Below are 57,671 nucleotides of genomic sequence, written 5' to 3' on the forward strand. Positions count from 1 at the left end.
GCCATCGCCTCGCGACCAAGCTGGAGCGTCGCCGCGATCGCCGGCAGGTCGGCATCGACGAAACCGCCCTCCATGAGCGCGGTCGCGAGCCGATTCGCGTATGCCGCCAGACGATCGGCGCGACGCGCGGACAGCACGAAGAGCGCGGGCATGCCCGATGCGGCGGGCAGCGCCGACGCGATCGCCTGTGCAGCGGGCGGCTCGCGGACCACGACGAACGCGTTGGCGCCGCCCGCGCCGAAGGAGGACACCGTCGCGATGCGCGGCACCGGCGAACCGTCGTCCCGCTGCGCGCGCGGCCATGCCTCGGCCCGGTGCTGGAGGATGAATGGTGTCTCCGACAGATCGATGTTCGGATTGAGCCACGCGCTGTGCAGCGTCGGCACATGCGCCGCATGCCGGAATTGCAGCAGCACCTTGGTCAGGCCGGCGATGCCGGCCGCGGCCTCGAGATGGCCGATGTTCGACTTGATCGAACCCAGCGCGCAGAACTGCCGGTCCGTCGTGGTGGCCGCGAACGCCTGCGAGAGTCCTTCGACTTCGATCGGATCGCCCATCTCCGTGCCGGTGCCGTGCGCCTCGACGCAGCCGATGTCGCGGGCATCGACGCCGGCGCGCGCCAGCGTGTCGCGGATCAGGTCGCGCTGCGCGTGCGGATTCGGCACGGTGTAGCCGTGCGTGCGGCCACCGTGGTTGATGCCGGAGGCGAGGATCACGCCATGGACCCGGTCGCCGTCGCGCTGCGCCAGCGACAGCGGCTTGAGCAGCACCACGCCGACGCCTTCGCCGGGCACGAAGCCGGTCGCGTCGGCACCGAAGCTGCGGCAGCGGCCGTCGGTCGACAGCATGCGCTGCGAACACAGACCGACGTAGGTCGACGGATGCAGGTACAGGTTCACGCCGCCGGCCAGCGCCAGTTCGCATTCGTCGCGCAACAGGTGTTCGCAGGCCTCGTGGATGGCGGTGAGCGACGCCGAGCACATCGTGTCGATCGGGAAGCTCGGGCCGTGGAGGTCGAGCAGGTACGAAACGCGATTGGCCACCGAGGCGAAGCTGGTGTACGGCGTGGCCGGATCGCCCTGCGCCGCCAGATCGCGCCCGTGCAGTTCGAAGCCGGTCTTGGTGATGCCGGCGAACACGCCGACGCGTCCGCCATGCCGGCGCACGAGCACCTCGCGGGGATGGTTGCCGTCCTCGAGCGCTTCCCAGCACGCTTGCAGGAACAGGCGTTCCTGCGGATCCATGTCCAGCGCCTCGGCCGGCGACAGGCCGAAGAACAGCGGATCGAATTCGGCGAAGCCGTCGAGGAATCCGCCCCAGCGACAGTAGCTCATCCTGCGCGCGATCGCGGTGTCCGGATCCTCGCAGTAGAAGCCATCGAGCGACCAGCGCTCCGCGGGCACCGGCGTGATGCAATCGCGCCCCTCGCACAGGTTGCGCCAGAAGGCATCGAGCGTCCGCGCATGCGGATAGCGACCGGCGAGACCGACGATCGCGATCGTCTCGCGCGTGGCGGTGCCTGCGGTGCGCACGGCAGCCCGCGCGGTCATCGCGACCGGCGCGTCATGCGACACCGTCTTCGCGGCATTCGTCGACGCACGCACCGGGGCCGCTTCGACATCGGCGGCCGTCCAGCGGCGACAGGCCTCGGCATGCCGCGCGAGCAGGTGGTCGCGGACCGCCGCCAGCGTCGCGAACTGGTAGAACAGCGTCTTCGAGAGCCCGGGGAACACGGGCGCGAGGCGCTGGTTCAGCTGGACGATCATGATCGAGTCGATGCTGAACGCTTCCAGCGGTTCCGTGCCTTCGATCCGCGCGGGATCGATCCTCGACACCTCGGCGAAGACCGCGATCAGCCGCTGCAACGTGGATCGTGCGAGCGATGCCGCACCACCGGCACCGCTCTCATTCGCAGGGATGCCCGCGGACGGCGACGCATCGGTCGTGCCCACGCGTTCGTCGAGCATCGCCAGCAGGTCGACGGGATTCCGGGCGTCGCCGGCCAGCACGATGACACAGGATTCGCCACTGTCCCAGGCACGTCGCAGCGCGGCGAGGCCGTCTCCGGTCTCCAGCGGCGCAAGGCCGAGCCGGCGCAATTCCGTCTCGGCCTGCGTCGACAATTGCATGCCGCCTTCGCGCCAGTACGGCCAGTCGATGCAGAGCGTCCGGCCGTGCCGCAGGCCACGTGCCGCCTGCGCATTGCGGTGCTCGGCGAAGCTGCGCATGAAGGCGTTGGCCGCGGCGTAGTCGCCCTGCCCCGCACTGCCGGCGACACCGCCGATGGAGCCGAAGCAGATCAGGAAGTCCAGCGGCGCCGCACCGTGCACGGCATCGAGATGTTCGAGGCCCGCGACTTTCGGTGCCAGCACCTGCTGCAACTGCGCGGTGCGCTTGCGCGCGATGTAACCGTCGTCGAGCACGCCGGCCGCATGCACGATGCCGTCGATGCCGCCATGCTCCGCAGCCAGCGACCGCAGCAGCGCCTGCACCTGCGCGATGTCCGCGACATCCGCGCGACGGTAATCGACACGCACGCCTTGCGATCGCAGCGCGTCGACCTGCGCGGCCGTCTCGGGCGAAAGCGCGCCGCGGCCGACGAGCACCAGCACGCCGGAGTGCAGCGTCGTCGCCATCGCGCGGGCGACCCGCAGGCCGAGCCGGCCGTTGCCGCCGGTGATCAGATAGCGGCCACCATCGCGCCAGGGTGTGCCAGCCACGGCGGCGCTGTCGGGCAGTCTGGCGAACCGGCGCATGCGCGCCGCCGCGCCGAAGTCGTGCACGTGTCGCGCTGCCGGGGGCGCCGCGTCGAACAACTCCGCGGCGACGGCCTCCGGGGCGGCATCGGTGGCGACATGCAGCGCCTGCACCTCGATGCGGTCGTATTCGCGTCTGGCACTGAAGAGCAACGCGGCCAGCGCGCCGCAGACACGCCCTTCCTCGCCGCCGGGCAGCACCCATTGCAGCATCGCGGGCGCCGACGCGGCCGCGTCGCGCACGAGATCGAGCATGGACGCCGCGTACGCCGCGTAACGCTCGCCCACGGGCGCGCCGGTGCGCGGCAACACGTGCAGCGTCACATCGGAGGCCGATGCCGTGCGCCCGGCGACGGCGCGCACCAGCGGCGCGTCGACCGCGAAATCGCAGAGGACGACGATGCGCCGTTGGCCCCACACCAGCCGCGCCGTGGCCGGTCGGTCACGGCGCTCGACGAACAGGGCGGGTGACGATGCCCGGGGCGCCGCCGGAGACGTCGCCGTCGTGGGCATCGCCCCCGGGGTGGCATCCAGCCAGAACCGCTGCCTGCGGAAAGGGTATGCGGGCGCGCTGATCCTGCGCGGCGTGCCGTCCGCGTACAACGCCCGCCAGTCGAAGGCGAAGCCGTTGACCCACAGCGACGCGAGCTTCTCGAAATGACCCTGGCGCGCCCAGCGTGCGAGCGCCTGCTCCAGCTCCGCGCTGGCGGGATCGCGTGTCGCCGCGGCCGACACCGCCGGGGCATGGCCGTGATGCACGCCGACAGGCGCCCTGCCGTCGTCCAGCCAGTGCTGCAGTCGCGCCTGCAATTCCTCCGCATCCGCGGCCACGATCGCCAGGCGATGCGGCATCTCGCGGCGGCCGACCTGGAGCGTGAACGCCAGATCACGCAGCGGAAGCGACGGACGCGTCGCGACGAACGCCGCCAGTTGTCCGGCCAGGGCGCGCAGGCATTCGGGATCGTGCGCGGACAGCGGGAACAGCCACGGCCCGGACACACGATCGTCTGCGGACTCGCCCGGGAGGCACGCTTCGAGGATCACGTGCGCGTTGCTGCCTCCCACGCCCATCGAACTCACCGCTGCACGACGCGGGTGCCCACCACGCCACGGCTGCCGCTCGGAAACGACGTGGAACGGCGACCGATCGAGCTTGAGCGCGGGATTGGGCGTACGGAAATGCAGGGTCGGCGGGATTTCGCCGCGCGACAGGCTCAACGCCGCCTTGATGCAGCCCGCCAGACCGGCGGCCGTGTCGAGGTGGCCGATGTTCGTCTTGACCGAACCGATCCCGCAGGAACCGCGGGGCGTCGTGTCGCGACCGTACGCCTGCGACAGCGCCGCGATCTCGATGGGGTCGCCGAGCGGCGTGCCGGTCCCGTGCGCCTCGACGTAACCGATCGTTTCCGGCGCGATGCCGGCCGAGGCCAGCGCACGCTCGATCGCGGCGCGCTGGCCGGCGACGCTCGGTGCGTAGAACCCGGCGCTCTCGCCGCCGTCGTTGTTGATCGACGTCGCGCGCAGCAGGGCGTAGACGTGGTCGCCATCGGCGATCGCGTCCTGCGCGCGCTTGAGCAGCAGCACGGCGACGCCCTCGCCGCCGACGGCGCCATCGGCGGCCGCATCGAACGCACGCAGGTGGCCGTCACTGGAGAAGTTCATGCCCTCCTGGTGCACGTAGCCGACGCCCTCGAAGCTGGCCACGCGGGCCGCCGCGACCAGCGCGAAGCGCCATTCGCCTTCGAGCAGGCGGCGACGCGCCAGGTCCAGCGCGGTCAGCGACGACGAACAGTTGGAGTGCACGAACAGGCTCGGGCCGCGCAATCCCAGCTTGTTGGAGATGACGGCCGGCAGCGTGCCGCTCTGGGCCATGATCCAGCCCACGTACTGCTCGATGTCGTGCGCCGACGCGGACGCCATCAGGCGCGCGTGGTAGGCGCTGTTGCTGGCGGTGGCGAACACCGCCGTGTCGGCGACGTCGTCGACGCGATAGCCGGCGTCCTCGATCGCCCGCCACGCATGCATGAGCAGCAGGCGCAGCTGCGGGTCCATCCACTGCGCATCGCGCTCGGAGACGTTGAAGAACGCCGCGTCGAACAGTTCACGGTCGGCCAGCGCGGAGCGTACGGGGACGAACTTCGGATCGGCGAGGACGTGCTCCGGCACGCCCAGCGTGCGCAGTTCGTCCTCCGGGATGCGTTCGATGCTCTCGCGCCCGTGCAGCAGGTTGTCCCAGAAGGCCTCATGGTCGCTCGCACCGGGGAAGGCGCAGGACATGCCCACGATGGCGACGCTGTCCGCGTAGTACGCCGGCACACCCGCGGCAGGCGTGGCGGATGCGTCGGCAAACGGGATCGCCGCAGCCGCCGCGGCATCGTCGACGGCAGTGTCGATGGCCGGCGCGGCGGACGCGCCGCCAGCCAGCGATTCGAGATGCCTGGCGATGCGTGCGATCGAGCCGAATTCGAACATCGCCGTGATTTCGAAGCCCGGTTCCAGCTCGGCGGCGATGCGTTCGGCGAGGGTCACGGCCAGCAGCGAATTGCCGCCGACCTCGAAGAAGCCATCGTCCAGCCCGATGTCGTGGCGGCCCAGCGCTTCGCGCCACAGCGTCAGCAGATGCTGCGCGTATTCGTCGCGCGAGCGTCGTGGCCGGATCGCGGGCGCGACCGGTGTCGCCGTGTCGGGAATGGTCTCGTCGGCACGCAGCGCCGCGATCGCGTTGCGGTCGATCTTGCCGTTCGGGGTGAGCGGCAGGGCCTGCACCGCGCAGAAATCCGACGGGATCATGTGCTCCGGCAGCGACGTCCGCAGGAATGCCTGCAGGTCGCGGCGATCCGGCATCGCGATGGCGGCCGGCGCGGGCACGAAGGCCGCGACCAGCCGCGGTTCGCCGTCGCGACGCACGGCGCAGGCGCACAGATCGATGGCGGGATGCGTCGCGAGCGCGGCCTCGATTTCGCCCAGCTCGATGCGGAAGCCACGCAGCTTGACCTGCGCGTCCTGGCGACCGAGATAATCCAGGCGGCCGTCCGCGCGCCAGCGCGCCCGGTCGCCGGTGTGGTAGAGCACGCCGCCGACCGAAAACGGATCGGCGACGAATCGCTGTGCGGTCAGCGAGGGGCGGTTCCAGTAGCCGCGGGCCAGGCCGTCGCCGCCGATGTAGAGATCGCCCTCCACGCCGATCGGCACCGGCGCCATCGCGGCATCCAGCACATGGATGCGGGTGTTCGCGATCGGCCTGCCGATCGTCGTCGCGTCATCGCGCCGGAGCCGGTCGACCGTGGACCAGATCGTGGTTTCCGTCGGCCCGTAGAGGTTCCACACGGCGTCGCTTTCGAGCAACTGCCCACGGAGCGTGTCGGGCAACGCTTCGCCGCCGCAGAGCAGGCGCATGCCGGTCTCGTTGCGCCAGCCGACGCGATACAGCATCTGCCAGGTCGCCGGCGTCGCCTGCATGAGCGTCGGCCGGATCTCGCGGATCGTCCGCGCCAGGCGCTGGGCGTCGCGGGTGTGCGCCGCCGGGCAGATGTGCGTCTGCGCGCCGCGCAGCAGCGGCATCAGCAGTTCAAGTCCCGCGATGTCGAAACTGTAGGGCGTGACCGCGAGCAGGCGATCGTCGGCGACGACACCGAATTCGTCCGCCAGCGCGCCCAGCAGGTTGAGCAGGCCGCGGTCGGTGACCACGCAGCCCTTGGGCCGTCCGGTGCTGCCCGAGGTGTAGATGACGTAGGCGATGCTGTCCGCGGAGCGTGCGACGGAATCCTCTGCCACGCCATCGTCTGCCTCGCTCGCCGATCCCTGCACATCGGCCTCGTCGACCATGAGCACCGCCGCCGGCGCGACCGCACCGGCCACGCGCGCCGCACCGCTGCGGTCGGCCAGCACGCAGCACAGGGCGCTGTCCTGCACCATGTCGTCGAGCCGCTGCTGCGGATAGGCCGGATCGAGCGGCACGTAGGCCGCGCCGGACTTGAACACGGCCAGGATCGCGGCGGTCAGGTCCACGCTGCGATCCAGGCAGATGCCCACGCGCTCGCCCGGCCCCGCGCCCGCGCGACGCAGGCGTGCGGCGAGCACCGAACTGCGGTGATCGAGCTCGGCATAGGTCAGCGCACGGTCGGCGCAGGACACCGCGATCGCGTCCGGCCGAGCCTGCGCGTGACGGCCGACGTGCCCGGCGATCGACAGTGCGTCGAGCCCGGTGCGTGCGGTGTCGTTCCAGTGTTCGATGAGTTGTCGGCGCGCGTCGGCGTCGAGCAACGGCAGGCGGCTGGTGCGCGTCGCGGGATCGGCGATCGCACCCGCCAGCAGCGCGAGGAAATGCCCGCTCCAGCGCGCAATGGTGGCGGCGTCGAACAGGTCGGTGGCGTATTCGAACTCGCACGACAGCCCGTCCGGCATTTCCTCGACGTACAGCGAGAGATCGTACTTGGCGTGGCTCCACGGGCTTTCGATGCGCGCCCATCGCGCAGGACCCGACGGGGACGCGTCCGATGCGGGATAGTTCTGGAGCGAGAACAGCACCTGCACCAGCGGTGGCCTGGACCGATCGCGCGGCGGTTGCAGGTCCGCCACCAACTGGTCGAAGGGCAGTTCGCGATCGTCCTGGGCGTCGAGCGTCTCGGCGCGGATGCGCGCAAGCAGGTCGACGAACGTCGGATCGTCTGCAAGCCTCGCCCGCACGACGACCGTGTTCAGCAGCGGACCGACCACCGTTTCCAGCGCGGGATCCGTGCGCATCGCCAGCGGAGAGCCGATCAGCAGCTCTCCCGCACCGCCCAGCCGCGACAGCAGCACGGCATGGGCCGCGAGCAGCGTCATGTACAGCGTGGCGCCATGCTGCGTGCCGAGGCGGGCCAGCGCCTGATGCATGTCGGCCGGGACGCGGAAACGATGCAGCGCACCGCGGTACGACTGCACGGCCGGCCGAGAACGATCCGCCGGCAGCTCGAAGACCATCGGCGCATCGGCCAGTCGCGCGCGCGCGCGCTGCTTCAGCTGCGCCAGCGCTGGCGACTCCGCCCGTGCGCGCTGCCACGCGGCATAGTCGACGGATTGCAGCGGTGGCTCGGCCAGCGGCGAGGCCTTCCCGGCCGAGAAGGCGTCGTACAGGGCACGCAGTTCGTTCACCAGCAGCGCGATCGACCAGCCGTCGACGGCGATGTGGTGCGTGGTCAGCACGAGCAGCGCGTCGCCGTCACCGGACAGCAGCACCGCACGCAGCAGTTCGCCCGCGCCGAGATCGAAACCGCGCTGCATCTCCGACTGCTGGACGCGCTCGGTTTCCGCGCGGCGCGCATCGACCGGCATCGCAGCGAGGTCGCGCACGTCAAGCCGCGCCTCCTGCGCCGGCAGGACGGTGCAGTACGGGCCCTCGGCATCGCTCGCGAACCGCGTGCGCAGGCTTTCGTGTCGACGCAGCAGTTCGGACAGCGTCTGCCGCAGCGCGTCGACATCGACGGTTCCAGGCAAACGCAGCGCGATCGGCATGTTCAGCGCGGCACCGGCCGAGCCGAGGCGATCGAGCGTCCACAGGCTCTGCTGCAGCGACGACAACGGCATCCGCGGCGAGCGCGGCACCGGCACGAGGGATGTCGCCGGCGCATCTTCCGCACGGGCGGCATCGACCACCTGCGCAAGGGCTTCGAGCGTGGCGGCGGCGAAGAACTGCCGGAGGCCGATCGAGACCCCCATGGCCTGCCGGATGCGGCCCACGGCGCGCGTCGCCAGCAGGGAATGGCCGCCGAGTGCGAAGAAACTGTCGTGCACGCCCGGCGGCTCGCAATCGAGCACGTCCGTCCAGATCGCGGCCAGTCGCCGTTCCGTCGGGGTGCGCGGGGCGACGTGCGCATGCGCGCCGTGTTCGCCCGTCGAAGCGCCCGGCGGCGGCAGTGCGGCGCGGTCGATCTTGCCGTTCACCGTCAGCGGAAAGCGGTCCAGCACGAGGATCGCGGACGGCACCATGTAGGCCGGCAATTGCGTGCGTACCGAGGCCAGCACTGCATCGGGCGACGGTGCCGGCCGGTCCGCGGCGACGACGTACGCGACCAGGGTTCGACCGTCCAGTTCACCGTGCGCGGTGACGAACGCCTGTGCGATGCGCGTGTCGCGCAGCAGCGCGGCTTCGACATCGCCGGGCTCAATGCGATAGCCGCGCACCTTGAGCTGCTGGTCGATGCGGCCGAGGAATTCGACGACACCGTCGGCGCGGAGGCGCCCGCGATCGCCGGTGCGGTACATGCGCGCGCCGCCACCGCGGAAGGGATCGGCCGGGAAACGTTCCGCGGTGAGCGCGGGCTTGCCGAGATAGCCGCGGGCCACGCCGATGCCGCCGATGACGATCTCGCCAGCGATGCCCTCCGGCACGCGCTCGAGCGCGTCGTCGAGGACGTGGACGGTCGCGTGCGCCAGCGGCCGGCCGATCGGCGGATCGCGCGGGTCGGCCGGATCGCAGACGTGCAGCGTGGCGCAGACAGTGGCTTCGGTCGGTCCATAGGCGTTGATGAAACGCACCGGCGTCGGCCAGGCGCGCACGATCGCCGCCGTGCAGGCTTCGCCCGCGACCACGAGCGTCTGCAAGGTCGGCGCACCGCCGGCTTCGACCAGCCCCGGCACGACGCTGGGCGGCAGGGTCACATGCGTGATCGCGCGGGCGTTCAACATCGATGCCAGTGCATCGCCGGCCAGCATGCGCACGCGGCCCGGCAGGCAGAGGCAGGCACCGCGGCACCAGGTGGTGAAGACTTCGGAAACGGAAGCGTCGAAGCTCAGCGACGCGAACTGCAGCAGACGGCTGTGCGGCGCGATGGCGAAGGCTTCGATCTGCGCCAGCGTCAACGCACGCAGGCCTTCGTGTTCGACGAGGACGCCCTTGGGCAGACCGGTGGAACCGGAAGTGTAGATGACGTAGGCCAGGTCGCCCGGCCCGGGCGCGGCATCGCGCAGGCTCTCCCGCCCTGCTCCGTCGTCCGCGAGTGCGATCCCGTCGAAGGCGACACAGGTCCCGGCGTTGTCCGGCAGTCGATCGAACGCGTCGGCTTCGGCCAGCACGAGACGCGGGCGCGCATCATCGAAGAGGTGGCGCAGGCGTTCCGCGGGCGACTCGATGTCGATCGGCACGTAGGCCGCCCCCGCCTTGAGCACCGCGAGCAGGGCGACGAATGTCTCGACCTCGTGGTTGCCGACGACGGCCACGAGATCGCCGGCACCGATGCCGCGTCGACGCAACACCGTCGCCATGCGGTCGGCGCGTGCCTTCAGTTCGGCGTAGGTCAGGCGAACCGTCGCGGATTCCAGCGCGGCGGCCTGCGGCGTCTGCGCGGCCTGCGCTTCGAACAGGTCGCAGACCGTGCGGCGGCGGGCCGGCGCGATCTCCGCCGCCGGTGTTGTCGCCGCGGCCTCGACCAGGCGCAGGCGCGAGACGGCGAGCCCCGGACGCGCCATCGCATCGTCCAGCAGCGCACCGTACATGCCCGCCACCCGCGCGATCGTCGCGGCGTCGAACAGGTCGCTGGCGTATTCGATCTCGGCGGCGAGGCGATCGCCGGACTCGATCACGTTGAGGGTGAGGTCGTACTTCGACGTGCCGCTCGGGCAATCGATGCGCTCGACGCGCGTGCCTGCCAGCCGCAGCTCGGCGGGTGCCGTGTTCTGCAGCGCGAAGATCACCTGCACCACCGGCTGCCGCGACGGGTCGCGGGTGGGCCGCAGTTCGGCCACCACCTGCTCGAACGGCACGTCCTGGTGGGCGAACGCGGCCAGCGACGTTTCCTTCGCCTGCGCCAGGGTGGCGCGGAAGTTCGCCTGCGGCTCGATCCGTGCGCGCAACGTCAGCGTGTTGATGAACAATCCGACCAGCGGTTCCGTCTCGCGCTGCGTGCGGCCGGCCGTCGGCGTGCCCACCACGATGTCGTTGCCGCCGCTCCAGCGCGCCAGCAGCACCTGGAACGCGGCCAGCAGCACCATGAACGGCGTGACGCCCTCGTCGCGGGCGAAGCCCGGCAGGCGCTGCGCGACCGTTGCCGGAAGCTCGAACCGATGCAAGGTGCCGCGGAAACTCGCCGTCGCCGGACGCGGGCGATCCGTCGGCAGCGCCAGCAATTCAGGCGCGTCGGCGAGCTGCCGTTTCCAGTATTGCAGTTGTTCCGCCAGCGCTTCGCCCGACAGCCAGCGACGCTGCCACAGCGCGTAGTCGGCGTACTGCACGGCCAGCGCCGGCAAGGACGGTGCCGCGTCGCGCGAACGCGCGTCGTAGAGCGCGCCCAGTTCCTCCAGCAGCACGACATGCGACCAGCCATCCGCCGCGACGTGATGCGCAGCGAGGATCAGGGCATGTTCGTCTTCATGCAGGCGCAGCAGCTTCGCGCGGAACAGCGGGCCGCGTTCGAGGTCGGTGCGATGGCGCGTTTCCTCGTCCAGCAGTGCATCGAGCCGATGCCCGGCATCCGCGTCGCCCGGATCAATCCATGCCAGCACCTCGACGGGCGGCGGATCGATCACCTGCCGCGGTGCATCGCCATCGACCACGAATCGCGTGCGCAGCATCTCGTGGCGCGCCACCAGGTCGACCAGCGCCGCACGCAGCGCGTCGACGTCGAGCGGCCCGCGGATGCGGAACGCCAGCGGCACGTGGTAGGCGGCACCGAGCGTGCCGAGCTGTTCGAGGAACCACAGCCGCTCCTGCGGGAACGACAGCGGAATGATGCCGCGATCCGTCTGCGCCACCAGCGGCGGCAACGCAGCCTGCGCGGCACCGACCTGCTGCTGCGACAGGATCTGGTCGAGCTGGGCGACGGTCGGGTGTTCGAACAGCGTACGCAGCGGCAGTTCGACCGCGAGCAGCGACCGCAACTGCGCGACGACGCGCATCGCCAGCAGCGAGTGGCCACCGAGATCGAAGAAACCGTCGTGCAGACCGACCCGGTCCAGGTGCAGCACGTCCGCGAAGATCCCGGCCAGAGTCTTCTGCAATGCGGTGTGCGGTTCGGCGTAATCGGCGACGTCGGGACGCGCTTCGGGCGCCGGCAGGCGATCCTTGTCGACCTTGCCGTTGATCGTGAGCGGCAGCGCCGGCAGCAGCACCGTCGCCGACGGCAGCATGTGCTCGGGAAGGCGCTGCTGCAGATGCTGGCGCAGGTTGCGCAGCAGGGCCTGCTGTGCAGCGTCGGCGAGCGGGTCGTTGGCATGCGCCTGCGGGTCGCCGGCGTCGACGACGGGCGCCGCGAGCCACGCCGCGCCCGCCGCATCGACGGAGGCATCGACGAAGGTCGCGGACAGGCAGCCGGGATCGGTGTCCGACCACGTGATGCGCACCGTGTAGCCATGGCGCTCGCCCAGTCGCCACAGCGCTTCCGGCTGCACGCCGCGCAGCGGCAGGCGCGCGGCGCGCGCGCAGAGCGCGGGCCAGGCGTCGTCGCCATCGGCATCGCGCAGCAGCCCCAGCATCCGCAGCGTCGGCGCGATGCGGGCATTCGGCACGTCCGGTACGCACAGGCGCGCGGGCCGGACGTCCGCCAGGTGGGCGTCGAGCGCGACGAGCAGATCGTCATCGTCGCAACGCCAGACCTCGTCGCACGCCGGCATCGAAGCCGGCGCTTCGCCCACGTGCAGCCAGACGTCGTAGCGGTACTGGTTCAATTCATTGTCGGCATCGCCCCGCTTGAGCAGGATCTCGACGCCTGCGATCGCGGGGACCCATTGCGGCAGCGCCCGGAAGAACGACGGCGCGACCAGCAGTTCCTTTTCCTGGCGCACGCCGGCACCGATCGCGGCGCGCAGGCGTTCGGCCGTGGTCCCGGCGCCTGCGCGCGCGAACTGCGCCGCGGCATGGAACGCGTCATGCAGGCCGTGGTGGCGCACGTCGCCGACGAAGATCCGTCCGCCCGGCACGACATGCGCCGCGGCACGGCGCAGCACGTCGAGCAGGTACTGTGCGCCGGGAAAATACTGGATGACCGAGTTGAGGACGACGGTGTCGAAATCCCGCGGGATCCCGCTGAAGTCGAGGGCCTGCCGTGCCGCGAGCCGCACCTGCGGCAGGTCGTCGATCGTGCCCAGCCAGCGTTGCAGGCGCGCGATCGCCATCGGCGACAGGTCGGTGCCGAAGTAGGCCTCGCACTGCGGCGCAAGCCGGCGCAGCACGAGGCCCACGCCGCAGCCGATCTCCAGCAGTCGTCGCGGACCGCGGGACAGGATGCGCGTGGCCGTCGCCTCCAGCCACTGCTGCATCTCGGCTTCGGGAATGGGCGCGCCGGTGTAGCTGCTGTGCCAGCCGACGAAGCTCGGGCTGCAATCGTCTTCCGCGGGCTGGTAGGTGTCCTGGTAGATCGCCTGCCACTGCGCGACGCTCTCGTCGGCACTGGCGTCGGCATCCTGTACCGGCGCCGGCACGACGTAGGCCACCAGGCGCGGCTCGCCGCCGTCCTCGCGCTTGGCGACGACGGCCTGCCGCACGCCCGGATGCCCCAGCAGCGCCGCCTCGATCTCGCCCAGTTCGATGCGGAAACCGCGCAGCTTGACCTGCTGGTCGATGCGACCGAGATACTCCATCCCGCCGTCGGCGGTGCGACGGACGAGATCGCCGCTGCGGTACAGCCGTTCGCCCGGCACGAAAGGACTGGCGACGAAGCGCGACGCCGTCAGCGCGGCACGACCGAGATAGCCCCAGGCCAGTCCCGTGCCGGCCACGTGCAGTTCGCCGGGCGCGCCTTCGGCGACCGGCTGCAAGTCCTCGTCGAGGATGTGCGTCCGCAGGTGCGGCAAGGCCTCGCCGATCAGGCTTCCGCGCGGCTGCGCCGCCTCTGCGGCGGTCACGTCGTGCCAGGTGACGTGCACCGTGGTTTCGGTGATGCCGTACATGTTGACGAGCTTGGGCTGCACGTCGCCATGGCGCTCGAACCAGCCGCGCAGTTCGCCGAAACGGAGTGCTTCGCCGCCGAAGATCACCAGGCGGAGGTGCAGCGGCAGCGGACGGGCCGCATCGACCGCGGCGAACTGACCGAACGCCGACGGCGTCTGGTTGAGCACGGTGACGCCTTCGCGGCTCACCAGTTCGTGGAACGCCTCGGGGTTGCGGCTGACCTCGCCGGGCACGATCACGAGCCGGCCGCCATGCAGCAGTGCGCCCCAGATCTCCCACACCGAGAAATCGAAGGCGTAGGAATGGAACAGGGTCCAGACGTCGTCCGCGCCGAAACGGAAGCGCGACTGCACCGCGTCGAACAGCGCGGTCACGTTCGCGTGCGGGACGAGGACCCCTTTGGGCTGGCCGGTCGAGCCCGAGGTGTAGATCACGTAGGCCAGAGAACCGACCTCGCCATGCGGTTGCGCTCCGCCCGCCACGTCGTCGCCCGGCGCGGGCGCCACGTCGCGATCGAGGCGAACGACGGTGCAGGCCGGGAGACGCGCGGCTAGGGCCGGGTCCGCGCACAGGTCGCGCTCGGTCAGCAGCCACTTCGCCCGGCAGTCGTCGAGCATGAAGACGGTGCGGGCCTCGGGCGTGCGCGGATCGATCGGCAGATAGGCCGCGCCGGCCTGGAGGATGGCGAGCACCGCGACGATCAGCCGCGGCGATCGTTCCAGGCACAGACCGACGATGTCGCCCTGCGCCACGCCGCGTCGCTGCAATTCGCATGCGAGCGCCGTCGCCTGCGCGTGCAGCTCGCGGTAACTCAGCCGGGTCCCGCCATGGCTGAGCGCGATCGCGTCCGGCGTGCGTTCGGCCTGGTCGGCGAAGCGCATCGAGAGCGTGCGGGGATCGACATCGCCGCCCGGGTTTCCGATCGAAGCGGCGGCGGGATGGGCGTGATCGGGGGATGCGTCCTGCATCAGGCGAGCATCTCGCGGTAGCGCGCCGCCCACTGTTCCGAGATCGCGTCGGCCTGCCGCCGATGTCGCGTCTGCGCGATCCGCGGGCACTCGGACGACAGGTCGAGGTAGTGCAGCACGGCACGCAACGTGGGTTCGTAATCGGCCGCGAGGTCTTCGTAGTCGATGGTCATCGGCTCGATGCGGTGGCGCTTGAAGAACGCGCGCCAGCCGTCGTCGCCGCTCTGCAGCCAGGCCGCCAGCCGCTGGATCGCGGCGAAATCGAAATCGTCCTCGCGAACGGGGCGGACCGGGTCGTTCGTGCCCTCGACGCGGACGAATTCACTGCTGCGGATCGCCTTGAACAGCGACACGGCCTGGGCGATGCGATCCGACCGGCGCAGCCAGATGTACGACAGGCGCGGGAACGCCCGGCCGAACAGTTCATGCGGCGACGCCTGCCGGTCGTCGTAGCGGGCCTGCAGCACTTCCACCGCGTTGTGGAAATCCGAGAACGGCCGCTGGAAATGGATCTTGACGCCGAAGACCCCGTTGTCGGTCGTCCCGGCCTCGATGATCTCCCGCAGGACCTCTTCCGCGGGATGCGTCCGTCGATGGTCCTCCAGCAGTTCGCGATAGCGCTCCGGCGCCATCTCGAACACTTCCGCCTGCGGCAGGCGCACGGGCGGTGCGAAGTATTCGTCGGGCCGACCGGCCACCCCCGTCTCCCGCAGCCCGCTCGCGAGCATGGTGCTGCCGCTTCGCATGGTGGTGCAGATGATGTAGGAGCGCTGGTTCCGCATCGTTCGAAATTCCTTCCTCGTCGTGGTATCCAAGCCACACTCGTCCCGTCTGCGGTACCGCCTGCCGGATGCGGCCCTTCCTGGTGTCCACGCGCGGCAGCACCGCGCGCCAACGAAAACAAACGAACACGGTCCCGTGCGCGACTCGGCTGCGCACGCGAGCGTCGGACGATGCGTCCTACTCGCTTTCCCCCCGGGCATGTGCAGCAGGGAACGACGCACAGCACGCCGGGCCGCGACCGTTCTTGACGGTTGCGAATCCCTTGCCGACCACGCCCTTCAGCAAGCCGGCACAGGCAGGCAACGCACAAGCGGTGCCTTCGGCCGACATGACGATCGCGCTTCCCCGATGGCGCGGATCGTTCTTGCTGGTCACTACGTCCCGCCTTGCGACGCGTCCGATGCAGGCGGCACGAACCCGATGTCCGCGGCATCGCAGGGCGCCGGAAAGGCGCGAAAACGACTGCGAAAGCGGTGATCCGACCTCGAACTCGATCATCGAGTTCACATGCATACCGTACTCCGTCCCAGAGCCAGGGCGGCGCATCCTTGTGCACGCGACAGGGGCCCGATTGAATCGCATAAGCAATCGGTCGTCAATGCACGGCATCAATCGCACGCGTGCGGCGCATGTCGCACGTCGGAACAGCGCCTGATCCCGCGCGCGCGCTTGCCGCACGGCCGCGACACGTCGCCGCGGGTGCCGCGATCGGGCCGCGCGCATGACAGAGCCAAGCGAATGCCGCGGGCACGCGCCGGGCTGCTTTCGCGAACGCAGGCGGACGACGCGCGTGCCGATGCGACGAACGCTCGCAGCCGATCTCGCCCGGCGAGACTTGTCCGGAATGGACAAGAACGATCGACAAGCTCGTGACCCGCGCCCGGCCTTGTCTTCGCGGCAGTGCAACATGGAATGCGCCGACGAAGGCCAGGGATGGCGACGGTTTCATGGCACCTCCTTTCAGTGGTCGGCAGAAGCCCGTCCCGAACCAAGCGTCATCCGGCGCATGACAGGCTCACGCCACCGCGAAGGCGGTCGATGCGGCCAACCCGGCCGCCAGCGTCCCGGACGGGGCACCGGGATCGAACACCGGCTCCGCTCGTCGGCCCAGGCTGGCATGAAACGAACGGTCGTGCTATTCAGTCGACCATGGTGCTCCAACCCGCCACCAGCAAAGGTGCCGCGACCCGCGAGGCAATCCTCGACCGGGCCTACCTGATCGCCGCCTCGGCGGGACTGGAAGGCCTGTCGATCGGCCCGCTGGCTGACGCCGTGGACATGTCCAAGAGCGGCGTCTTCGCCCATTTCGGCTCGCGCGAGGAACTGCAGTTGGCGGTGCTGGACCTGGCTGCGGACCGCTTCGGCGAACACACGCTGGTCCCCGCGCTGGCGTTCCCGCGCGGCCTGCCCCGGCTGCGGGCGCTGCTGGCGAACTGGCTGGACTGGCTGCGCCGCGACCGCGGCGGCTGCCTGGTGCTGACCGCGGCCAGCGAGTACGACGACCGCCCGGGGCCGCTGCGCGACCGGATGATCCATCACCACCTGCGGTTGCGGCAGATGCTGGCGCGTGCCGTGGCCATGGCGGTCGAGACCGGCGAACTGCGCCACGACCTCGACGCCGACCAGGCCGCCTTCGAACTCAGCACGATCGCGCTGTCCGTGCAGCACGACATGGCGATCAGCGATCTCGACAACGCCACCCAGCGCGGCCAGCGGATGCTGGAACACCTGCTCGACTACTACGCGCCCCATCGCGCCGCGCCTTCGGGCGCCTGAGCGTCTTCTCCCCCACAGGAGCCTGCCGATGCCTCGCCCCAAGCCCAAAATTAGCACGACCGTTCGTAACATCTCGAAGCTCTACGCCATGCGTCTGATGTTCCTGCTCGGCGCCCGGCTGTCGCCGGAGCGGGTGGCCGAAAGCGCGGCGCAGTTGTTCTGCACGCCCTTCGCGTCCAGTCGCCGACGCGCCCTCGCCGCGCCGGATGCCGGGGCCGTCGAAGAGCGCCTGTCCGTCGACGGCATCGACCTCGCGCTCTACCGCTGGGGCGACCCGCAGCGCGAGCCCTACGTGCTCTTCAGCCATGGCTGGTCCAGCCACGGCACCCGGATCGCGCCGTGGGTGGCCTCGCTGCGCGAGGCCGGCTACGCAGTGGTCGCCTTCGACCAGGCCGGCCACGGCAAGAGCGGCGGTGTGCGCACCACCCTGCCCGACTTCGCCTGCCATCTGATGGCCGTCGCCCACCGGTTCGGCCCGGCGGCGGCGGTGATCGGCCATTCGCTGGGCGGCGCGGCGACCGCGGTCGCGCTGGCCCGCGGCATGGCGGCGGAGCGCGCGGTGCTGATCGCACCGGCCGCCGACCCGCTGGCGGCGATGGAACGCTTCAGCCGCTTCGTCTGGCTGGGGACCGGCTTCGGCGCGCGGATGGCGGCGTTCTTCGAGCGCACGACGCGGGTGCCGATCGACAGCCTGCAGGCGCATCGGAACGCACCGCTGATCGGCCATCCTGCGTTGATCGTCCACGATCTGGAGGATCGCGAAGTGCCTTGGCACGAGGGCGAACGCTATGCCCGGCTGTGGCACGGCGCGCGAATGATCAGCACCCGCGGCTACGGCCACAACCGCATCGCCGACCACCCGCGCGTCATCGCCGAGGTACTGCGCTTCCTGCGCGGCGAACCCGTGGGCGAACGCATCGTGTCCTCGCCGAACCTGCCGTTCGGGATCGGCTGAACGCGGCGCAGACAGGGGGCGGGCGAGCGACTATCCTGCGCGATCCGCCGTCGTCGCCCCCGGGCGACGCGGCCCCGCCCCCGACGCCCGTGCCGATGACCCACTCCGACGACACCCTGCCCCCCGCCTCCGCCACGCCCTACGGGGACCCGTCGCAGGAACCGGTGCACGACCCGTTGCACGACCAGCCTTGCGTCATCGTCGAACGCGACGGCGTGCGCTACACCCTGCTGGGCACCGCGCACGTCTCGAAGGCCAGCGTCGACGCCGTGCGTGCGGCGATCGCCGGCGGCAGCTACGACACGGTGGCGGTCGAACTCGACGCACAACGCGCACAGGCGCTGACCGATCCCGATGCGCTGGCGCGGCTGGACCTGGTGAAGGTGCTGAAGGAAGGCAAGACCGCGGTGTTCGCCGCGAACCTCGCCCTCGCCGCCTACCAGCGCCGGCTCGCCGAGCAGCTCGGCATCGACCCGGGCGCCGAGCTCAAGGCCGCCGTGCTCGACGCGCGCGAGCGCGACCTGTCGCTGCACCTCATCGACCGCGACGTCGGCCTGACCTTCCGCCGCGCGATGCAGCGCCTCGGCTGGTGGGGCCGGATGAAGGTCGCCAGCGGCCTGATGATGTCGCTGTTCGGCGACGAGGAAGTGACCCACGAGCAGATCGAGGGCCTGAAGGAAGGCGACATGCTGGAGGCGAGCTTCAGCGAATTCGCCGCCGACAGCCCGGCGCTGTACGAGACGGTGATCGCCGAGCGCGACGCCTACATGGCCGCGCGCCTGCGCGAGATCCGCACGCAGGGCGCCGGCACCGAAGTGCTGGCGGTGGTCGGTGCCGGCCATCTGCAAGGGCTGGCGAAGCACCTGCGCGAGTCGGATGAAGCGCCCGAGGCGATCCGGACCTCGCTGGAAGCGCTGAAGAAGACCCGCAACATCCCGTGGTTCAAGCTCGCATTCTCCGCGATCATCATCGGCGGCATCGGCTACGGGTTCTGGCACGGCGGCTTCGCGATGGGCGCCGACCTGCTGAAGCAGTGGGTGATGTTCACCTCGTCGCTCGCCGCACTCGGCTGCCTGATCGCGGGCGGCCATCCGCTGAGCGTCCTCACCGCCGCGCTGCTGGCGCCGTTCAAGCCGTTCCGGCTTGCGGTGCCCACCGGCACGTTCACCGCACTGATGGAAGCGCGGCTGCGCAAGCCCACCTACGCCGACTTCATGGCGTTGCGCGACGACGTGCAGAACGTGCGCGGCTGGTATCGCAACCGCGTCTCGCGTGTACTGCTGAACTTCCTGCTCACCAACCTAGGCAGCGCGATCGGGACGTGGATCGCCGGGGCGCGGATCGTCGGCAAGGTGATCGGCTGATCGCCGACCGGCATTCCCGATCGCCACCGATCATCGGCGGGCGGCCGGCCCCGCGATGCCGCGGGGCCGGTCACGCAGGTCGTTGACTCACTCCGCCTGGAGCGTCGTCGCCGGCGCGATCGGCGCCTCCGGCTTTCCGCGCGCCCGGCGCAGAATCCGCGCCGTGCCGGTGCTCAGGTCGTCGAGCACCGCGTAGATCGTCGGCAGGAACAGCAGGCTGACCACGGTCGAGAACGCCAGGCCACCGGCGATGGCGCGGGCCATCGGGAAGTACGGCGGGCCGCCGCCGGCCATCTTGGTCTGGCCCATCGCGATCGGCACCATCGCCAGGATCGCCGTGCCCATGGTCATCATGATCGGCCGCAGGCGCTCGCGGCTGCCCTCGACCAGGGCATCGGTGCGCGACTTGCCGCCCCGTCGCAGGTTGTTGATGTGTTCGATCATCACGATGCCGTTGTTCACCACCACGCCCATCAGCACCAGGATGCCGATGAAGGCCATCACGTTGAACTGGGTCTGGGTGATGAAGAACAGCCAGAACACGCCGAAGATCGAGAACACCACGCCGCTCATGATCGCCGCCGGGAACAGCAGCGACTCGAACACCGAGGCCATGACCACGTAGATCATGACCAGCGCGATGACGAGGTTCATGAGCATCTGCACCGCCGCGTCGGCGTCGTCCTGGAAACCGCTGCCGTCGAAGGTGTAGGTGTAGCCCGGCGGGAACGGGAAGCCCTTGAGCGTCCCTTCCATGGCCTCGCGCGCCTTGGGCATGGGCACGCCGTCGGCAAGGTTGGCCTGGATCGCGAGCGTGGTCTGCCGGTTCGAGCGCTGGACTTCGGACGCCGACGCGCCGGTGCGGGCATCCACCATCGCCAGCAGCGGCACCATCGTGCCGTCGGGCGCACGCACCGAGAAGCTGCCGATGTCCTCGACGCCGTAATGCTCGGCGCCGGCGAAGCGGATCCACACCGGCACCTCGTTCGCGCCCTGGCGGAATTCGCGCAGCGGTGCGCCGCGCAACGCCAGGCCCACGAACTGCGACACCTGCTGCGCGCTGAAACCGAACGACGCCGCACGTTCGCGATCGACCTGGATCGACAGCTCGGTGTTCTGGTCGCCGGTGTTCACGCGCACGTCGCGCAGTTCCTTGCGCCGCGCCATGAGCGGCACGATCTCGTCGGCCAGCTCCTTGAGCTGCTGCGAGGAATCGCCGACCAGCTGCACCTGCACGTTCTGCTCGAGGCCACCGCCACCACCGGGCCCGCCCTGGTTGCCGATGCCGAGCTTCGCGCGCGCGGACTTCGGCAACGACTGGCGCAGGTCCTCGATCAGCTTCTTGGTCTCCGCCGGGCGCGCCGTGTCGAATTTCACCTGCGTGCCGCCCCAGCCCTGCTCGCTGTAGAACGAATAGATCTGGGCGATGTGGAAGCGCTTGCGGTTGGCTTCGAGGAACTTCTCGACCTTCAGCACCTCGTCGGACATCTGCTGCTTGGTGTAGGCGCCGTTCCACTGGTAGAAGATGTTCGCCTCGTCGCCGTCGTCGCCGCCGAACATGTTGGTGTTCTGCACGACCGAGAACGCCGGCGCCAGGCTCACCAGCACGATCAGCGCGATGCCGAGCAGGCTCAGCCCGCGATGTTCGAGCGTCCAGCGCAGGAAGCGCGCGTAGCGGCGTTGCAGGCGCGGGATCAGGCCGCGGTCGTCGCGCACCATCGGCGGCGTCTTCATGCGCGCCGACAGCATCGGGATCAGGCTCACCGCGACCAGCCACGACGCCAGCAGCGACACCGAGATGGTGACCGCGATCTGCGACATGAAGATGCTGAGCATGTTGCGTTCGCCGAACAGGTTCGGCACGAACACGATGCAGTGGCACAGCGTGCCCGCCGACAGCGCGATGGCGACGTTGCGGGTGCCGACCAGCGACGCCAGCCGCGGCTGGTCGGGATAGCGCTCGCGTTCCTGGTAGATGCTCTCGACCACCACCACCGCGTTGTCGACCAGCATGCCCACCGCGAGCAACAGCCCCATCATCGTCAGGATGTTGAGGGTGACGCCGGCGAAATACATGAAGCCGAGGGTCATCACGAAGCAGATCGGGATGGCCGTGGTGACCATCAGCGTCGACGGCCAGTGGCGCAGGAAGAAATACAGCACGATCACCGACAGCAGCAGGCCGACGAGGCCGGCTTCCGCCAGTTCCATCAGCGAACCGGTGACGGTCGCGCCCTGATCGTCGACGACCTTGACCTGCACGCCGCGCAGCGCCGGGTCCGCGGAGATCTCGTTCACGGCCGCGAGCACCGACTTCGACACCTCCACCAGGTTGGCGCCGCGCTCCTTGAAGATGTCCAGGCCCACCGCCGGCTGGCCGTCGAGGCGGCGGCCGTAGTCGATGCGTGCCGGTTGCAGGCGCACGTCGGCGATGTCGCCGAGCCGCGTACCCTTGCCGTCGACCACCAAGTCGCGGTACTGCTGGAGGTTGTCGATCTCGCCGACCGGCTGCACCCGCAGGCGCCGGCCGCCGTCGTCTATCTGGCCGGCGGACACCGAGAAGTTCGCCGACGACAGCCGCGTGTTCAGTTCGTTCAGGCCGATGCCGTGGGCATCGAGGCGATCCGGCGAGATCGCGATCTCCACCTCGTTCGGCGGTGCACCGAGGATGTCGACGCGGGCGACGCCCGGGATGCGCTCCAGCCGGCGCTTGAACTCGCGGTCGATCAGCGCGTACTCGCGGGTCATGTCGCGGTCGCTGGCGAGGCGCACCTTCAGCACCGGCTCGTCGCTGGTGCTGAACTTCATGACGAAGTAACGCTGGAGATCGTCCGGCAGGTCGTCGCGGATGGCGTCGATGCGCTCGCGCGCCTCGGACGCGGCGATCGACACGTCGCGTCCCCAGTCCGAGAACTGGATGAACATCGACGCGCCGTCCGCACGCGCGTTGCCGTCCATGCGCTTGATGCCGCTCATGGTCGACACCGCTTCCTCGACCGGACGCAGCACCGTGCGTTCGACCTCGTCGGGCGTCGATCCCGAGTACGGCAACTGCAGGAAGATGCCGGGGAACGTGACCGAGGGCAGCGCTTCCAGCGGCAGGCGTACCGCCGCGATCAGCCCGATCACGAACAGCGACACGAACACCATCACCGTGGTGACGGGCCGCTTGATGCTGAACTCGGCGACGCTCACGGCGCGTGGCCTCCGGCCTGCGGTTCATGAGTCATGCCGTCGTCCGCCGCACCGTCGTCGATGTCCTCGTCGATGTCCTCGTGGATGGTGTCGTCGAACTCGGTCTCGCGCTTGGCCCGGGCGCGGAGCCCGCGTGCGACGTAGTCGGCGTCGGGCCGGCGATCGAGCAGGTCGTAGACCACCGGGATCACCACCAGCGTCAGCAGCGTCGACACCAGCAGGCCGCCGATCACCGTGATCGCCATCGGCGAACGCACTTCCGCGCCCTCGCCGAAGGCCAGCGCCAGCGGCAGGAAGCCGAACAGCGTGCACAGCGTGGTCATCATGATCGGCCGCAGACGCGAACGTGCGCCCTCCACCAGCGCCTCGCGCTTGGGCATGCCCGCCTCGCGCGCCTGGTTGACCTTGTCGATGAGGATGATCGCGTTCTTCACCACCAGGCCGACCAGCAGGATCAGGCCGATGAACACCACCACCGACACGGTCGAGCGGGTGATCAGCAGCGCGAGGATGGCACCGACCAGCGCCAGCGGGATGGTGAACAGGATGACGAACGGATGCAGCAGCGACTCGAACTGCGAGGCCATCACCAGGTAGACGAGGAAGATCGCCAGCCCGAAGGCGAACAGCAGCGAACGCAGCGACTGCGACAGTTCCTCGCCCTGGCCGCCGATGTGCAGGCCGATGCCCGGGCCGAGCGCACTGGACGTCTTCGCATCCTCCGCGACCATCGTCGACACTTCGCGCACCGCGGTGCCGAGGTCGATGTCGCGCAGGTTCGCCGAGACGATCGCCACGCGCACCTGGTCGGCACGGTGGATCTCGCTGGGACCGGTGGTGGCGACCACGTCGGCCACCGAGTCCAGCGTCACCGGATTGGCGCTGCCCGGGTTCACGATCAGGCGACGGATGTCGTCGACCGTGGCGCGATCATTCTCGCGGGCGCGCACCAGCACGTCGATCTTGCGGCTGCGGAAGCTGTAGCGCGTGGCGACGTCCCCGCGCACCTTCTTCACCACCACGTCGGCGATCTGCCGCGTGGTGAGGCCCAGCGCGCCGGCGCGTTCCTGGTCGAAGTGGATCTGGATCTCGGGGAAGCCCTGCTCCACCGTCGACTTCACGTCGGCGTAGTGCGGGTTGGCGCGCAGCAGTTCCGCCATGCGCCGACCGGCGCGTTCGATGTCCTCCAGCTCGTCGCCGCGCAGTTCGATTTCCAGCGGCATCGAGAAGCTGAACAACTGCGGGCGACTGAAGTCGACCTGGGTGCCGGCATAGCGGGAGACCGACTCACGCAGGCCGTCCATGAGTTCGGACTCGCGCTCGCGATCGCCGCTCTTGTCCATCACGACGGTGAGCTTGCCGATGTTCTCGCCGCTCTCGGTCGGACTGGCGTCCAGCCGCGTGCCGCTGCCGCTCACGCCGTACAGCGTGCGCACGCCGCCGTCCTTCGCATGCGCCTGCTGCAGCTCGCGCACGACGCGGTCGGTGTCGCGCAACGGCGTGCCGGGCGGCAGGCGCACGGTCATGTCGAAACGATCCTGCGCCAACTGGGGGATGAGGTCGCTGCCGAGCATCGGCACCGCCAGCAGGCTGGCCCCGAACGCGGCCGACGCCAGCACCAGCACCAGCACCGGGCGACGCATCGCGCCGGGCAGCAGTCGCAGGTACGCGGCTTCGAGCCGGTGGTAAGGCGACATGGCCAGATCGCTGAGGCGATACATCAGCCAACCGAACACGATGCCCAGCAGACGCCAGACCCGGACCGCCAGCCAGCAGCAGGCGAAGAACACGGGCACCGAGGTCATCGAGAAGAACAAGTACAGCATCCAGAACGGCAGCATCACCAGCCGCGGCGCCAGCAAGAGCAGCGTCAGCAGCACATTCACGGCGGTGCCATGGCGTGGACTGAACAACGGCCAGACGAAGGCAGGAACGTGACGGATGGACATCACGGCGCCAACCAGGAAGGTCACCGGTGCGGCGATGATGGCCAGCGCCCAGCGCGCGATCCCGTGCGGCGCCTCGCCCAGCGGCGCACGCAGCGCCCGGCGCACGTCGCCCTTCGCGGACTCGATCACGGGGTTCACCGGATGCGGGACCTCTTGCACGAACGCCATCGGCGCGCGGTCGCGCAGACCGCTGAGCATCGGGATCAGCGTCATCGACACGACCAGCGAGATGCCGATCGCGGTGGCGACGGTAAGCGCCTGGTCGCGGAACAGTTCACCGGCGATGCCCTGCACGAACACCAGCGGCAGGAACACCGCCATCGTGGTCAGCGTGGACGCGACCACCGCCATGCCCACTTCGCGGGTGCCTTCGACCGCGGCATCGAGCACGCCCAGCCCGCGTTCGCGCGCCTTGGCGATGCTTTCGAGCACCACGATCGAATCGTCCACCACCAGGCCGGTGGCCAGCGCGAGGCCGCCCAGCGACATGACGTTCAGGCTCAGCCCGAAGCGGCCCATGAAGAAGAACGTCGCGACGATCGACACCGGCAGCGACAGCGCGATGACGAACGTGCTCCAGCCGTCGCGCAGGAACAGGAAGATGATCAGCACCGCGAGCAGGCCGCCGACGACGGCGTCGACCTTCACGTCGGTGATCGCATGGCGGATGAACTGCGACTGGTCGTCGACCACGGTCAGTTCGATGCCGGCCGGGATCTCCTTCTTCAATGCCTCGAGGCGCTTGGCGAGCGCGTCCGCGGTGGCGACGGTGTTGGCGTCGCCTTCCTTGTAGATCGCAAGCTCGACCGCCTCGCGGCCGTCGAGTCGGATGATCGCCTCGCGCTCCTTGTGGCCCTGCACGATGTCGGCGACGTCCTTCAGGCGCACCGGCAGGCCGCCCGCGGGCGTGCTGCCGCCGGACGACGCACTGCGCACCGAACTGGCGGCGGCGATCGCTTCCGGCGAGCCGGTGGTGGCGGCGATCGCCATCATCTGCTGCGCCGCGCTGCTGGCCGCGTCGTTGCCGGCGGTGCGCGTGGTCAGCAGCATCTCGCGCATCTCGTCGACGTTCGCGAACTGGTTGACCGTGCGCACGTTGTAGCGCTGGCTGCCCTCTTCCAGGCGGCCGCCGGAGATGTTGACGTTCTCCTGCTGCAGGCGCTGGATGACGGTGTCGATCGACAGCCCCAGTTGCGCGAGCTTCTGCTGGTCGATCTGGACCTGCACCTCGTCCTCGAGGCCGCCACCGACCTTCACCGCGGCCACGCCGTCGACCGGTTCGAGCTTCTTCTTCAGGTCGTCGTCGGCATAGCGGCGCAGCTCGGCCAGGTCGCGCTGGGCGCGGGCGCTTTCGGCATCGGCGGGCGCGGCCTTGCCCGACAGCACGAGGCGCATGATCGGCTCGGTCGACGGGTTGAAGCGCAGCAGCACCGGCGCCTTGGCTTCCAGCGGCAGTTGCAGCGTCTCGATCTTGTCGCGCACCTCCAGGCTGGCCTGGTCCATGTCGGTGCCCCACGCGAATTCCAGCACCACGTCGCTCTGCCCGGTGCGGGAGACCGACTTGAGCTTGCGCAGGCCCTTCACCACGCCCAGCGCTTCCTCCACCGGCTGGCTGATGAGCGTCTCGACCTCGGAAGGCGCGGCGCCGGTGTACTCGGTGCGGATCGTGAGCGTGGGATAGCTCAGGTCCGGCAGCAGGTTCACCTTGAGGCTCGACAGCGCGAGGCAGCCGAACAGGAACATGGTCAGCCAGAACATCGCGACGGTGACGCGGCGCCGGGTCGAGAAACCGACCAGTCCGCCGCCTCCGCCCGATCCCGCCGACGGTTCGGGGAAGTGCGCGCTCACGACTTGGCGCCTGCCGGCTTCGCGGCCGCGGGCTTGGCACCCGCCGGCTTCGGCGCGGGATCGCCGATGACCTGGATCTTCGTGCCTTCGCGCAGCGCCACCTTGCCGGCGGTGATCACGCGATCACCCGGCTGCAGGCCGCCGCGCACTTCCACCCACGGACCGTCGTAGTAGCCCAGCTTCACCGGCACGCGCGCGGCCTTGCCGCCGCGGGCGACATAGACCGCCGGGTCGTCCTCGTCCTCCAGCAACGCGTTGCGCGGGATGGTCAGGGCGTCGGCACGCTGGTCGTAGTCGATCTTCATGCGCCCGAACATGCCCGGCTGCAGCAGACCGCCGCTCTCGAAGGCGCAGATCACGCGGAAGGTGCCGCTGCCGGAATCGACCACCGGCGCGACGCGGTCGACGCGGCCCTGGAACGGCTGACCCGGCAGCGCATCGACGCCCAGTTGCACCGGCAGGCCGGCCTTGAGGGTCGCCAGTTCGCGTTCCGGCACGTTGAGCGTGGCCTCCAGCCGCGAGGTGTCGACGATGCGGAAGATCGGCGTGTTGATCTGGACGAAGTTGCCGGGCTTGATCGAGCGCTCGGCGATCACGCCGGAGATCGGCGCGACCACGTTGGCGTAGGACAGTTCGAGCCGGGCCATGCGATGCACGGCGCGGGCGTTCTCCAGGTCGAACTTCAGCTGGTCGAGGTCGTTCGCGCTGAGCAACTGCTGCGAAGCGAGCTGGCGCGAGCGGTTGTAGTTGGCTTCGAGCTTGCGGAGCTGGGCCTCGGACTGTGCGGCCTGCAGCTCTGCACGGGCCGAATCCAGCCGCACCAGCACCTGGCCGGCGCGGACCTGCTGGCCGACCTCGGCCATGACCTGCAAGGCGACGCCGGAGGTCTTGGCGACCACCTGCGACTCGGCCCGCGCTTCCAGCGCCGCGGTGCCGGCGTAGCTGGCGGCGATCGGCCGGCGGCTGACCGCCATCACCTCGACCGGGACGGCCTCCTCGGCGGGCGGCTTGTCCTTTGCGTCGGCCTTGGCGTCCTCGCCCCCCTTGCCGCAGCCGACCAGTGTCAGGCAGCCCAGCAGGGCGCCCCAGCCGACGATACGTGCGAGCGACGGGGCGCGGGCCGGGACGGCGGGGGATCGGAACAGGGGATCGCTGGACATGGTGGGCGGGGGGATGTCGTGAGGTGTTGTATCAAGGTATATCACCCCGTTCAGGACCGCCATCGGCCAGAGGTCATGGTGCGCCGCATCGCGAACCCGATCACGCGTGACACAGTCTGACTGCGTCGCATTAACGAGTCAGGCTATACTGTCCCGATTGCGCGACCGTCCGGCCCGGGGAGACACGGACACCGTCGGCGCGCCGCCGCACTCTCGCCCAGACCGACGCACACGACGCCCGACATGACCCGATCGACGATTCGTATCCCGCTGCTCGCCGGTGGCCTCGCCCTCCTCGCCGCCCTGCCCGCCTTCGCGCAGGCGCCCGCGGGTTCCGCCGAACGCGGCAAGCAACTGACCTACACCTGCCAGGGCTGCCACGGCGTCACCGGCTACAAGAACGCCTACCCGGCGTACAGCGTGCCGAAGATCACCGGCCAGAGCGCCGACTATCTCTCCGCCGCACTCAACGAATACCGGACCGGTGCGCGCAAGCACCCGACCATGCGGGCCCAGGCGCAGAGCTTCTCGGAGCAGGACATCGCCGACATCGCCGCCTACCTTTCGAGCCTGAAGAAGAATTGAGCGACGCCCCATGACGAAGCGCATCTCCACCCTCGCCCTCGCCCTGGCCATCGGCGCGACGCTCGCCGCCTGCGGCAAGTCCGAACCCGCCGCCGAAGCCGGTGCCGCGGAACACGAAATCAAGCATGTCGGCGCCTTCGACGGTGATGCCGGCCGCGGCGAACGTCTCGCCGCCGACAAGCAGCTCGCCGGCACCGGCCAGGCCTGCGTCGACTGCCACGGTCCCGGCGGTGCCAAGCCGATCGCCCCGACCTACCCGGCACTGGCCGGGCAGTACCAGGACTACCTGTTCCAGGCCATCCTTGAGTACCGCGACGGCGAGCGCGAGCAGGTCCTGATGAACAACCAGATCCAGGGCGCGGTCAAGGCCGGCAAGCTGGACGACCAGGGCATCGCCGACCTCGCGGCCTACTTCGCTGCGCAGAACGGCCCGCTGGGCGACCTCTCCAGCCGCTGAGCCATGCCGCCATTCCGGTGCCCGGTCCCCCTAGGTACCGACACGAAGACGGGAGCCGCAGGGCTCCCGTCTTTTTTTGCATGACACTCGCGTACCCGGTCCACGCATGTGGCCGGATCGACGAAGCGATCAGGGCGTGGTGCCGGGCGGCGTACCGGTCGGCGCGGTGGCCGGCGACGGCGCAGGACGCGCGAGGCTGTCCTTCGCTTCCTGCAACGCCGGCTTGAAGGGCACGTCCGGCGGCGGCCGCGCGATGGCTTCCTGATCCTGCATGTTCGGATCCTCGACCGTGCATCCCCCGCCCGCCTGCAGCAGCGAGACCGCGCACATGATCCGCTTGGTCGTGCCGGGGATCGGGATTGCAACCGTGCGGATGCCGCGCCGCACCCACTCCTCCAGCAGGTTCTCGCGCGGCATCCAGAACCGGTCGAAGCGCGTCGGCGTGTAGTCCAGCGGCGGCCGCTTCAGCCACGTCCCCATGCGGTCGATCTTCTCGAAATCCTCGATCACGGTGCCCGGCGGAAGGCCGCCACCGACATCGCGGCCGTTGCCCGGCAGGCGCGCGCTGCCGTCACCGTTGAGCAGGCTCGTCGAGCGTCCGGCGGACGCATTGCCCGGCGCGTTGCGATTGGACGCCCCCCAGTCGTCATCGCGGACCTGCGTCGGGGCCGCCCCGGGGCGCGGCGATGGCGAAGGTCCGACGCCGCCGGGCGCGTTCGCGACCGGGCGCCCCGCACCGGTGGCCGGGCGCGGCGTGCCGCCGGCGGTGGTCGAGGGCTGCGGCACCTGGCCGGTCGTGCGCACGGGCGTGCTGGCGGTCACGCGCCCCGCCCCGGTGGGCGCTGGCGCTGGCGTGGGCGTCGGCGCAGCCGCCGGAGCGGGCGGTGCGCGCAGCTGAACTTCGCGCGGTGCCGTGCGCAGCGTGGGCATGCGCAGTTGTGGTGCGGTCGTCGGCAAGGTCGGCGCCGTGCGGGCCACGATCGGCGTGGTCTCGCGCTGGGTTTCGACCTCGACGACCTGCGTGCGCAGGCGCGGCACGGTCGGCTGGACGGCCAGCACCGGAACCGGCCGATCCGGCACGGGCACCGGCGTGCGTGCCTCGAAGGTCTCGACGTCGGTCGGCCGCGCCGCGACCTTCGGCACCTGCGGCTGCAATTGCGGGATGGTGGGCGACAACACCGGCGGCGTGGGCGGCGGCAGCGTGAAGTCGCTGTCCGGCTGCGGCGTCTGGGTGACGGTGAGCGGCTGCTCGACGGCCGGCGCCGGCGCGGTGTCGCCGGGCGGTGCCGGCGCGGCTTCGGGCGGCGTGGCGGCGGCCGGCGGCGTCGCGGTCGCAACGGCCGGTGCGTTCTCGGCCGTCGTCGCGGCGGCAGAGGAAGACGCGGCCGCGGCGGCAGCCGGCGCCGGCTGTTCGCCGGTGGCCGGCGCACCACCGGTATCGGGAGACGGCGTGCCTTCGCCGATGAATTCGATGATCGTCGCTTCGCCTTCCTGCGCCGCCTGGGGCGGCGCGTCGCCGAGCTGGACCATGCCGATCCAGAACAACAGCCCGGCGAACACGATGTGCAACAGCGCGGAGAACACCACAGCGAAACGGCGGGTTCGGCGCTGGTCGCGCGGTGCGCGTTCCCACTGCTGGCGCAACAGGTGGCGCCATGCCTGGAAGCGCGTCAGCGGCGGCATCGCCCTCGGCGGCGGCGCCGGCGGCCGGGCGGCCAGCAACGCGACGATCTCCGCCATCGGCGCACCGACCACGGCACCGGCGCGTTCGCGCATCGACAGGAACCATGCCCGCCACGTCGGCGGGAATTCGCCGAACGGGCGATCGGCATGCAGCGGGAAACGCCGCCCGCCGCGGGACTGGAGCGCTTCGATCAGTTCCCCGGCGGAGAACACGCGCAGGCCGGGCCGGTCAGTTCGACGGACGCGAGATGTAGGGCGCCGTTCCGCTGGCGTGATCGGTTGCGTCCCGCACCGCGGTCACGCCCGGCACCTTTTCCAGCAGGGTCTTCTCGATGCCCTGCTTCAGGGTCACGTCGGCCATGCCGCAACCGTGGCAACCGCCGCCGAAACCGAGGATCACCACACCCTCGGCGGTCACCTCGTGCACGCTCACGTGGCCGCGATGCTGCGCGAGTTGCGGATTGATCTCGTGCTCGACCACCCACTGCACGCGCTCGACCAGCGAGGCCGAAGCGTCCGGCACGGCGCCCTTGATCTTCGGCGCGCGGATCTGCAGCTGACCGCCCGTGGGCTGCTGGGCGTAGTCGATCTCCGCCCCGTCGAGGTAGCGCACGCTGCCGGCATCGAGCCACAGCGTGAAACCTTCGCAATCGATCGCCCATTCGTCGCCCTGCAGGTCACCGGGTTCGGCGAACTCCAGGCGGACGTCGGCGGAGGGCGTGCCCGGATGCACCGCACTGAGGCGCACCCCCAGGCCCGGCAGGGCCTCGCGTTCGATCAGGCGGCGGAAGTGCGACTGCGCGGATTCGGAAATCTGGATCATCCGGCTATTCTAGCGGCCCGTCCGGCGCGTGCTCGTCAGGGTTTCGTTACGCCGCCGGAACAGTGTTCAGCTTCCCGCATCGCAAGGAGCCGCCCGTGTCCGATCTGATCCCCCTCGCCCAGGCCCACTGTGTCCCGCGTCGCGGCCACGAACATCGGCTGCCACCCGCGCAAGTCGCCGAACTCATGCCGCAACTGCCCGGCTGGGAACTGGCGGAACACGGCCACGCACTGGTGAAGACCTTCCCCTTCCCCGACTACCACCGCACGATGGCGTTCGTGAATGCACTGGCCTTCATCGCCCATCGCGAAGACCACCATCCCGACCTCGGCGTGCACTACGACCGCTGCGTCGTGCGCTTCTCGACCCACGACGTCGGCGGGCTGAGCGAAAACGACTTCATCTGCGCGGCGAAGGCGGAAGCGCTGGCGGGCTGAGCAGCGCGCGCCCCCGAGACAATCATGGCGTCCCGGGGCAGCGCTCATTGAGCTCTTGGATCAGGCGGGTATTGGCATCGCTCACCGCAACCGAATAGCCCTCGTACATGTTCTGGATCTTTTTGCTCCACTGCATGCCGCCGAGCTGCGAGCGGACCACGAACGGCTGCCCACCCTCGATCCGCACCTGGTACACCACCGTCGGCAAGGTCGTATAGAGATTCTCCAGCACGTACATGCGCATCAACTCGACTTTCACCGACACACCTGTCTGTTCCGAAAGGCCGGCTGCAACGAGTTCGCGACGTATGATTCCCGGCGCATCCTCCAAATGCACGAGGTTGTTGGCATAAGTCGATGCACGATCACCATCCGGACGCTTGTCGGCGACCTCCTCGATTCGGTACGCGCAGGCTGGGGCGACACTGGCGCGGGCATTGATCTTTGTCGGATCGACGCGAATCGTATTGACAGTCACGGCACAACCTGCCACTACCGGCAGCAGCAGCCAAGGCCCGAGACCGCGCTGCATCACGGCGTGCCGCCGGTCGTGGCAGCAGGTGCATCCTGGGCGGGAGCGGTTTCGGCAGGCGCGGACACGAGCGGCGCCGCGACTCCATAGCCATTCAGCGTCTGAACAAAACCCTTGCCTGTTCGGGCCCAGACCCAGCCGTCACCGGCGCGGGTCTGGATTCCGGGATAGCGGCGCCCCCCGAGTGTCACCTGCGCCTTGCGATCGAAATCCTCCCACTGAGCCCGGCCCTCGGCCGACAAGTCGAAGGTCAGCATTGCGACAGACTGGCGAATGCCTTCGTCGAGCATGGAGCCAAGGCCATCTGTGCCGTAGACCGTCCAGATCTTGACGTTGTCCTCGGGCTTGTCCGCGAGTTGCTCGGGAATGAACTGGAAGGCGTAGTTTCGATTGAAAAGGAAGACGGTTTTCAGTTTTCCGTTCTCCCCTACCGAACGGTCCACGACTTGAGCGAGCAGTTGAACGGACATGTGCTCGAACTGGTTGTCGAACGAATAGCGAGGCCTCAACACCAATACACGTCCCAGCACTTCCTGCTTGTTCTGCGCATCGATCGCACTCAGTGCGTTGTTCCGGATCAGGAACACGGGAGCCGTGCTGATGCCCGGAGATGCGAGCTTGCCGCGGATTTCCTGCTCCATGTGAGCATTGAAGGGGTAGTTCAACAGGAGATCGCGAATCGGGATGATCCGCTCCTCGGCAGCCTTGGTCCGCGAATTGTCGATTCCCGCGACGATGAGCGCACCGAGCAGTCCACCGCCGGCCGCCATCGCATTGGTTGCGGATACGTCCACTCCCACTTCTTGCTGGCCAAGCACGATCTCCACGGGAAGATCTTCAGCGATCGGCACCGGGATCATGGGCGTCTTCGCCACGACGGCGGAACACGTCAACGCCAGCGTGGCGATTGCCGCGCTGCAGATCTTCCTCAACATGCGCCTTCCCCCTGTATTATCTGGAATGCGGGAGGTCGCGGGCCGATCGCATCGACACGCTCGCCCTCCCCCGTCAGTCGCCTGCACGACGCTGCGAGGGCGAGTCTACGAATGACACCTCTTCAGGTCCAGTCACACCGCATCATCGCTTCTTGCAGACCCCGGCAATCGCCACCCCAGCCGGTCCAGCACCTCGACCAGCTCCGGTGCCAGCGGCGCGTCGAGGACGTACTCGGCGCGGCCGCCATCCAACGCGAATTCCAGTGACGCGGCATGCAGGAACAGGCGGCGCAGGCCGACCTGGTCGCGCAGGCGCTTGTTGACCTCGGGTTCGCCGTATTTGTCGTCGCCGGCCACCGGGTGGCCGATGTGTTTCGCGTGGACGCGGATCTGGTGGGTGCGGCCGGTCTCGATCCGCACCTCGCAGAAGGAGTGCCCGCCGCGGCGCTCCAGCACACGGAAGTGGCTGAGCGAGGGCTTGCCGTTCGGGTGGACCTGGACGTGGCGCTCGCCGCCCTGGCGCAGGCCGATGTGCAGCGGCGCGTCCACGGTCATGGTGCCGTCGGGCATGCGGCCGACCAGCAGCGCGAGGTAGCGCTTGGCGATGCCGCGGCCGTCGTCGGCGTCGGATTCGCGCATCAGCGCCTGCAGCTCGGTCAGGGCCGACCGCTTCTTGGCGATGATCAGCAGGCCGGAAGTGTCGCGGTCCAGACGGTGGACCAGCTCCAGCGTCTCCCGCGGGCGCAGGGCGCGGAGGGTCTCGATCGCACCGTGACTGATGCCGCTGCCGCCGTGGCTGGCCAGCCCCGACGGTTTGTTGATCGCCAGCAGGCGGGCGTCCTCGAACACGATGCTGGCCTCCATCGCCGCCAGCAGCCCCTTGGGCGGCGGCGTCTTCTCGCCCGCCTCGGCCAGCCGCACCGGCGGGATCCGCACCTCGTCGCCCCCCTCCAGCCGGGTCTCGGCCTTGGCCCGGCCGCCGTTCACGCGCACCTGGCCACTGCGGACCAGCTTGTAGACGAGCGACTTGGGCGCGCCCTTGAGCTGCCCCAGGAGGAAGTTGTCGAGCCGTTGGCCGGCGCGGTCGTCGGCCACGCGGACCAGGCGGACCTGGGCGGATGACGCGGTTCTGGAATCGTTTACGGTCATCCGGGGTCCTGATCTGCTACACTCGTTCGGCGATATAAAGGTTTGATTTCGCAGGGAGTCGGGGGCTGGTTTCGTTTGCACCCCATCGGGCCGAAAGCCCAGCTCGCCCGCGAGTTCCGATGCAGTGCGCGGCCACCGCCCCCGGGGCGGCCATGTTAGCGGCTCGTCGGCAGGCCCGCTTGTCGCCGGGCGCCTGGCGCCCGGGCAACCCACACGTCCCGTGCCGTCGCGATGTCGCGCTTCGCAGCGCCCACCACGGCGGCCGGCCCGGCAACACGCTACAGAAATAGAAGCGCTCCCGCGGCCCGCCGTGGTGTTGCAGCGCTGGAATGCACCTGGCGGCCCCGGCCGCGCGCGCGCCTTCGCGGCGTCCGGCGCGCGACATGGTCGCAGGCCGTCTCCAGAGGCGAACACGCCCCGGCGTTCCGCGCGCCCGCATCGCATGCGGGCAAGGCGCCAAGGAACGCAGGACCATGAAACGCATGCTGATCAACGCGACGCAGGCCGAAGAGCTGCGCGTCGCGATCGTCGATGGACAAACGCTCTACGACATCGACATCGAAATCCCCGCGAAAGAGCAGAAGAAGTCCAACATCTACAAGGGCCGCATCACCCGGCTCGAACCTTCGCTCGAAGCCGCCTTCGTCGAGTACGGCGCCGAGCGCCACGGCTTCCTGCCGCTGAAGGAAATTTCCCGCGACTACTTCCAGTCCGGCGTCGACCACCACAAGGCCGGCATCCGCGAACTGCTGCGCGAAGGCCAGGAAGTCGTGGTGCAGGTCGACAAGGAAGAGCGCGGCAACAAGGGCGCGGCGCTGACCACGTTCATCTCGCTGGCCGGCCGCTACATGGTGCTGATGCCGAACTCGCCCACCGCCGGCGGCGTCTCGCGCCGCATCGAGGGCGACGACCGCGCCGCGCTGAAGGAAGCGATGGACAAGCTCGACATCCCCGACGAGATGGGGGTGATCATCCGCACCGCCGGCGTCGGCCGCGATGCCGAAGAACTGCAGTGGGACCTCGACTACCTGCTCAGCGTCTGGCGCGCGATCGCCGAGGCCGCGCTGAAGAAGACCTCGCCGTTCCTGATCTACCAGGAATCGCGCCTGATCATCCGCGCCCTGCGCGACTACATGCGCGCCGACATCGGCGAGATCCTCGTCGATACGCCGGAGATGTACGCCGAGGCGAAGGAGTTCGTCGAGCAGGTGATGCCGCACAACCTGCGCAAGCTCAAGCACTACACCGACGACACCCCGCTGTTCAACCGCTTCCAGATCGAATCGCAGATCGAGAACGCCTACGAGCGCACCGTACGCCTGCCGTCGGGCGGCTCGCTGGTGATCGACCAGACCGAGGCGCTCACCGCGGTCGACGTCAACTCGGCGCGCGCCACCAAGGGCGGCGACATCGAGGAAACCGCGTTCAACACCAACCTGGAGGCCGCCGACGAAGTGGCCCGCCAGATGCGCCTGCGCGACCTCGGCGGCCTGGTGGTGATCGACTTCATCGACATGACCTCGAACAAGCACCAGCGCGACGTGGAGAACCGCCTCGCGCAGGCGCTCAAGCACGACCGCGCGCGCGTGCAGCTCGGCCGCATCTCCAAGTTCGGCCTGATGGAGATGTCGCGCCAGCGCCTGCGTCCCAGCCTCGGCGAATCCAGCCAGCTGGTGTGCCCGCGCTGCGACGGCCACGGCCGCATGCGCAGCATCGAATCGCTGTCGCTGTCGATCATCCGCATCGCCGAAGAGCATGCGATGAAGGACAACACCGGCCAGGTGCTGGTGCAGGCCCCGGTGGAGATCGCGAATTACCTGCTGAACGAGAAGCGCCGCGCGCTGAGCGAGATCGAGAAGCGCCACGACGCGCCGATCGTGATCGTTGCCGACGAGTCGCTGCACACGCCACACTACGAAGTCACCCGCCTCCGCGAGAACGAGCTGGGCGAGGAAACCGCAAAGCCGAGCTACCAGCGTGGCACCCCGCGCAAGCTGGCGACGATCGCGCTGACCAAGGCCAACCTCAACGTCCCGCCGCCGGCCGCCGTCACCAACGTGAAGCCGTCGCGCCCCGCGCCGCTGCGCGAGGAAGCGCCGGCGCCCGCGCCGGTCGCGGCCCCTGCCCCGGCGCCGCAGCCGGCCCCGCAGCCGACCCCGGCGTTCGCGCAGCCGGCCCCGGCACAGAAGCCCGGCGGCCTGATGGGCTGGCTGAAGGGCCTGTTCGGCGGCGAACCCGCGCCGGCGCCCGCCGCGCCGCCGCGTCCGCAGTCCGGCCAGGGTCAGGGCCAGGGGCGCAACGAGCAGCGTCGCGACCGTCACCCGGGCCAGCGCAACGATCGTGACGGCCGTCGCGATGACCGCGGCCAGTCGCAGGGTCAGGGCCAGAAGTCGCAGCGCCGCGATGAGCCGCGTCGCGACGACCAGCGCCAGAACGACGCGCGTCGCGGCCCGCAGGGCCAGCCGCAGCAGGGTCAGGCGCAGAAGCCGCAGAAGCAGGAACAGCAACCTCGCCCGCAGCAGCAGAAGCAGGACCCGAAGCCCCGCCAGGAGCCGCGTCAGGACCAGCCGCGTCAGGAGCGTCAGGATCCGCAGCAGAAGCCGCAACAGACCCCTGCCCAGTCGTCGCAGAAGCCCGCGCAGGGCGACGCGAATGCCCAGCGTGGCCCCGCCCCGCGCCGCGAGGACCGCGCACCTGCCGAAACGCAGAAGCCGCAGGCGCCGGCTGCCGACGTCGCCGCCGCGGCGGCGACCGTCGCAGCCGCCGTCGTCGCACCGGCTGCGGTGCAGACGCCGGCACCGCAGGTCCCGGCGAGCGTGCCGACGCCTGCGCAGGTCGTCGATGCCGATGACGACGGCGAACTCGACGTTGCCGACGGCGCAGTCGGCGCCGAAGCAGGCGAAGGCACCGGCGACAACGCCGGCCGCCGCCGTCGCGGTCGCCGTGGTGGCCGCCGCCGCCGCCGCGGGAATGGCGAAGGTGCTGCCGCCAGCGAGGGCATGGGCGACGACACCGATGCCCTGTCCGCCGTCGACGAACCGCAGGCGACGCTCGATCGCAACCAGCCGGAGTTCGAATTCGACGACCTGCCACAGCCTGCAAAGCCGGCGCCGGTCGCCGTCGAACCCGCGGCGGCGCCCGCCCCGGTCGTCGTCGAGACGCCGGTGTCCACGCCGGTTGCCGAAGCGCACGCCGACGCCGTGCAGGACGCGAGCCCCACGCCGGAACCGGCATCCGCCGAACTGGTCGCGACCGTCGTCACGCCGATCGCCATGGCAGCGGATGCCGTCACGGAAACCGTCCCCGAATCGGCGGTGATCGAGCCCGTGGTCGTCGAACCGGCCGTGATCGAGCAGATCGTCGTCGAGCAGCCTGTCGTCGAGCAGGTCGTGGTCGAACCCGCCATCGTCGAGCCGCCGGCAGTGGAGCAGGCCGTTGCCGAAACGGCCGTGGTCGGGCAGGCCATCGCCACGCCGGTGGCGGTCGAATCGCCTGCAGTCGAGGCGCCCGTCGTCGAGGCGCCCGTTGCCGCAGCGCCGGCCGTCGAAACGACCGCCGTCGAAGCCTCGGCCGAAGACGTGATCGACGCACAGATCGCCGCGCCGCAGTACGGCATCGGCCTGCCGCTGTTCGACGCCCAGCCGGACGCCGATTTGTCCGACCTGATGCGTCGCGACGCGAAGGCCGACGGCGACAAGCCGCAGGCCGGCTGAGCCCGGCTCCTCGCCGCAGGCCGCGACACCGCCTGCGGCGACCGGTGACCCACGACACGGTCCGGCCTGCGCCGGACCGTCGTCGTTTCAGGGCAACGGAAACCCGAGACCGTGCCTGGGGATCACAGCTCCCGCGCGGGGTCGCTCAGGCCGTAGCGCGACGCCATCCGCGCCAGTGCGATGGTGTCCTGGATCTCCAGCTTCTCGAACAGCCGCGACTTGTGGGTGTTCACCGTTTTCGCGCTCAGGCTCAGCCGTTTGGCGATGTCTTCCTGGCGCAGGCCTTGCACCAGCAGCATCGCGACTTCCAGCTCGCGCGGCGACAGCGCATCGAACGGCGAGCCGCTGCCGTCGACGCCCGACAGCGCCAGATGCTGGGCGATGCCGTTGGCGAGATAGCGCTTGCCGCGGGCCACGTCGCGCACCGCGCGCAGCAGTTCACTCGCATCGCCGGCCTTGCCGACGTAGCCGGAAGCCCCGGCCTCGATCAGGCGTCGCGGCATCGGGCCGTCCTCCAGTACCGACACCACCACCACGCGGCAGCCGTAATCGCCTTTCACCAGCCGCTCGGTGATCTCCAGGCCGCTGATGCCGGGCAGGTGCAGGTCGCACAGCACCACGTCCGGCCGCAGCTTGCGGATCAGCGGCAATCCGGTCTCGCCGCTGTCGGCCTCGCCGACCACCTCGATGTCGGTCTCGGCCGACAGCATCAGGCGCATGCCGGTGCGCACCAGCGCATGGTCGTCGAGCAGGAATACGCGAATCGTCATGGCCCTCTCCCCTTCCTTGTCCGTGTCGGGTGCGTGATCCCGATGCGCACAGCGTAGGCAGCCGGCGGCATGCACTCAATCGGCATCCGCCGCGACGGCGTGTCGGAAAATTCCGACCCTGCACAGGCGATGACTTCCGACACCTCTGGCGGTCACGCGGTTCTGCGACGATCGGGGCTTCGCCTTCCGGAACCATTCGATGCGCCCTGCCTTTCGTCGACGCCTGTCCTTGCTCGCGTCGACCGCCACGCACGCGACGACGACCCTGCTGCTCGCGGCGTGCGTGTCCACGCCTGCGCCGATGCCGGTGTCCGTTCCCGACTGGGACGCACAGCTCGCCCACAGTGCCTGGGCGCGCGACGTCGATGCCATGGCCGCGGCGCAGGACAACGCCGCGCGCCGCGCGCATCTCGAACGTCGCCTGCGCGGGCTCGGGCTGACGGTGACGCACCAGCCGTTCAAGGTCGGCGCGTTGGAAGGCGACAACCTCTTCGCCGAAGTCGGCGGGCCGACGGAAGCGCCGCTGCTGCTGCTCGGCGCGCACTCGGACCGCGTGGACGTCGGGCGCGGTGCCACCGACAACGCCACCGGCACCGCGGTGCTGCTGGCGCTGGCCGAACGCTTCCGGCAGCGGCCGCTGGCGCGGCATCGGCTGAAGCTCGCGCTTTGGGACCTGGAGGAACACGGTCTGCTCGGTGCCGAGGCCCATGTCGAGGCCGCCGGCAGCGAACGCCCCGCGCTGTACGTGAACGTCGACGTTTTCGGCTGGGGCGACACGCTGTGGATGCTGGCGCCCGATCCCGCGTCGCCACTGGTCACCGCCAGTCGCGAGGCCGCCACGACGCAAGGTCTCGCCCTGGTCGCCGGCAAGCAGTACCCGCCTTCGGACCACCGCGTGTTCCTCAAGGCCGGCTGGCCGGCGGTGTCGTACACGCTGGCCGATGGCGACGAGATTCCGAACGTCGTCGCGGTGTTCTCCGGCAAACGCTCGATGACCCGGCCGAAGATGCTGCGCGTGATCCACACCGCCGACGACACCGTCGCGCAGATCGACGCCGTGGCCGCGGCGAAGGGTGTCGACGCGATCGAGGCAGCGCTGCGCGCCTGGGACGCGGCAGGCGACTGAAGCGGTCAGGTCGTCGGCGCGTCCGGCAACGACGGGTCCGGCGACGACGATCCAAGCGATGGCAGCGGCTCGCCCGGCTGCCAGCCGCCAGCCGCCAGCGCGTCCAGCAATGCGGCGACCTCGGCCTTCGCGTCGAGGCTGTGCACCGGCAGCACCAGCACGTCGCCCGCGCGCGCCCATGCCAGCGCCTCCCGCGCAGCGTCGGCCTCGCGCAGGCGCACGGGCAGCGCCGATTCGGGCAAGCCGCGACGCAGCAGTTCGTCGCGGATGACCTGCGCCACCTCGCCCGCAACGCGGCCGCGCAGGTAACCGTCGATGTCCTTCACCACGACGAGGTCGGGCGCGTAACGCGCGGCGATCGCAGCGAGATCGCGGATCTGCGCGTCCTCGCGGTTGCCGGCCTGTCCCAGCAGCAGCGCAAGACGCCCCTGCCCGCGCCATGCCTGCGCGATGTCGAGCAGGCCCGCCAACCCGTCCGGGTTGTGGGCGTAGTCGAGGAAGATCTCGAGCCCGGCGAACGACCAGCGCTGCAGCCGTCCCGGGTTGTCGGCGTGATCCCGCCCGAACGTGGCGAGCACATCGCGGATCGTCGCCGCCGGCACGCCGAGCACCGACGCGGCCAGCGACGCGCCGGCCGCATTCGCGACGTTGTAGCGCGCGTGGCCGCCGAGCGTGACCGGCATCGCGGCGATGTCGCCGAGATCGTGCGACGCGGCACCGTCATGCAGCACCAGCCGGCCGTCGCGCACGGTGCAGTGCGGCGTCGATGCGTCGTCGGGCAGCGCGGCCGGATCGACCGCGAACCACGCCCGTCGCGGCGCGGCCTGCGGACCAAGCCGGCGCAGCAGCGGGTCCTCGGCATTGAGCACGAGCCGGCCGCCGCCCTCGCCCGCCACCGCGCGCGCGATCGTCAGCTTCACCGACGCCAGGTCCTCGACCGAATGCACGCCGTATTCGCCGAAATGGTCTTCGCTGATGTTGGTGACGACGGCCACGTCGGCCTTCGCCAGGGCGAGGCCGCGACGCAGCAGCCCGCCGCGCGCGGTTTCGAGCACGGCGGCTTCGACGTCGGTGCGGCGCAGCAACTGGCGCGCGCCGGCCGGGCCGGAATAGTCGCCGGCTTCCAGTCGTTCGATCTGCGCGGTGTCGCCGACGAACAGGCCGTCGGTGCACGAATGCGCGGTGCGCAGGCCGTGCGCGCGCAGCATCGCCGCGATCAGGCGCACGGTCGTGGTCTTGCCGTTGGAGCCGGTGACGAGCGCGGCGGGAATCCGGCCCAGCGTCGGCCACGGCACGACGTCGGGCGTGGCCGGCAGATCGTCGAGTGCGAAGGTAACGCCATGCACGCCGAGACCGAGCGTCAGCGCGTCGTCGTCGAGCAGCGTCGGCACGCCGTGCGCGGCCGCGGCATCGAGCAGCGCGATCACATCGGGCCGCGCTTCGGCGGCGGCGAAATGGCGCAGCGTGTCCATCGCGCGCACTTCGTCGAACGCCGCCGGATGCCCCGGCGCATGGAAACCGGCGTAACCGGCCGCCACGCACCACGCCCACTCGTTGAGTTCGGTCGCGGCGAACAGCAGGTCGGCCGGCGCCGGGAACGCCAGCGTCGCGCCGCTGGCGTGCGCGCGCGCCAGCGCTTCCGCCGGCGGCCAGCACAGCAGCACGCGCATCGCGTTCACGCACGTGCGCCACCTGCGCAGCGCCTCGGGATCCTGCGCGCGCGGACCCAGCGCCTCCATCGCCGCACCGCAGCCGGCGAAGTACGGGTTGGCGCCGGTGAGGCGGCGGGAGTCGTCGAACGGCGGTTCGCTTGCGGGCGACACTTGCGACACGGACACGGTGCTCAGTCGTCGCTCTCCCGCGAGATGAAGATCCCGCGTTCGTCGCGGCTCACGCCTTCCCACTGCTCGGGCGAGAACGCGGGCTCCGCGGCGGCTTCGCCGGTGTCGGCGGGCGCCGCGGCGGCGACCGGCACCTTCTCCGGCGCGCCTTCGGGCTTGAACTTGATCACCTGTTTCCACGAGCGCACCAGCGCGTCGGCGAAGATCAGCAGCACGTCGCCCGGCTGCGCCATGCGCAGGCCGGCGTCGATCGCGTCCTGCTCGTCCGGGATCACGCTGATGCGATCCTCGGGCACGCCGTGTTCGCGCAGCGTCGCGGCGATCAGCTTCGGCACTTCGTCGGGTGCGCGGCCACGCAGGCCGTCGTCGCGACGGCAGATGTAGTGGTCGAAGCCGCCGGCCACGGCCTTCGCGATCTCGCGCAGGTCCTCGTCGCGACGATCGCCCGGACCCGCCACCACCACGAGGCGGCGACCAGTGACGTCGAGGCGCTGCGCAAGGTCGGCCATCGCGGCCACGGCGTGCGCGTTGTGGCCGTAGTCGAAGAGCACCTTGAACGGATGCTCGTTGAACACGTTCATGCGGCCCGGCGCCTGGAAGAACGTGCTGTCGAACGTGCGCAGGCCCTGGCGGATGGCGTCGAGCTTGATGCCCATCGAGAACGCCATCGCCGCGGCGAACATCGCGTTCTGCACGTTGTGCAGCGCCTTGCCTTCCAGCGTCGCGGGGATGAGGTGCGTCCACAGCAGCGGGATATGGCTGCCGCGATCGTACAGCGTGATCATCTGGCCGTTGACGCCGGCCTCCAGCGCGCAGGCGCGGCCACCGGCGCGGATGTGCTCGCGCACGAGGCCGTGCGACGGGTTCATGGTGACGTAGCAGATCACCTTCGCGTCGGTGTAGCCGCCCATCTTCAGCACGTTCGGATCGTCGGCGTTGAGCACCGCGCAGTCCTGCGCGACCTCGACCACGATGCGCTTGACCTCGGCCAGCTGCTCCAGCGTGTCGATGCCCTTCATGCCGAGATGGTCGGACTGCACGTTCAGCACTGCACCGACGTCGACCTTCGACACGCCCATGCCGGCGCGCAACAGACCACCGCGCGCGGTTTCCAGCACCGCGAAATCGATCTGCGGATCGGCCAGCACCATGCGCGCGGACACCGGGCCGGTCATGTCGCCTTCGACCGTGCGCTGGCCGTCGATGTAGACGCCGTCGGTGGACGTCAGGCCGGGCGTGAACCCGGTCATCTTCGCGATGTGCGCCAGCATGCGCGAGGTCGTGGTCTTGCCGTTGGTGCCGGTGATCGCGGCGATCGGCACGCGCGACGGCGCGCCCGCAGGGAACAGCATGTCGATCACCGGGCCGGCGACGTCGCGCGACTTGCCCTCGCTCGGCGCCACGTGCATGCGGAAGCCCGGCGCGGCGTTCACTTCGCAGATGCCGCCGCCGATGGTCTTGTAGCTCTCGGCGATATTGGTGCTGAGGAAGTCCACGCCGCCGACGTCCAGGCCGATCGCCTTGATCGCGCGCACCGCCATCTCGCGGTTGTCGGGATGGATGATGTCGGTCACGTCGGTGGCGGTGCCGCCGGTGGACAGGTTCGCGGTGGAGCGCAGGTAGATGATTCTTCCGGCCTCGGGCACGGTGTCGGCATCCACGCCTTCGCGCGCCATCATCATCTCGGCCTGCGCGTCGAGTTCGATGCGCGTGAGCACCTTCTCGTGGCCCACGCCGCGGCGCGGATCGCGATTCACGATCTCGACCAGTTCGCGGATGGTGTGGGTGCCGTCGCCGACCACATGGCCCGGCGTGCGCTTGGTCGCGGCGACCAGTTCGCCGTTGACGACCAGCAGGCGGTGGTCGTCGCCTTCGAGGTAGGTCTCGACGATGACCGAGCGCGAGATCGCCTGCGCCTTGAGGAAGCCTTCGACCACTTCGGCCTCGTTGGTGAGGCGGATCGAGATGCCGCGGCCGTGGTTGCCGTTGTACGGCTTGGTGACGACCGGATAGCCGATGCGCGCCGCCGCGCGCTTCGCGGCGCCTTCGCTCTGCACCAGTTCCTGGCGCGGCGCGGGCAGGCCCAGCGAGACGAGGATCTTGTTCGTTTCTTCCTTGTCGCTGGCCAGCTCGACCGCGATGTGCGAGGTCTTGCCGGTGACCGTCGCCTGGATGCGCTGCTGGTAGCGGCCGTGGCCGAGCTGCACCAGCGACTGCTCGTTGAGGCGCAGCCACGGGATGTTGCGCTCTTCCGCCGCTTTGACCAGCGACATCGTCGACGGCCCCAGCGCGCGGCGCTGCGCGTAGCGGATGAAGGTGTCGCGCGCTTCCGGCCAGTTCCAGTCGTCGGGCACGGCGTCGGCCGAGCGCAGTTCCGCCGGCACCAGCGAACGCAGGAGCTTCAGCGCGAGTTCGCCGGCCTCGATGCCTTCCTCGCGCTGCGCGTATTCGTAGATCACCGAGTACACGCCCGGGCGGCCGTCGATGCTGCGCGTTTTCCCGAACGTCACGTCCTCGCCGGCCATGTTCTGCAGCTCGATCGCGACGTGCTCCAGCACGTGGCCCAGCCACGTGCCCTCGCCTTCCTTCATGCGCCGGATCAGCCCGCCCGGCGTGCGGTACGAGCAGCCGTGTTCGGCCAGCCCGGGCACCGCTTCGACCAGCGCATCGACGAACGCCGGCCCGAGTCGCCCGGTGGGCCAGTCTTCGAGCCGTTCGAGGTCCAGTTCCAGCCGGATCACCGGGAAATGCGCGTACAGCGACGGGCCGACGAACACCGAACGATCGAGAATGCGCATACCTGGACTGACTCCTGTGCGGTCGATGGGATCGGGCCGCGCGCCTGCACGGACCCGGGACACGCGCGCAACCGTCCCCCGACGGCCGACGTGCCTTGCGGCGGCTATTCCTTCGGCGCCAGCAGGGCGCCCGCGGAGGCCTTGCGCGTGTGCAGGTTGAACGTAGCACCGGCGACGAGGATGTGGAAGGTCAGGCCCAGCAGGCACACCGGCTGGCCCTCGTCGACCTGCGCCATCGACGAGAACTGCAGGCCCGCGGCGTCGACCACGGTCACGCCGCCGCTGCCCAGCACCTCGACGGTGTTGTCGGGCGAGATGAACGCCGCGGTGTCCTCGTCCAGGCCGATGCCCACGGCGAACGGGTTGTAGGCCAGCGACGTCGCCAGCCGACCCAGCCGATCCCGCTGGCGGAAATGCTGGTCGATGATGAAACGGTTGGTCAGCCCCAGGCCCGGCGCCAGCCGCACCATGCCGGCGACCGGCGTCGAGCCTTCCTCGCCGAACGCGATCATGTGCTCGCTGAGGAACGACGCGCCGGCGCTGGTGCCGGCGACGTGCATGCCGCGCGCGTTGGCGATGCGGATCGCCTTGGCCACCGCGGTGCCGCCGAGGTAGGTCGCCAGCCGCAGCTGGTTGCCGCCGGTGAAGAACACGCCGGTCGCGCGCTCGATGCGATCGACGCGGCTCGCTTCCTCGGCATCCCGACGGGTGTCGAAGTCCATGGATTCGACGCTGCGCACGCCGAGGTCGGTGAAGATCTCGACGTAGCGCGGACCGGTGGACAGCAGCTTGCTCGCGGTCGGGATCACCACGATGTCGGCGTCGGCGCCACCGCACAGCTCGACGAAGCGCGCGAGGATCGCGCGATCGTTCTCTTTCTCTTCCGCGCCGCCGATCGGGATGATCCAGCCGCGCTCTTCCCCGTCGGGGACTTTACTGGGGCACATCGAGGTTCCTGGAGTTGCTCAACGAAAAGGGGAAATCACGAAAACACTGTCATCCCGAGCGCAGCGAGGGAGCGGCTTTTCCGTTTGCGCAGTGGAAAGCAGGCCCCTCGCTGCGCTCGGGATGACAACGTCATGGGGACCCGCAGGCGTGACCCGCGGCTCACTCGAACAATCCGCGCCGCACGACCGCACCGTCGCGCACGTGCCACGCGCCCTGCGCCATCACGTCGGCGATGCCGCCGTCGGCATCGAGCACGACGAGGTCGGCGACGCCACCGATAGCAACGATGCCCTTGCCGGCCAGCCGCAGCAGCCGTGCGACATTCGAGGTGAAGGCCGGCAGCACGGCGTCGAGCGCGTGTCCGCGCGCGAGCAGCGTACGCAGCGCCTGCGGCAGCGCGCGCGAAGCGCCGACGTCCATGCGGCAGAGTCGGCCCTCATGGTCGAAGGTCGGCAGACAGCCGCCGGCATCGGAACTGATCGTGATCCGCTCCGGCGGCGCGCCCGCGTCACGGTAGCGCTCCCAGGCGTCCTCGGCCGACCACGCGTCCTCGTCGTCCTCGACCGGGAACGCGGTGACATCCACGGTGCAGCCGCGTCGCGCCAGCGCCAGCGCTTCCTCGAACAGCGCCTTGCGCCGGTTCACGTGGGTCGGATGGAACACGCGCGCCGGCAGTTCGGTCTCGTCCAGCGCACGGCGGACCAAGTCGAGCCCGCGCACGCCGTCGCCGAGATGCAGATGCAGCACGCCGGCCTTGCCGGTCATCAGCCCGGCGACGTGGCATTCGGACGCGATGCGCACGAATTCGTCGAACGTCGGCTGGCTGGAACGATGGTCGCTGATCGCCAGCTCGCCGACGCCCAGCACCGGATCGAGATAGACGATGTCGCCGCGCACGCTGCCGGTCAGCGTCACCGGCGGCACGTGGTAGCCACCGCACCAGCAGTGCGCGCCGAGGCCCTGCTCGCGCAGCGCATGGACCGAGGCCAGCAGCTCGCCCGGACTGCGCGCGAGGTCGTCGGTGCCCAGCACCCCGACCACGGTCGTCACCCCGGCCGCGGTGAACGCCGACAGCGGCACCGGCGGCACCCGCGTCGCGAACCCGCCCTCGCCGCCCCCGCCGGTAACGTGGGCGTGGGCGTCGATCAGCCCGGGAATCAGGCGCTTGCCGCCGAGATCGATGGCTTCCAGACCCGGCAGCGACGGTGCGGCGTCCTCCGCCGCACCGATCCACAGCACCCGCCCAGCCGCGACCAGCACCTGCCGCAAGCCGAGGTCCTCGGGTGCGAAGACATGGGCGTTGCGCAGGAGCGTCGGCGGCGGGAGCGATGCGGCATGGGTCGAGGGCATCCGGCATTTTAGCCGGTCGGGATGGGCGGGCGGCGCCTGGGGGCATCCCGGGCAGCTGATGGCCCAGGCCCGTCAGCCCCCAACCCTGTCATCCCGAGCCGGAGGCGAGGGACCTGCTTGTGGCTTTTGTGCTTTTCGAGCGCGGCGCACGAAGCGACGCCTACCGCACTGATGGTGAATCGTGCTCATCCCGCAGGGGGCTTGTTTCACGGGGAAAGCCCGGAATCCTTTTCCGCGCTGGCGCGCGGGCTACTTTCTTTGTCGCAAAGAAAGTAGCCAAAGAAAACTCCTCAAGTCCAATTCAAATCTGCCGCCGGAAGCGTTCCCGGGATTTTTCGATGAGGCGTCCTGCCTCATCGAAAAACGGCGCACATCGTGTGCGCCGCCCTCCGGGTCTACGATTACGAGATTGATCGGCGCTTCCGCAGTATCGCAGGGACGATTCAATCCTAGCCGATCCAGCAACTTGGCAAGCGCAGCACGAAGAGACTTGCCGGCAATTGCCCCATGAATCAGCTATACCTTGATAGGCCCAAACATTCCGGTGTAAATCAACGACTCCCATATCTTCTTCATGGCCTGGCCAGTCTCTTGACTCACGAAAAGCGAAGATCTCCGACCATGCGGAGAGCCAAGAAAGTAATACCTCATCGACTCCCAAGTTTCGGCCAGCTCAGACCACTCCCAGCATGGAATTTCCTTTTCCAAAAGAAGGGGCATTGCTAAAGAAAGCGGAATCATCCCGCCTTCGGAAAGCGGCTCACTCCAATCACACCTGACCAAGATGGGGCTCGCATCTGGACTATAAAACTGCACATCCAATTTTTCTGCAGTAATAGATGCCACATGATGATGCGGCAGGGAATTTACAGAGTCGATAACGTCCTGCCCATCACCATACGGGCACGTAATGAACCCATGAACAAAAAAGCGAGTGTGATCAAGCCCTCGGTATCCACACTGATAACTAGGCGTTGTCACAGGGTGACGATCATCGTGATTGCGAACCAACGGATGCCAAGTCGGGTAGCTGTCAACCACCGGCCCGAGTGAATCAACGATTTCAATCAAAGCCTGCTTACTTCGTGCTCTTTCAGCCTCACTTGCGTCTTTCGGCCTCGGCACAAGATAGCGTTCAACCTCTTCGTAGCCGGCTCTTGCGGACTCATCAGCTCTGAATGCCATTGCGCTCTCCGCATCTCAGGTTTCAGCACAATACATCAAGCTTAAGCATGAAACAACAAATCTATGCCAATGTTTCAAACTTCATGAAGAACCGACGCCTCTGTGAGAGCCCCCCGCCGAGGTGAGAGCGGGATTCACTCGGGCCATCCATGGCCCTCGCCCTGCGGGCGGCTGCGCCGTGCGCATCGGCAGTCCTGCCGATGCGTCGAACCCGGTGCGTGCGTCCACGCACTGCTCTCCGCCAGACACGCAAAAGCCCCCTTGCGGGGGCCCTTGCGTGTCTGGCGGAGAGAGTGGGATTCGAACCCACGGAAGGTTTGACCCTTCGCCGGTTTTCAAGACCGGTGCCTTAAACCGCTCGGCCATCTCTCCATTGTGTGTCGTGCGACGCGCCTTGCGCGTTTCGCCGGTTTGACCATCGACCTGCGGTCGATGTTCGCTGCGGCCTTCGGCCTCCGCAGTCAAGACGGCTGCCTTGAACCACTCGGCCATCTCTCCGTTGTCTGAAGCCCCTTCCCTGTCATCCCGAACCCGGCTTCATCGGGTGAGGGATCTGCTTGATCGCCGGCGCGGCAGGCGCCCGGGAAAGCAGGTCCCTCGCATGCGCTCGGGATGACATCGGAAGCGGCAGCGAGACGTCGGGGCGACGCGGGCATCGCGCGGACGCGGCCCGCGCCCCCAGCCCTCACGCCGGCTCGGGGATTCTAGCGCTCTTGTCCTTGTCTTTGCCCTTGGCCTTCGCCTGCTCGCAGTCCTGGTCCTTCGGCGGCATGCCGCCGGGGCAGTTGCGGCACTGCAGGCGCGAGGATTCCAGCAGCGGCGGCAGGTGTTCGGCGAGGTGGTCGATGAACATGCGCACCGCCGGCAGCAGGCCGCGGCGGGAGGCGAAGACGGCGTGGCAGATGCCCATCGGCAGGCGCCAGGACGGCAGCACCACTTCCAGTTCGCGGCTGCGCACGGCGTCGGCGCAGATGGTCTCGGGCAGCAGGGTGATGCCGAGGCCCTGCTTGGCCAGCGCCATCAGCATCGGGAAGTCGAAGCCGGCGATGCGCGGCTTGAGTTCGACGCGGCGGATTTCGCCGCCTTCGCCCTGCAGTTCCCAGCGCTGGCGGGCCTCGTCCTCGCTCATGCTCAGCGTGGTGTGGGCGGCGAGATCCTCGGGCTCGCGCGGGCGGCCAGCGCGATCGAGGTAACCCGGGCTGGCGACCAGCAGCTCCTGGATCTGGCCGAAGCTGCGCATCACCAGGCTGCCGTCGTCGTCGAGCTTGGCGCGGACGCGGATCGCGACGTCGAAGCCTTCGTTGATCACGTCCACCCGGCGGTTGCTGACGTGCAACTGCACGCGCACCTTCGGGTAGCGGGCCAGGAAATCCGGCAGCAACTGCGGGATGAGCTGCTGGGCGATGCCGACCGGCACGCTCACGCGGACCAGACCGCGCGGTTCGGCACTGAGGCGGTCGACCACCTCGCGGGCGGCGCCGGCCTCGGCCAGCATCGCCTGCGCGTGGCGGTAGACGCTCTGGCCCACGTCGGTGACGGCGAAACGGCGGGTCGAACGCTGCAGCAGGCGGGCGCCGAGGTCGGTTTCGAGCTGGCTGATGCGGCGGCTGAGGCGCGATTTCGGGATGCCCAGCGCGCGCTCGGCGGCGGCGAACCCGGAGTGTTCGACCACCATCGCGAAGTAGTAGAGATCGTTGAGATCGTTCACGGCGATTCCCCCTGATGAGTTTTCCAGAGATGGAACGATGGATGCGATTGAACCAGCTTTATCGCGCCCATGCAATGCCGAATGCCCCGTTTCGGGCGGAATTCACGACCGGCCGGGGCCGCGGGCGCGGGCTCAGCCGGCGTCGACGAGGGTGCCCTGATGGAAGACGATCACCCAGTCGTCCGGGTCGCGGCGCCAGAGGGTCGTCCGCCGGGTGATCCGCGGGCCCTGGGCCAGGGTGTAGGTCAGCAGGTAGAGGCCGTCGGCCAGCCGCTGGCAGCAGGAGTCGCTCGTTTCCCACGGGTCGTCGTGCGGCGCGGCGTGTCGGGCCACGAGCGTGTCGATCACGAAATCACGTGAATAGCGCCGGCCCGAAGCGCCGACTTCCCAAAAGTCGGGGTCGGTCATGCGCTCGAAGTCGGTGCGCGTGGTGCCGGACTCGGGCCGGTGGAAGATGGGTTCGCGCGCGATCAGCTCCGCTTCGATCGCGCGCAGGTCGGGCGGCGTGACGCGCGCGGGCGCCACGTCTGCCCTGCCAGCGTCGAGCGACGCGGTCAGGCGATCCGCTCGGCGCCGCCCATGTAGCCGCGCAGCGCCTCGGGCACGGTGATCGAGCCGTCGGCGTTCTGGTAGTTCTCCATCACCGCGATCAGCGCGCGGCCGACGGCCACGCCCGACCCGTTGAGGGTGTGCACCAGTTCCGGCTTGCCGGTCGCGGGGTTGCGCCAGCGCGCCTGCATGCGCCGCGCCTGGAAATCGCCGCAGTTCGAGCACGACGAGATCTCGCGATACGTGTCCTGCGACGGCAGCCAGACTTCGAGGTCGTAGGTCTTGCGCGCCGAGAAGCCCATGTCGCCGGTGCACAGCAGCACCTTGCGGTACGGCAGGCCGAGCTTTTCCAGCACGGTTTCGGCGCAGCGGGTCATGCGCTCGTGCTCGGCGTCGCTCTCGTCGGGCTTCGCGATCGACACGAGTTCGACCTTCTCGAACTGGTGCTGGCGGATCATGCCGCGGGTGTCGCGCCCGGCGCTGCCGGCCTCGGCGCGGAAGCACATCGAATGCGCGGTCATGCGCAGCGGCAGGCGCTCGGCGTCGACGATCTCGTCGCGCACGATGTTGGTGAGCGGGACTTCGCTGGTGGGGATGAGGTAACGCTTGCTCGCGCCTTCGCCCTCACCCACGGCGGTCGAGAACAAATCCTCCTCGAACTTCGGCAACTGCCCGGTGCCGCGCATCGAGTCGGCGTTCACCAGCAGCGGGACGTTGGTTTCCTCGTAGCCGTGCTCGTTGGTGTGCAGGTCGAGCATGAATTGCGCCAGCGCGCGGTGCAGGCGGGCCAACTGGCCGCGCAGCACGGTGAAGCGGGCGCCGCTGAGCTTGGCGGCGGTCTCGGCGTCCAGCCAGCCGTGGCGGGCACCGAGTTCGACGTGGTCCTTCACCGCGAAGTCGAAGGTGCGCGGCGTGCCCCAGCGGTGCTGCTCGACGTTGGCGTGCTCGTCGGCGCCGAGCGGCACCGATTCGTGCGGCAGGTTAGGCAGGGTCGCGGCGATGGCGTCGATCGCGGCCTTGATCTCGTCGAGGCGGGCCTCGCTGGCCTTCAGCTCGTCGCCGAAACCGGCGACTTCTAATTTGAATTTCTCGACCAAGGCATCATTGAAATCAACTACATCAAACTGCTCCTCGGCAACGAAGCGCGCCCGGCGAGCCATCAACTGGCCGATTTCCTTGCTCTTCTGATTGCGCTGCTGCTGCAGCTCCTGCGTGCGCACCTGGAGTTGCTTGCGCTCGGATTCGAGCAGCATCAGGCCGGCGACGTCGAGGTCGTAGCCGCGGGTGTCCTTGAGGCGGGCGGCCAGGTCGGCGGGCTGTTGGCGCAGCAGTGCGGGATCGAGCATGGGGAGGCGTGTGGCGGCGTGAGGGAATCGGGATTATCGCCCGAATCCGGGCACGATCCGCGGTTCAGCCGCCGCGCCATGACGCGCCGCGGGCGTGTGCCACAATCGGGCTCCCCCGCGAACGTCCCCTTTCCGCATGTCGACTGCCGGTTCCGTTCCGCCGCAGGGCCCGTCGCCGGGCCGTCGTTTCGGCCTTTCGCGCCGCGCCTGGTGGATCGCCGGCGCCGGCTTCGGCATCGGCCTGTTGCTGTTCTTCCTGCTGTGGCTGGACATGCGCGACAACGGCGATTTCTACCGCGCGCCGGATCATCCCGCGGGCGGCGACGGCCAGGTGTTCGAGCCCCTCCCCGCCCCGCAATCCCGCGGCGGCCAGAGCGCCAGCGGCCTGACCGAAGCCGCCGAAGCCGCACTGCGCAACCCGCGCCCGGCACCGCCCCCGGTGGTATCGCAGGCCCCCGCACCTGCTCCCGCACAGGCGAGCGCCCCGCCGCCCGACGCCCCGCGTCCCGCGCAGGCGCTGGCCCCGGGCGACACGCCGGTGCCGATCTCCCGTCCCGCGCCCAGCTACCCGCCCGACGCCATCCGCAACGGCGAGACCGGCACCGCGGTGGTCCGCATCGAAGTGGGCGCCGACGGCGAACCGGTCGAGGTCAGCCTCGTCACACGTACCGGTTCGCGCAGCCTCGACCGCGCCGCCCTCGCCGCCGCCCGCCGCTGGAAGTTCCGCCCCGCCCAGCGCAACGGCCAGCCCGTGCCGGGCGTCGTCGAGGCACCGATCGCGTTTTCGCTGGAGCGTTGAGGGCATGGACGAGTTCGTCGGACCGCCCTTGATGAAACGCGTGCGCCCGATGCACGAGATGGTCGAAGACTGGGCACAGGAACTGGCGGCTCGGCTCGGGCGCAGTGAACAGGTCATCCGCGAGCGCGGACTCGGTGCCATGGATTTTTCGCCCCTGCGCAGCGTCGAGATCCGGCACGGGGATTTCACCGTTCGCGTCCGCTTCGCCTTTGCCGTGATCCGCCCTGAGCAGGCGGTCGTGGCCGTTTTCTCGGAGCACTGGGGGTACGCCGAATACGGCCTGATGGAAGGGACGGTCGTGGCGCAGATCCATGAAGACATTTACACACACGAGCAGGCCGACGACGACGTCACGCCCGAAGGATGAACGCTTGGGTCACGCCATGCCCGGCCGTCGAAGTCCTGATGCGATGACATTCCGCAAACTGCTCGTCCTCGATCTCGACGAAACGCTGGTCCACACCTCGGAATGGCCGCTGGAGCGACCGGCCGATTTCCGCATCGCGGGTTACCACGTCCACGAACGTCCGCACATGGCGGCGTTCATCGGCTGGGCGCTCGACCATTTCGAGGTCGGTGTCTGGACCTCGTCCGGCCGGCTGTACGCCGAGCCGCTGGTGGCGCGGATCTTCCCGCCGGATCGCCTGTGCTTCCTCTGGTCCGGAAGCCGTTGCACGCTGGCACGCGACTGGGACAGCGGCGAATACCGCGGGCTCAAGTGCCTGAAGAAGGTCAAGCGCCTCGGCTGGCGGCTGGAATCGGTGCTGGCCATCGACGACTCACCGTGGAAGCACGTGCGCAACTACGGGAATCTCGTCACCGTCTCCGAATTCCTCGGCGACCCGGCGGACGACGAACTGCCGCGGCTCGCGGCCTATCTCGACACGCTGCGCGAGGTGCCGAACGTGCGCACGATCGAGAAACGGCGCTGGCGCAAGCGGATCGACGCGGGGCGCGATCCGCTGGCGGCATATCGCAAGCCCGCCGGCGGGTTCGGCGATGCGTAGAGCGGAACTGCGATCAGGCGTCCCGGAGGGCGAAGCCCGCGCCGCGGGCGAGGTCGTCGAAGCCCGGGAACGAGGTCGCGACGTTGGCAATGTCGCCGATCGCGAACGTGCCGTTGCAGCGCTGGCCGGCGATCGCGGACGCCATGGCGATGCGGTGGTCGCCGAGGCTGTCGATGACGACGGGCGTCGCGGGATCGACGGCGAACGCGGGGCCGGTGTCACCGGGGCCGCGGCCGTGGATCGTCGCGCCGTCCTCGACTTCGTCCACGCGCACGCCCAGCGCGCGCAGCGCGGCGGACATCGCGGCGAGGCGGTCGGACTCCTTCACCCGCAGTTCGGCGGCGCCGGAGATGCGGGTCTCGCCTTCGGCGCAGGCCGCGGCGACAAACAGCGCCGGGAATTCGTCGATCATGTCCGGCACGATCGCCTCGGGCACGGCGATGCCGCGCAGCGGCGCGGCGCGGACGCGCAGGTCGGCGACGGCTTCGCCGCCGGCCTTCGTGGCGTTCGCTTCCTCGATGTCCGCGCCCATCATCCGCAGCGCCTGCAGCAGGCCGGTGCGGCGCGGGTTCATGCCGACCGCTTCGAGCGTCAGGTCGGAACCGGGGATCACGCTCGCGGCGACGAGGAAGAACGCCGCCGACGAGAAATCCGCCGGCACGTGCACGTCGGTGGCGCGCAGCGCATGCGCGTTGCCCGCCCCGCCGCGCACTCGCGCGACGCCGGGCTCGTACTCGATCGGCCAGCCGAACGCGGTGAGCATGCGTTCGGTGTAGTCGCGGGTCGGGTGCGGCTCGCGGACGACGGTGTCGCCCTCGGCGTACAGGCCGGCGAGCAGCAGCGCCGACTTCACCTGTGCGCTGGCGACCGGCAGCGTGTAGTCGATGCCGTGCAGCGTGCGCCCCCCGCGGATGCGCAGCGGCGGCAGGCCGCCGGCTTCGCTGTCGATCGTCGCGCCCATCTTCGACAGCGGTTCGATCACGCGGCGCATCGGCCGCTTCGACAGCGAGGCGTCGCCGACGAGCGTGCTGTCGAACGCCTGCCCCGCCAGCACGCCGGCGAGCAGGCGCATGCCGGTGCCGGCGTTGCCGCAATCGAGCGCCTCGGCGCTGGCGCGCAGGCCATGCAGGCCGACGCCGTGGACGATGCGGGACTGCGGCGACGGCGCTTCGATCTTCACGCCCAGGCGCTGGAACACCGCCGCGGTGGCGCGGGTGTCCTCGCCTTCGAGAAAGCCGTCGATGCGCGACACGCCTTCGGCCAGCGAGGCCAGCATGATCGCGCGGTGCGACACCGACTTGTCGCCGGGCACGCGCAGGCGCCCGGTCAGCGGCCGGCCGGGGCCGACGATCCAGTCCTTGCGTTCGCCGCCGCTCATGCCAGCACCTCGTCGAGACCGGCCAGCAGCCGGCGGTTTTCGTCGGCGTCGCCGACGGTGATGCGCAGGCAGTGGCCGAGGCCGTAACCGCCCATCGGCCGCAGCACGATGCCGCGGTCGATCAGCGCGGCGTCGATCGCGGCGACCCGCGCCTCGTCGCCCGGCGCGGCGAACTGCACCAGCAGGAAATTTGTCTGCGACGGGAACACCCGCAGCCCGCGCGCGCGCAGCGCCTCGGCAAGCGCGGCGCGCTGCTCGCGGGTGCGCGCGACCACCCATGCGAGGTGGTCCTCGTCGGCGAGCGCGGCCTCGGCCGCGGCCAGTCCGGGCGTGTTGACGTTGAAGCTTTCGCGCACGCGCTCCATCACCGCGATCAGGCCGGGATGGCCGATCGCATAGCCCACGCGCAGTCCCGCGAGCGCGTAGGCCTTGCTGAAGGTGCGGGCGACGACGAGATTGGGATGCGCGGCGACGAAGCCCAGCGCCGACGCCCACTCCGGCGCGTCGACGAACTCGGCATAGGCCTCGTCGACGACCACGATCACGTCCGCCGGTACTTTCGCGAGGAACGCGGCGAAGGCGTCGGCACCGAACCAGGTGCCGGTGGGGTTGTTCGGATTCGCGAGGTACACCAGACGCGTCGACCGCGTGATCGTCGCGGCGATCGCATCGAGATCGTGGCCACGCGGCATCGCATGGTCGTCGGGATGGCAGGGCGCGATCCGCAGCGGCGCGTCGGCGGCCTGTGCGGCGATCGCGTAGACCGCGAAACCGTACTGCGAGGCGACGACCTCCGCATCGGGACCGGCGAACACCTGCGCGAACTGCATCAGCAGCTCGTGCGAGCCGTTGCCGAGCAGGATCGACGCGGCATCGACGCCATGCTTCGCCGCCAGTGCGCGCTTGAGATCACCGCCCAGCGGATCGGGATAGCGGTAGCTGGCGTGGATCGTGGCGAGCACGGCTTCCTTCGCCTTCGCGCTGGGGCCGTAGGGGTTCTCGTTCGAGCCGAGCTCGACCAGATGCCTTCCCTCGAACCGGCGCCGGAACGCGACAAGATCGTGGCCCGGGTCGTAGGCACGCAGCCGCTGGATGCCGGGGCGGGCGAGCGAGGAGAAGAAGGCTTCGTCGGTCATGGCGGAGAGGGCGTGGCGTCGTTCGAGGGATGCATCACGGGAAAGGAAATCTTGAACCACCGCCATTCCCGCGCAAGCGGGGACCCCAGTGCGGCCGCGATGACGCATGGGTCCTCGCTTTCGCGAGGATGACCGTCGGAGATCGAGCGCTCCGGTTACGGCACCGCCACCGGGTACGAGCCCAGCACGCGCACGTCGCCGGCGTAGCGGTCGATCTCGGCCAGCGCGTCCTTCAGCGGCGATTCCTCGGCATGGCCGGCCACGTCGATGAAGAACGCGTACTGCCACAGCTTGCCGTGCGCGGGACGCGATTCGATGCGGTTCATGCTGATCTCGCGCCGCGCCAGCGGTTCGAGGATGCGGTACAGCGCGCCGGGCTGGTCGCGGATGAAGACCAGCAGCGACGTGCGGTCGTGACCCGAACTCGGGAACGACGCGCGACCGATCACGAGGAACCGCGTGGTGTTGTCGGCGCGGTCCTGGATCGGGCCGGCGACGACCTTCAGGCCGTAGGCATGGCCCGCGTTTTCGCCGGCGATGGCGGCGGCGTCATCCGCGTTGCGCGCGCGGCGCGCGCCCTCGGCGTTGCTGACCACCGCGTGCTTCTCGACCTTCGGCAGGTTCTGCCGCAGCCACGCCTTGCACTGCGCCAGCGACAGCGCGTGCGAGTAGACGCGTTCGATGTCCTCGATGTGCCCGGTGCGCGACAGCAGGTACTGGTTCACCCGCAGCTCGATCTCGCCGCAGATCATCAGCGGCGAGGTCAGGAACAGGTCAAGCGTGGACTGGATGGTACCGGTGCCGGAGTTCTCCACCGGCACCACGCCGAAATCGGCATGGCCGGCGGCGACGTCGTCGAAGACTTCTTCGACCGTGCCGAGCGGCAGCGCCATCGCCGAGTGGCCGAAGTGCTTGTAGACCGCCTGCTGCGAGAACGTGCCCTCGGGGCCGAGGTAGCCGATGCGCAGCGGTTCCTGCTGGGCGAGGCAGGCGGACATGATCTCGCGGTACAGCCGCACCAGCACTTCGTCCGACAGCGGACCTTCGTTGCGGTCGACCACACGGCGCAGCACCTGCGCCTCGCGTTCGGGGCGGTAGTAGTCGACCGCGGCGGCGAGCTTGCCCTTGGCCTTGCCGACCTGGTGCGCCCACAGCGCACGCTCGGCGATCAGAGACTGGATCTCGCGGTCGATGCCGTCGATCTGCGCGCGCACGGCGGCGAGGTCGGGCTTGCCCTGCGCGTCGGTCGGGATGCCGACCGACGCCGGCGACTTCGCGCGGGACGGCTTGCCGGCGGCCACGTCATCCGCGGCAGGCGCCGCCGCTGGTTTCACGACGGGTTTCACGACGGGCGTCGCGGCGGCCTTGGCGGCGGGCTTCCTGCCGGATATGGCGGCGACGTCCTTCGCCGGCTTGCGCGGACGTCGGTCAGCCATGACGTTGCTTGAAGTCCTGCATGAAATCGACCAGCGCCTGCACGCCTTCGACCGGCATGGCGTTGTAGATCGAGGCGCGCATGCCGCCGACGGCGCGGTGGCCCTTCAGCGCCAGCAGGCCGGCGGCCTTGGCTTCGGACAGGAACGGCTTGTCCAGCGCGTCGTCGTGGAGGATGAAGGGCACGTTCATGCGCGAACGCACGGCCGGGTTCACTTCGTTGCGGTAGAAACCGCCGGAGCCGTCGATCGCGTCGTACAGCAGCTTCGACTTGGCGGCGCTGCGGCGGGCGAACTCGGCGACGCCGCCTTCGTCCAGCATCCACTTCACGTTGAGGCCGAGCATGTACCAGTTCCAGGTCGGCGGC

At 69.6% G+C, this 57,671-nt stretch carries 35 protein-coding genes and 1 tRNA gene (2 of these 36 cut by a window edge); 11 read left to right on the plus strand and 25 right to left on the minus strand.

Annotated features, from left to right (window positions below):
• From ACT53R_RS09500 to ACT53R_RS09510, 3 genes are all read right to left on the minus strand, one after another.
• Window positions 1-14,585, minus strand: partial view of an amino acid adenylation domain-containing protein gene (locus ACT53R_RS09500; RefSeq protein WP_476171627.1) — the 5' portion only. The gene continues 4,420 nt to the left of window position 1, outside the view; only the first 14,585 of its 19,005 coding nucleotides appear in the window; its start codon is at window positions 14,583-14,585; the stop codon falls past the left edge of the window.
• Complete coding sequence (locus ACT53R_RS09505) at window positions 14,585-15,367, minus strand: Stf0 family sulfotransferase (protein WP_476171628.1); 783 nt, start codon at window positions 15,365-15,367, stop codon at window positions 14,585-14,587. Before ACT53R_RS09505 ends, ACT53R_RS09500 begins: the two co-directional genes overlap by 1 nt.
• Before the next feature lie 178 nt (window positions 15,368-15,545).
• Window positions 15,546-15,881: a hypothetical protein gene (locus ACT53R_RS09510; protein WP_476171629.1), complete on the minus strand. Its 336-nt coding sequence runs from the start codon at window positions 15,879-15,881 to the stop codon at window positions 15,546-15,548.
• Window positions 15,882-16,517: 636 nt separating this feature from the next.
• Between ACT53R_RS09510 and ACT53R_RS09515 the strand changes: the two genes are divergently transcribed.
• The 3 genes from ACT53R_RS09515 to ACT53R_RS09525 all read left to right on the plus strand — a co-directional run bounded on the left by ACT53R_RS09515 (window position 16,518) and on the right by ACT53R_RS09525 (window position 19,463).
• Window positions 16,518-17,144 carry a TetR/AcrR family transcriptional regulator gene (locus tag ACT53R_RS09515; protein WP_476171630.1) on the plus strand — a complete coding sequence of 209 codons (627 nt, stop codon included), beginning with the start codon at window positions 16,518-16,520 and terminating at the stop codon, window positions 17,142-17,144.
• A gap of 88 nt (window positions 17,145-17,232) precedes the next feature.
• Window positions 17,233-18,099, plus strand: coding sequence for an alpha/beta hydrolase (locus ACT53R_RS09520; protein WP_476171631.1), 867 nt, complete (start codon window positions 17,233-17,235; stop codon window positions 18,097-18,099).
• 95 nt (window positions 18,100-18,194) lie between these two features.
• A complete protein-coding gene (locus tag ACT53R_RS09525) occupies window positions 18,195-19,463 on the plus strand; it encodes a TraB/GumN family protein (protein ID WP_476171632.1) in 1,269 nt (422 codons plus the stop codon).
• Between the two features lie 87 nt (window positions 19,464-19,550).
• On the opposite strand, the gene ACT53R_RS09530 is transcribed toward ACT53R_RS09525, so the two are convergent.
• From ACT53R_RS09530 to ACT53R_RS09540, 3 genes are all read right to left on the minus strand, one after another.
• Window positions 19,551-22,658 (minus strand): efflux RND transporter permease subunit, encoded by a 3,108-nt coding sequence (locus tag ACT53R_RS09530; protein WP_476171633.1) that lies wholly within the window; start codon window positions 22,656-22,658, stop codon window positions 19,551-19,553.
• The gene (locus ACT53R_RS09535) at window positions 22,655-26,365 is read right to left on the minus strand and encodes an efflux RND transporter permease subunit (protein ID WP_476171765.1); all 3,711 of its coding nucleotides are present in this window, start codon (window positions 26,363-26,365) and stop codon (window positions 22,655-22,657) included. The genes ACT53R_RS09530 and ACT53R_RS09535 overlap by 4 nt, the downstream gene beginning before the upstream one ends.
• A gap of 86 nt (window positions 26,366-26,451) precedes the next feature.
• Window positions 26,452-27,615: an efflux RND transporter periplasmic adaptor subunit gene (locus ACT53R_RS09540; RefSeq protein WP_476171634.1), complete on the minus strand. Its 1,164-nt coding sequence runs from the start codon at window positions 27,613-27,615 to the stop codon at window positions 26,452-26,454.
• A 243-nt stretch (window positions 27,616-27,858) separates the two neighbouring features.
• Here ACT53R_RS09540 and ACT53R_RS09545 point away from each other — a divergent pair, with 243 nt between their 5' ends.
• A complete protein-coding gene (locus tag ACT53R_RS09545) occupies window positions 27,859-28,200 on the plus strand; it encodes a c-type cytochrome (protein ID WP_476171635.1) in 342 nt (113 codons plus the stop codon).
• 10 nt (window positions 28,201-28,210) lie between these two features.
• Entirely contained in the window at window positions 28,211-28,657 is a 447-nt protein-coding gene (locus ACT53R_RS09550) for a c-type cytochrome (RefSeq protein WP_476171636.1), read from the plus strand.
• A gap of 129 nt (window positions 28,658-28,786) precedes the next feature.
• Here ACT53R_RS09550 and ACT53R_RS09555 read toward each other — a convergent pair whose 3' ends face one another.
• On the minus strand, window positions 28,787-30,553 hold the full coding sequence (locus ACT53R_RS09555; RefSeq protein ID WP_476171637.1) for a hypothetical protein: 1,767 nt from the start codon (window positions 30,551-30,553) through the stop codon (window positions 28,787-28,789).
• 16 nt (window positions 30,554-30,569) lie between these two features.
• Window positions 30,570-31,163, minus strand: coding sequence for an NfuA family Fe-S biogenesis protein (locus ACT53R_RS09560; protein WP_476171638.1), 594 nt, complete (start codon window positions 31,161-31,163; stop codon window positions 30,570-30,572).
• Window positions 31,164-31,258: 95 nt separating this feature from the next.
• Between ACT53R_RS09560 and ACT53R_RS09565 the strand changes: the two genes are divergently transcribed.
• Entirely contained in the window at window positions 31,259-31,600 is a 342-nt protein-coding gene (locus ACT53R_RS09565) for a 4a-hydroxytetrahydrobiopterin dehydratase (RefSeq protein WP_476171639.1), read from the plus strand.
• A 22-nt stretch (window positions 31,601-31,622) separates the two neighbouring features.
• On the opposite strand, the gene ACT53R_RS09570 is transcribed toward ACT53R_RS09565, so the two are convergent.
• The 3 genes from ACT53R_RS09570 to ACT53R_RS09580 all read right to left on the minus strand — a co-directional run bounded on the left by ACT53R_RS09570 (window position 31,623) and on the right by ACT53R_RS09580 (window position 34,216).
• A complete protein-coding gene (locus tag ACT53R_RS09570; protein ID WP_476171640.1) occupies window positions 31,623-32,132 on the minus strand; it encodes a hypothetical protein in 510 nt (169 codons plus the stop codon).
• On the minus strand, window positions 32,132-33,067 hold the full coding sequence (locus ACT53R_RS09575; RefSeq protein WP_476171641.1) for a hypothetical protein: 936 nt from the start codon (window positions 33,065-33,067) through the stop codon (window positions 32,132-32,134). The genes ACT53R_RS09570 and ACT53R_RS09575 overlap by 1 nt, the downstream gene beginning before the upstream one ends.
• Window positions 33,068-33,199: 132 nt before the next feature.
• A complete protein-coding gene (locus tag ACT53R_RS09580; RefSeq protein ID WP_476171642.1) occupies window positions 33,200-34,216 on the minus strand; it encodes an RluA family pseudouridine synthase in 1,017 nt (338 codons plus the stop codon).
• Between the two features lie 473 nt (window positions 34,217-34,689).
• On the opposite strand from ACT53R_RS09580, the gene rne reads away from it, so the two are divergent.
• The gene (gene rne, locus ACT53R_RS09585; protein ID WP_476171643.1) at window positions 34,690-37,929 is read left to right on the plus strand and encodes a ribonuclease E; all 3,240 of its coding nucleotides are present in this window, start codon (window positions 34,690-34,692) and stop codon (window positions 37,927-37,929) included.
• A gap of 122 nt (window positions 37,930-38,051) precedes the next feature.
• On the opposite strand, the gene ACT53R_RS09590 is transcribed toward rne, so the two are convergent.
• Window positions 38,052-38,699 carry a response regulator gene (locus ACT53R_RS09590; RefSeq protein WP_476171644.1) on the minus strand — a complete coding sequence of 216 codons (648 nt, stop codon included), beginning with the start codon at window positions 38,697-38,699 and terminating at the stop codon, window positions 38,052-38,054.
• A gap of 199 nt (window positions 38,700-38,898) precedes the next feature.
• On the opposite strand from ACT53R_RS09590, the gene ACT53R_RS09595 reads away from it, so the two are divergent.
• Window positions 38,899-39,825 carry a M28 family metallopeptidase gene (locus ACT53R_RS09595; protein ID WP_476171645.1) on the plus strand — a complete coding sequence of 309 codons (927 nt, stop codon included), beginning with the start codon at window positions 38,899-38,901 and terminating at the stop codon, window positions 39,823-39,825.
• 5 nt (window positions 39,826-39,830) lie between these two features.
• Here the strand turns inward: ACT53R_RS09595 and ACT53R_RS09600 are convergent, their stop codons facing one another.
• The 9 genes from ACT53R_RS09600 to serS all read right to left on the minus strand — a co-directional run bounded on the left by ACT53R_RS09600 (window position 39,831) and on the right by serS (window position 51,550).
• Window positions 39,831-41,663, minus strand: coding sequence for a Mur ligase family protein (locus tag ACT53R_RS09600; RefSeq protein ID WP_476171646.1), 1,833 nt, complete (start codon window positions 41,661-41,663; stop codon window positions 39,831-39,833).
• A 5-nt stretch (window positions 41,664-41,668) separates the two neighbouring features.
• The gene (cphA, locus tag ACT53R_RS09605) at window positions 41,669-44,464 is read right to left on the minus strand and encodes a cyanophycin synthetase (RefSeq protein ID WP_476171647.1); all 2,796 of its coding nucleotides are present in this window, start codon (window positions 44,462-44,464) and stop codon (window positions 41,669-41,671) included.
• 104 nt (window positions 44,465-44,568) lie between these two features.
• Window positions 44,569-45,411 (minus strand): cyanophycinase, encoded by an 843-nt coding sequence (locus ACT53R_RS09610; RefSeq protein ID WP_476171648.1) that lies wholly within the window; start codon window positions 45,409-45,411, stop codon window positions 44,569-44,571.
• Between the two features lie 160 nt (window positions 45,412-45,571).
• Window positions 45,572-46,762, minus strand: a complete 1,191-nt coding sequence (gene iadA, locus ACT53R_RS09615) for a beta-aspartyl-peptidase (RefSeq protein WP_476171649.1) — start codon at window positions 46,760-46,762, stop codon at window positions 45,572-45,574.
• A gap of 516 nt (window positions 46,763-47,278) precedes the next feature.
• A complete protein-coding gene (locus ACT53R_RS09620) occupies window positions 47,279-47,947 on the minus strand; it encodes a hypothetical protein (RefSeq protein ID WP_476171650.1) in 669 nt (222 codons plus the stop codon).
• Window positions 47,948-48,229: 282 nt separating this feature from the next.
• Window positions 48,230-48,319, minus strand: a tRNA-Ser gene (locus ACT53R_RS09625).
• 313 nt (window positions 48,320-48,632) lie between these two features.
• Entirely contained in the window at window positions 48,633-49,655 is a 1,023-nt protein-coding gene (locus ACT53R_RS09630) for a LysR family transcriptional regulator (RefSeq protein WP_476171651.1), read from the minus strand.
• A gap of 132 nt (window positions 49,656-49,787) precedes the next feature.
• The gene (locus tag ACT53R_RS09635) at window positions 49,788-50,180 is read right to left on the minus strand and encodes a nuclear transport factor 2 family protein (RefSeq protein WP_476171652.1); all 393 of its coding nucleotides are present in this window, start codon (window positions 50,178-50,180) and stop codon (window positions 49,788-49,790) included.
• A 29-nt stretch (window positions 50,181-50,209) separates the two neighbouring features.
• Complete coding sequence (gene serS, locus ACT53R_RS09640) at window positions 50,210-51,550, minus strand: serine--tRNA ligase (protein ID WP_476171653.1); 1,341 nt, start codon at window positions 51,548-51,550, stop codon at window positions 50,210-50,212.
• Window positions 51,551-51,686: 136 nt separating this feature from the next.
• Between serS and ACT53R_RS09645 the strand changes: the two genes are divergently transcribed.
• From ACT53R_RS09645 to ACT53R_RS09655, 3 genes are read left to right on the plus strand one after another with little or no spacing between them, the layout of a single operon-like run.
• A complete protein-coding gene (locus tag ACT53R_RS09645; protein ID WP_476171654.1) occupies window positions 51,687-52,349 on the plus strand; it encodes an energy transducer TonB in 663 nt (220 codons plus the stop codon).
• Between the two features lie 4 nt (window positions 52,350-52,353).
• Window positions 52,354-52,716, plus strand: a complete 363-nt coding sequence (locus tag ACT53R_RS09650; protein ID WP_476171655.1) for a hypothetical protein — start codon at window positions 52,354-52,356, stop codon at window positions 52,714-52,716.
• 43 nt (window positions 52,717-52,759) lie between these two features.
• The gene (locus ACT53R_RS09655) at window positions 52,760-53,356 is read left to right on the plus strand and encodes an NIF family HAD-type phosphatase (RefSeq protein ID WP_476171656.1); all 597 of its coding nucleotides are present in this window, start codon (window positions 52,760-52,762) and stop codon (window positions 53,354-53,356) included.
• A 13-nt stretch (window positions 53,357-53,369) separates the two neighbouring features.
• On the opposite strand, the gene aroA is transcribed toward ACT53R_RS09655, so the two are convergent.
• The 4 genes from aroA to serC form a co-directional block, all read right to left on the minus strand.
• Complete coding sequence (gene aroA / locus ACT53R_RS09660; protein ID WP_476171657.1) at window positions 53,370-54,734, minus strand: 3-phosphoshikimate 1-carboxyvinyltransferase; 1,365 nt, start codon at window positions 54,732-54,734, stop codon at window positions 53,370-53,372.
• Entirely contained in the window at window positions 54,731-55,870 is a 1,140-nt protein-coding gene (gene hisC / locus ACT53R_RS09665; RefSeq protein ID WP_476171658.1) for a histidinol-phosphate transaminase, read from the minus strand. Before hisC ends, aroA begins: the two co-directional genes overlap by 4 nt.
• A gap of 155 nt (window positions 55,871-56,025) precedes the next feature.
• Window positions 56,026-57,306: a prephenate dehydratase gene (gene pheA, locus ACT53R_RS09670; RefSeq protein ID WP_476171659.1), complete on the minus strand. Its 1,281-nt coding sequence runs from the start codon at window positions 57,304-57,306 to the stop codon at window positions 56,026-56,028.
• Window positions 57,299-57,671, minus strand: the final stretch of a protein-coding gene (gene serC / locus ACT53R_RS09675; RefSeq protein ID WP_476171660.1) for a 3-phosphoserine/phosphohydroxythreonine transaminase. Its footprint extends 713 nt past the window's final position; 373 of the gene's 1,086 nt are visible here — the last part of the coding sequence; the start codon falls outside the window, past its right edge; its stop codon occupies window positions 57,299-57,301. Before serC ends, pheA begins: the two co-directional genes overlap by 8 nt.

Source organism: Lysobacter sp. DMC104, assembly GCF_056313665.1.

Bases quoted from the DNA above. Each gene is read 5' to 3' on its own strand.
- ACT53R_RS09505 (WP_476171628.1), bottom strand. From the start codon at position 15,367: ATGCGGAACCAGCGCTCCTACATCATCTGCACCACCATGCGAAGCGGC.
- ACT53R_RS09510 (WP_476171629.1), bottom strand. From the start codon at position 15,881: ATGCATGTGAACTCGATGATCGAGTTCGAGGTCGGATCACCGCTTTCG.
- ACT53R_RS09515 (WP_476171630.1), top strand. From the start codon at position 16,518: ATGGTGCTCCAACCCGCCACCAGCAAAGGTGCCGCGACCCGCGAGGCA.
- ACT53R_RS09520 (WP_476171631.1), top strand. From the start codon at position 17,233: ATGCGTCTGATGTTCCTGCTCGGCGCCCGGCTGTCGCCGGAGCGGGTG.
- ACT53R_RS09525 (WP_476171632.1), top strand. From the start codon at position 18,195: ATGACCCACTCCGACGACACCCTGCCCCCCGCCTCCGCCACGCCCTAC.
- ACT53R_RS09535 (WP_476171765.1), bottom strand. From the start codon at position 26,365: ATGTTCTGGCTGACCATGTTCCTGTTCGGCTGCCTCGCGCTGTCGAGC.
- ACT53R_RS09540 (WP_476171634.1), bottom strand. From the start codon at position 27,615: ATGTCCAGCGATCCCCTGTTCCGATCCCCCGCCGTCCCGGCCCGCGCC.
- ACT53R_RS09545 (WP_476171635.1), top strand. From the start codon at position 27,859: ATGACCCGATCGACGATTCGTATCCCGCTGCTCGCCGGTGGCCTCGCC.
- ACT53R_RS09550 (WP_476171636.1), top strand. From the start codon at position 28,211: ATGACGAAGCGCATCTCCACCCTCGCCCTCGCCCTGGCCATCGGCGCG.
- ACT53R_RS09560 (WP_476171638.1), bottom strand. From the start codon at position 31,163: ATGATCCAGATTTCCGAATCCGCGCAGTCGCACTTCCGCCGCCTGATC.
- ACT53R_RS09570 (WP_476171640.1), bottom strand. From the start codon at position 32,132: ATGCAGCGCGGTCTCGGGCCTTGGCTGCTGCTGCCGGTAGTGGCAGGT.
- ACT53R_RS09575 (WP_476171641.1), bottom strand. From the start codon at position 33,067: ATGTTGAGGAAGATCTGCAGCGCGGCAATCGCCACGCTGGCGTTGACG.
- ACT53R_RS09580 (WP_476171642.1), bottom strand. From the start codon at position 34,216: ATGACCGTAAACGATTCCAGAACCGCGTCATCCGCCCAGGTCCGCCTG.
- rne (WP_476171643.1), top strand. From the start codon at position 34,690: ATGAAACGCATGCTGATCAACGCGACGCAGGCCGAAGAGCTGCGCGTC.
- ACT53R_RS09590 (WP_476171644.1), bottom strand. From the start codon at position 38,699: ATGACGATTCGCGTATTCCTGCTCGACGACCATGCGCTGGTGCGCACC.
- ACT53R_RS09595 (WP_476171645.1), top strand. From the start codon at position 38,899: ATGCGCCCTGCCTTTCGTCGACGCCTGTCCTTGCTCGCGTCGACCGCC.
- cphA (WP_476171647.1), bottom strand. From the start codon at position 44,464: ATGCGCATTCTCGATCGTTCGGTGTTCGTCGGCCCGTCGCTGTACGCG.
- ACT53R_RS09610 (WP_476171648.1), bottom strand. From the start codon at position 45,411: ATGTGCCCCAGTAAAGTCCCCGACGGGGAAGAGCGCGGCTGGATCATC.
- iadA (WP_476171649.1), bottom strand. From the start codon at position 46,762: ATGCCCTCGACCCATGCCGCATCGCTCCCGCCGCCGACGCTCCTGCGC.
- ACT53R_RS09620 (WP_476171650.1), bottom strand. From the start codon at position 47,947: ATGGCATTCAGAGCTGATGAGTCCGCAAGAGCCGGCTACGAAGAGGTT.
- serS (WP_476171653.1), bottom strand. From the start codon at position 51,550: ATGCTCGATCCCGCACTGCTGCGCCAACAGCCCGCCGACCTGGCCGCC.
- ACT53R_RS09645 (WP_476171654.1), top strand. From the start codon at position 51,687: ATGTCGACTGCCGGTTCCGTTCCGCCGCAGGGCCCGTCGCCGGGCCGT.
- ACT53R_RS09650 (WP_476171655.1), top strand. From the start codon at position 52,354: ATGGACGAGTTCGTCGGACCGCCCTTGATGAAACGCGTGCGCCCGATG.
- ACT53R_RS09655 (WP_476171656.1), top strand. From the start codon at position 52,760: ATGACATTCCGCAAACTGCTCGTCCTCGATCTCGACGAAACGCTGGTC.
- aroA (WP_476171657.1), bottom strand. From the start codon at position 54,734: ATGAGCGGCGGCGAACGCAAGGACTGGATCGTCGGCCCCGGCCGGCCG.
- hisC (WP_476171658.1), bottom strand. From the start codon at position 55,870: ATGACCGACGAAGCCTTCTTCTCCTCGCTCGCCCGCCCCGGCATCCAG.
- pheA (WP_476171659.1), bottom strand. From the start codon at position 57,306: ATGGCTGACCGACGTCCGCGCAAGCCGGCGAAGGACGTCGCCGCCATA.